Here is a 55159-nt window from a genome sequence, read left to right as displayed (position 1 = left end):
GCCGCAACTTCCATTCCGCCACTACTATTGGACAGGGTGAGCCCATTTATCTTTGAATTGGCGGGAGCCAATCGTACGGACTGGGATTCCCGCCATTCACTTTATCACGTTATCAGGAAGCAAACTATGGCCCCTTACAAATTATGCCATATATTTACATTCAGTACCTCATCTTTTTTACTATTTTTAACCACGAAAAATATGATTTATTCTCAGGGTTGACGAATGAAGGGGAACTATGTAATATACCCATAGAGGGTATAAATAGTCCTATTCAAACGGAGGGATAAATAATGATAAAAGTTTATTCAACACCCACTTGCCCCTGGTGCACCAAAGCCAAAGAATATCTTACTTCAAAAGGCGTGGAATTTGAAGTCGTTGATGTTTCCCAAGATAGAGAAGCAGCTATGGATATGGTTAAAAAGACGAAACAGATGGGCGTTCCTGTTGTTCAGTTCGATGATGTATATATAGTAGGATTTGACCGACCTGCCATAGATGCTGAACTTGAAAAAATAGGGAAGTAACCAGGAATAAGGGGAACGTAATATAATAGTGGCCTAACCTTAGCTTCCATGTAGGGAGGTCATTGTATGAAAGGTTGTCTTGAATTCCATTATGGTGCAGCGCTGGGAGAGCCTTCGGCCCCGGAAGCTGTGACATTTAAAAATGTAAGAAATTTACTGCCTCATTTACAGAAGGCGGATTCTTTGTTGAGGAGCCACCAGGAAAATGGCATGGAAGGTGCAGGGTGGCTCCTTCTTCCTTATGAATCCCCTTCTCGGATTTTGGAAATTGCCTCTCATTTAGCTTCTATGAGTGACGTTATTCAAATTGGCATTGGAGGATCCGCTTTAGGAAACCTCATGCTTCATAATGCGCTTTTGCCCCCCTATTGGAACGATTCTGCTCATAATCTATCCAGACCTCGTTTTTATATGGCAGATAACGTAGATCCTGAAGAGAACAAGTCTATATGGGATAACGTAGACCCTCAGAATACAGCTCTGATTGTTGTAAGCAAATCAGGAACTACGGCAGAGACCATGGCCAACTTTCTTTTCTTCTGGAACAAGTTAAAAGAAAGACTAGGGGCGGAAGAGGCTGCAAAACGAACAGTAGTCATTACAGATCCCGAAAAGGGTGTTTTACGGGCCTTTGCCCAGGAGACAGGATGCTTTGTTCTCCCCATTCCCAAGGGAGTAGGCGGTCGTTATTCTGTCTTGTCTTCTGTGGGCCTTCTTTCTGCTGCGTCTCTTGGTATTGATATCAAGAGTCTTCTTGCGGGGGCGCGCGAGATGTCTGACTTTTTGGCTGCTACCCAAAATATTGAAGAAAATCCTGCGTGGATTATATCTGCTCTGGCATGGCTTCACGCGAAACGTGGGCGAAATATGCTCGTCTTCATGCCCTATATCGACCGTCTCTCCATGTTGAGCGAATGGTTTGCCCAGCTGTGGGGTGAGAGTCTCGGCAAGGAAGGGCGCGGTTCCACTCCCATAAAAGCTTTGGGAACCATAGACCAGCATTCTCAACTGCAACTTTATACAGAGGGTCCTGATGATAAATTATTTATGTTTCTGAACGTTCAAGATGTGAAAGATGATTTTGAGATTCCTCAGGGGGATGAAAAAAGTCTTCTTCCCCTCTCATACCTTTTTGGTCAATCCATGCATAAGCTTCGCTCAGCAGAAGAGCTTTCTACGGCGTCGGCTCTGGTCAAGGCAGGTCGTCCAGTTCTCTGGTTGCAGATTCCTACTCTTGACCCATTCTATCTTGGAGCAGTTCTTTTCCTTTTGGAATATGTGACGGCCCTTACCGGTTTGATTATGGAGATCAATCCCTTCAATCAGCCGGGAGTGGAGCAGGGAAAGCGATATACCTATGGACTAATGGGAAGAGAGGGATTCGACGAAGAGAAACAGGAAGTGAACTCCTTTTCAAAAGTTCTTTCTTCCCGAATCATTACCGTGCCATTTTGCGAAAAGTGATACAATACACGTGAATTTGAAAAAGAAGGAGTTGGGGAAAGCGTGGGGACGACTCTTCTCAGTGTTGACTCTATAACAGTTCGTAGAGAAAACACGACTATATTGAAAGATATGAGCTTAAAAGTTGAAAGCGGGGAAGTAACCGGCGTTCTCGGACGGAACGGAGCGGGAAAGTCGAGTCTTGCCTATGCCCTTATGGGATTGCCCGATTATATTCCCGTAAAAGGTTCTATCACCTTTCTTGGAAAAGATATTACAAGATGGTCGATTACCGATCGTGCGAAGGCCGGATTAACACTTGCGTGGCAGCTTCCGGCACGGTATGAGGGTATTAGTATCAGAGACTATCTGCGGACAGGAACAAAAGGGTGCTCTGAACGAGATTTAGAAGAATCCATGGACTTTATTCAGATGAATACGACATTCCTTGACCGGGCAATCGACAAAAGCCTCTCTGGTGGTGAGCGTAAAAGAATAGAGTTGGCCTCTATCTATCTCATGAAGCCTCGCCTTGCCATTCTTGACGAGCCTGATTCCGGAGTTGACCTCCTGGCCCTTCGTGAGGTTCTGGGGCTGTTGCGTCTGCTTGCCGATCAGGGGAGCGGCGTCATGGTTATTACTCACCGCGAAGATGTGGCGGCTGGATGTGATCGTTCGTATCTTATGTGCGATGGCCGCATTGTTCTTGAGGGGAGTGCCGGAGCGGTAAAGAGATACTTTATGTCTCAATGCCGTCCCTGTGATGGTTGTGAAGTGGGAGAGGTGATGCGCCGTGGCTAAGATCAGTGAAGAGTTTCAGGAAATATTGAAAATTGCTGCCAGCACGCCAGGATACGACCATTTTGACCATAAAAAAGGTGCCTACGCTCTTATCAACGCCAATAAAGTTGTAGATTATCATGAAATTGAGGGAGTTCATATTGAAGCCTACGAGACAGACGATGGCGTAAAGGCTCTCATCGATATTGAGGAAGGTGTGCAGCTCGTAGAGCCTGTCCATCTTTGTTTCGGAGATGTTCGCAAGAACGGCCGTCAAGTTATCGAGAGCCACATTACTGTGGGACGGGGAGCGAAAGTTGATTTTCTCGCTCATTGTGTCTTTCCTCATGCGGAGAAATTTCTCCACGCCATGGAAGGAACGGTAGAAGTGGGCGAGGGTGCGAATGTCTCTTACAAAGAACTTCACTATCATGGTCCTGAAAGTCAGATGGAAGTTCGTCCTGTAACGAAGGTAAAGGTTAATAAGGGAGGCCGTTACGTTAATGATTTTACTCTTGTCGAAGGCAAGGTCGGCTCTCTCGACATAGATATAGATATAGATGCTGTCGGTGAAGGAAGCCGCGTCGAGCTGACATCGAAGGTCTACGGCAAGGCCGATGATTCTGTAAAAATTCAGGATGTCGTGAAGCTTTCAGGGAAGAATAGCTCCGCTCTCATAAAGACGAGAACCGTATTGAAAGATCATAGCGTAGGTAGTTTCATGGGCATGATCGACGGAGCTGCTCCTGGTGCGAAGGGGCACGTCGATTGTACTGAAGTTGTTCAGGGACATGCCATAGCCGATGCCTCGCCTGTGGTGAGGGCATCTCATCCGGAAGCGGAAGTGACTCACGAAGCGGCTATTGGCCGTATTGCTGATGATAAAATTGCCGGGCTCATGGCGAAGGGACTTACTTCCGACGAAGCTATAGACATGATTGTTTCGGGCCTTTTGAAATAGCTTTTTGCCGGCAGAGAACGGGAACATATTGAAACTAAAATTAAGAAGCCTTTCCTCGACGGGAAAGGCTTCTTTTTATACTGGCTTCGTTACAGAATTGACGATGACAATTCCCCTGTTGTGGTCTCCATCTGTATAGACGGAGAAAGATCCCGTATAGATGCGGATGGCAGGGTGAGGCCCCAATGCATATGGAGCTGTCTCAAAAAATTCCTCATCGTAAATATTATTTCTGTCTCCTTTATAGACTGGCATGTAGAGAATGCCATCAATTTCAAGGTCAGTAAAGAAGTGGGTTCCGAAAGAGAGTTCGGGCATATAGCCTTCTTTGGGAATACCGACTTCCACAATGCAGCAACACTTCGTTATTTCATCGTACTGTACAGGCACACCTAGAAGGGGGTTGCTCGATCCCACACGTCCTGGAGCTACGAGAATGAAGTTCTTATCCCCCATGCTCTGATTAACCTCTCCAATGCCTCTGGCAATATCTGAGAAACGACGTTCCCTGGAGTAGAGGTGATGGTCTATAAGCACAATATGAGGTATGTTTTCCCGAGCGCCATTTGTTACCATCCGGTCAGCTTGCAGAATAACCTTCTTGTCTGAAAGATCGGGAATCCTCTTCTCAAAGGTATCGCTTAGCCACAGTGGCCTGGCCTGGACTATCTCTACAATATCTTCTCTTGGGTGGTAGGCAAATTCCACATCTGCCGGAACGCCCATGGCATGGTCGAGAAGTTGAAGAATCTTCTTCATCCTTTCAAAAAAGTGCTTTGAGCGACATGCAAACTCTTCAAAAGTGAAACAGATCTTGTCTCCTTTTTCTATGATGGATCCTATTCGTGATGCCATAGGGGAGAAGTAGCCTCCCTCGTCGTCGGAACGGTATATCTGCGCATAGTCGGGGAAACACTCGTGATAGGGAGCTATGTCTTTCCATATCTGCTTTATATCAACGGTGACAAGCTCTCCTTTCTCTTTATCTACGACCTGAAAATGCTCCTGTGAGTGCCGCATAACGTTAAATGGATTTTGTCCCTCCGGGCGGAGACAGGGCATTGTCAGTGAAAAGGTTCTGGCGTACCCTCGCTTAGTGCTTGTTGTTCCCATACCGAAGACGAGGCGAATAATGCCATCTTCCGACTTAATACGGGTTGTCCACCGTCTGTAGTACCGAGAGAATCCGACGCCGGCCATGGTGGGATAGTAGTAGTTTCCGCGCCACTTTCCGGCAACGCGCATTATAATTATTCCCATTTCATCATTTCCGAGTTTATGCTTGTTTCTGTACGCTGTGGCGATGGGGAAAAAGGTTCGTGCGTAAATTTTCTTAATATCCTCTTCGACACGGGCAAGACGTTCTTCCAACGGGGCATCCCCATTTATTTCAAAGAGAGAGAGGTATTTTCCCGCAAAGGAATATTTGAGGGAATCCTCGAGTATACTGCTGCTTCTGACAATAATGGGGTCTGTCATTTTGCTCAGAAAAGCAGCTAGATGACCTCGTACCTCTTCAGGCAGCGTGGTGCGCAAAAAGGCTTCTTCCAATTGGGCAGGATCCCCATTTTGAAGTTCTTCAAGGTTGGGAATCTGGCGAATAACATCACGAAAAGAGCTTACAGCTATAAAGAGTGAGACAGGAATAGTTACATGTTCTTGTAGATCGGGATCAACGCTGTCTCGAATCTTGCGAAAGCCAAAGAGGAGGGAACGACCTTTTCCTCCGATACTTCCTTCCCCTACAATAAGAGAAGAAAAGTCGGGGTCGTTTTGTGGATCCCACGCAAAATACTCACTAATTGTCTTTTCGTTTGCTGTCTTATCGTTCACGGCTTTATCGTCTCTCCTTCTCGCAATCTTCTTGCTCTATGCCCCATACATCCGATGACCGCACTGACGAAAGAGCGTGAATAATATTCATTTTTATGCTCGGATTCTCTTGCTCTAACTGCTCTATAAGCAAACGTGTCTTACTTCGTTGCGTATGGAGCGAAAAGGGACAAATTTCAGGTGTGATAGGTAATTTCAAACGCAACGCTTCTTTTTTAAGTTCCTTTTCCCCAATATATATGAGTGGCCTGATAACCCACAACCCTGTGCGACTTTGCCAAAACTTGGGTCTGAAACTTTTAAAGCGACCTGTCTGAAAGAGGTTCATAAGAACTGTTTCCGATACATCGTCGAGATTGTGTCCCAAGGCAAGTACATTATATCCGTGTTCCACAGCTACGGAACTCAGAATGCCTCGTCTGAGATTGGAACAAAAACTGCAGGGCGATTTCTCATTTCGTCTCTTTATTATCTCCGAAATAGGGTAAATCGTCACGAAATGTTCGACATGAAGTTTATCGCAAAGATCGGAAAGAGGTTGCGTATCCATCTCTCCCCCTGAAATATCGATGGTACAGGCTCCAAGCTCGAAGTGGCGGGGAGATCTTTTGCGGAAAGCGGCCAGGGCTGTTAAAAGAACAAGGCTGTCTTTGCCCCCTGAGAGTCCGATGAGGATCTTGTCTCCATCTTTAATCATAGAAAAATTGCCGAGAGCTTTTCCAAAGCGTTTACGGAGCATTGGTTGAAGCTGAAGGTTGACTATTTCTTTTGAATTATCCGTCATGTTCTTTCTTTAAGTGCTCCTTTGATCATTATGGTATATAATTAGGTCTATAGACCTAATCAACCCGAAGATGTAAGTACGGTTCCTTTTTTGTAAAAGTACCTAAACTATATCATAGGTCTATATATCATAGAGACATTTGTCATGGATATGTAAAGACTCACAGAGTATTTTATGGGGGTGGAGCCATGGATTCCATACGCCTTGTTATAGCTGACGATCATAGGCTTTTTCGAGATGGCGTAAAGAAACTTCTGGAACTTGAGTCTGATATTGATGTAATTGGTGAAGCTGGAGATGGTGAAGAAGCTTTAAAAGTCGTGCGAGAGAAAGAGCCGGATGTTCTTCTTTTTGATATCAATATGCCTAAAATAGACGGAATTCAGCTTGTACGGGAATTGAACAGTTATACTCATGCCATTAAATATGTTGCCGTGAGTGCTTACGATGATGAGGATAGTCTTTCAGCTCTTTCTTCAGCGGGTGTTTTAGGATTTGTGCTTAAAGCTTCGGGCAGAGTAGAATTGTTGTCGGCAATTCGTTCTGCCAATCGTAATCAACCGTATGTGGACCCGCGAGTTGCGGGAAAACTATTGACTTCATTTTCAAGACGCAAAGAGGAAAATGATCAGCTTTATGAATTGACGCCCCGGGAAAAGGAAATATTATACTGGCTTGCACAGGGGCTGAGCAATTCCGAAGTGGCAGCTAAGATGGTTCTCTCTGAGAAAACAGTTAAGAATCATGTAAGTCACGTTTTAAAGAAGCTTGATTTGCGTGATAGAACTCAGGCAGCGATTTTGGCGTGGCGCATTGGTTTTGCACAACTGCAACCAGATTCTTTGCGACAGGTTATTAGCGGTTCTTTATCATCGAAGTAAGATTCTGACTGAATCAGTAAACTGAATGATTGGAATGCGTAAACGAAAGGTACAAACACAGAAAAGAGGGCTGAACAACAAGCCCTCTTTTCTGTGTTTGTTATATTGTCCGTTTTATGCGACGCATAACTCCTGTTGAATTACTGGCTTTGTGACGCGAGTTGCGTTGATACGCTGGAAAGCCAGCTTATCTGCTGTTGTAGTTTGGCTAATTGCTGCTCTGCTGCCGTATATTGCTTATAAATTCGTTTCCGTTTTTCAGAAAGCTGATCTTCGAATTTGCTGATTCGCTTATCTATCGATTTTACTTCTGTTTCCCATGAATGTATCTGACTGGAAATACGTCCCTTAGGTTGAGATGTTCCGCCAGTGGCGATAGTGGAAGAACTGGTAAGTCCGTCCATGGCTTCGTCGAGTTTTTTCATAACATTCGTCATGAACTGTTCCACAGCCTTAGGATCCTTTTTCATGCCAGTCATGAACTTATCTGTATCGAATTCCAGTTTTCCGCTCTTTCCGAAGTCGGCCTTTTCAGTAGTAATGCCGAGCTGAGAAAGCTGTGTGTAGGGATCGTTGAGACCTAAAAGTCCCAATACTCCGCTTGAGTCGGAAACTGTCGCCTGTTTATTACTTGCAGCAGTAATAACAAGGCGGCCTTCTGTAACTCTTGCTGTGGCAAGAGGCGGGGAGAGAAGCTCTCCATTCGAATCGTAGCGAAGCTCACTGGAGCTATTGATACGATCGGCTATATTTTGTACGGTGTCGCCAGGTTTCACGACTATGGAAGTGCTCTTGTTATCTATGGTAATAGAGAAGGCCGTATCGTTTGTAAGACCTTCGTCGGCCATTGTTCCGAGAATAGCTTCTGTGCCGGTTCTCTGGTTGAACGGGATAGGAGCGGAACTTCCCAATAGTTGACGCAGCTGGCTTTTGATTTGCCAAAGTGTCGAATCTCCATGAAGCTTGCCCCATTTTCGTTCGAAGTCAGAAGCTGGGTCTTTGACGAGTTCCTCGGAAAGACGGATATTGATCCAGTCCATAATGTCATTGTAGGCCGTTACAAACTCCTCTGTAGATGTAACAGCTTTCTCGGCGTCAAGGGTTACATCCATCATGACTGTGCCTGGTCCCGCCACATCAAGGGTTACACCGTCAATGAGGCCCTCTATGGTGTTGCTCGATCGGGTTATGCTCATTCCATCGATGACAAGCTCTGCATCTTGAGCGGGGATGTAATTTCTGGCATCAGCGCTATCCAGTCCGAGAATGTTGATAATGCTTCCGTCTGCCTCTCCTTCAGTATCAAAGGTGTAAACATTGGCGTTTACTTTATAGGAAACGTTATATTTTATGCCCTCTGCCGGTTTGTTTCCGCCAGCGAGCCATGTAATCTCATTGCCGCCCTGAGAAACTTCGAAGTTAACACCTTCAATATAGGTTATGCCAGCCTGGGTGACAGTCAACGCTCCATTGGCAGGAGCCTGCTTGTCTATGGAAAAGTCTAATAGATCTGGCTCGCCGTCGGCGCCCCGTGTAATAGTTGATTCGAAAGTTTTTTCTCCAAGTCCTGTTTCGGTGCTTTCGAGAACAAGCCTGTTGTCAAGAATTTTTGCGACGATGGGCAGTGGCTCTCCCTTTGCTTCACCGTCTGCATTAAGGGTTATATCTGTGGCTCCGTTGATTTTATCTACAACTTTCTGAAGCGTGTCGCTTGGGGTAATCTCTATCTTTGCCCGTTTTCCACCTGCTGAAATGTAGAAAATGCGGTTTTCCGTAAGACCAAGGTCTTCCATCTTGTCTTCGATACGAGCACCGAAGCGAGTTTCTTTCGTGGCCTTCTGAATAACCTCTATTTCATGACGACAAATGGCTGCTGTTGATTTCACTGTAGCTTTTACAATGGCATCGCTTGACGATCCCCCGCTGAGAACGACCATTTCTGCCTGTTTATTAAGATAAGTAGACTCGAGTTTTAGAGGAGTCAAAGCCGTTCGAGCTTGTTTAATAGAAGCGGAAAGTTCTTTATAGAGATCTATTTTCAACTCAAGGGTATCTTTCTGCTCAAGCCAGACTTCTTCAGGCTTCCGTGCCTTTTCCATCACTTTATCGAGCATACTTCCCCAATCCATACCACTAGCAACACCAGGCATAGTAAAGAGAGGCTCACTAGAATCTGCCATGGCTATTCCTCCTTGAATATATTGGTTTCATAATATGTATCGGGTAGCGCGCTATATTTCTTAATATATGTATATCTTTATAGGAGGAAAAGTTTTTTGTTTCTCTACGTGGTAGAATATCTTGTTGAGAAGATCGTGAAGGGATTGGTTTCATGATTGGTAAAATACAAGACGAACTCAGAGAATCTATAGACGTCAAGAGGGCAGCCTTGCCTTTAGCTGAAAAAGTGGCGTTAGCCTCCCAGTATATAATTCAAACCATATCTCAAGGTGGAACGGTGTTTTTTTGTGGGAACGGCGGGTCTGCTGCCGATGCGCAACATATGGCGGCAGAGCTTCTCGGTCGTTTTGAACGGAACAGAAAGGCGCTGCCTGCAATGGCTTTGACGACGAACTCGAGTACGATAACGGCCCTTGCCAACGATTTCGGGTATGAGAATATTTTTATCAGACAGTTGCAGGGATTGGCCGATTCAAAAGATACAGTTGTAGGAATATCTACGAGTGGAACAAGTGCCAACGTGGTGAAGGCGCTGGAATGGGCCAGAGAAAATGGACTTAAGACAATCGGCATGACGGGCCAGGGTGGCGGAAAATTAGCTGACATTGTCTCTGTTCTTCTTGCGGCTCCTTCCCTTCACACTCCGCGAATACAGGAATTGCATATTACATGGGGACATATAATATGTGGTCTCGTAGAGGAGGCTCTCTGTTCCCATGAAGAGTGAACTTGCCGTTATTCTTGCGGGAGGCCTTGGAACCCGCCTGCGGTCGGTTGTCTCCGACCGTCCAAAAGCGCTTGCGCTTATAGGTGGCAAGCCTTTCTTACATTGGCTTTTTCTCTTCCTTCGTCAAAGAGGCATAGGGAAATGTCTTCTGCTTCTTGGCTATAAGGCCGACCAGATCCGGGAATATTGCCAAAACGGAGAGCCATGGGGATTATCGATAGAATATAGTGTGGAACCTGAGCCTCTCGATAAGGCGGGAGCTCTGCGTTATGCCCTGCCTTCCATTCAGGAAGACGATTTTTTGTTTCTTAACGGCGACACCCTTCTCGATGTGGATATAGAGAGCATGTTTAAAGAGAGCCGGCATCTCGATGCCGACGTGGTCATTGCACTTCGCAAATGGCCTTCAATAGAAAGAACAGATCCTGTTGAGATAGACGAAGATAAAAGAGTCTTGCGATTTGGGGATTCCTCCATAGCGGCTGGGGACGATGGCCAGTGGCTTATCAATGGAGGACTCTATGTTGTTAAACGAAAAGTGGTTGAGGATTTGCCAGAAGGGCGGCTTTCCTGGGAAAAAGATGTATTGCCCGCATTGCTTGAAAGAAATGCCCCCGTGTACGCTCATGAAGCGGAAGGTTTTTTTGTTGACATTGGCGTTCCAGACGATTATCAAAAAAGCCAAAAAAATATTCCTGAATTTATAGTTTCCCTTGATCAATAAAGAAGGTGTTTGTAGAATGTCATTGAAAGTTTTTATTACGGGAATTGGCGGATTTATAGGAAGTCACCTCTCAGAGTTTCTGGCCCGCAAGGGATGCGAAGTGTGGGGGTCGTATTTCCGTCCGACAAACGATATGAGTGTTCCGACACGATATGCCAAAGGTCTTTTTAATATTGACGTTCGTCAGAGATCACATCTTGAAGAAGCTCTTCAACAAGTTCGTCCTCACGTTATTTACCACTTGGCGGCTCAGAGCTACCCTATGGTTTCGTATAAAGAACCTGAATTCACAGTAGAATCGAACGTTATGGGAACGCTCAATGTCTTTGAATCAATGCTTCATCTGGGATTGAAAGATACGAGAGTCTTGCTGGCATCATCTACAGCTGCCTACGGATTTATAGATCCTTCCGAGGCGCCTGTAACAGAAGATCAGCCATTTCGGCCAGCTCACGTCTATGGTATGTCGAAAGCGGCTCAGGATTTGCTTGCCGTGACGTATGGCAACGCTCACTCACTTGATATTATTCGCCTGCGAATAGGCAATTGCGTAGGACGTCGCCGCAGGGGGGAAGTTGTTTCCGACTTTACCCGACGTCGCGCTCAGATAGATTTAGGTATTATTCCGCCGGAATTTCATGTGGGAAATTTGCACACGAAGCGGGCCTTCCTTGATGTGCGAGACGCTGTAGAGGGCTTTTGGGCTCTTCAGGAGAAGGGACGTGGCGGAGAAGCTTATAATATTTCTGGATCAGATGTCGTTTCGATGCAGCAGCTTCTCGACATTGTTCTTGAAGGTTGCGAAAAAGATGTAAACGTAGTGCGGGATCCGGCTCTTGTGCGTGCTGTTGATGAATTGATCTACTGGAATGACTTATCAAAGATCGAGAAGGATACTGGCTGGAAACCTTGCCACGTTTTGAGTGACACTGTAAATGATATGGTAGAGTGGTGGAGAGAGGAATTGAAAAAATCAGAGAAAGAAGGAGGAAATCAAATTTGATCATATCTATTGATGGGAAAAAAGTTGAGTTGAATTCGGCAGAAACGGAAGATAAGAAAATTTTGCTTCAAGAGGTGAAACAGATACTTTCCCAAAAGGGGCGAGTGCTGAGGGCAGTAGAAGTAGATGGAGCTGCGTTAGATGAAGAAGCCTTTGAAAAGCTTCAAAGTGTCGGTGCCGTTGATTTTCAGAGCACGTCCATTAGAGAACTTGTTATGGAGTCTTTGGAAAGCTCGGAAACCTATTTGCCTACGCTGATCAACGGTATGAAGCGCGTTGCCACCTTTTTGGAGAATCACCAGATGGACGAAGCTATGGCGACTCTCAAAGATGGAGTGGAAGGTATTAGCTGGCTGTTGCAGGTCATGTTGCACTCTCAATTTCTCCTCTCAGTGCAGGATGGCGACGTGGGAGACGGAAAGATTGAATCTCATCGCAACGCTTTGACAAAAGCTCTTGAGAAGACATCGGAATATATGGAGAACAATCAGACCGAGGAGATGGCTGCCAGTATCCGAGATGACATCGTACCTCTTCTCGAAGGATTGTACCCTTATATTGAAGAACTTAGTTCAGTTGCGAGTGGTTATATTCAGTAAATGGTTCCTGCGGTTTTTCTCGATAGAGATGGAACATTAATAGAACACGTTCCTTATTTAGACGATATCTGCAAGATCAGACTTGTGCCTTTTGCCGCGCAAGCTCTCAAAAAGTTAAAAAGCCTGGGATATCTTCTCGTGGTGGTTTCCAACCAAAGCGGCGTTGCTCGTGGGTATTTTGATGAAGCCTTTGTTCAAAAGAGCCATCGCTTTATACAGAAAGAATTGGAAAGGGAAGGAATCGGTATTGATGCTTTCTATTACTGTCCTCATCATCCTGAGGCTGTGATAGAGCAATACAAACAAGAATGTACGTGTCGGAAACCTGCTCCTGGAATGGTATTGGGAGCGGTTAAAGATCTTTCAATAGATATACGGAGAAGCTGGGTCGTAGGAGACAATGAACCAGATCTGCTTCTGGCCGAGAATGTGAATTGTCCATTCATTCTTGTTCGAAGCGGATATGGGGCAGAGTTGGAAGAGAAGAAAAGCATGTTGTCGCTACATGTCGTCGATGGGTTGTACGAGGCAGCATGTCTTATAGAAGAAACCCATAGGAGAAAGTAAGGGGTGCATTACCCTTGTCATTACGAAAAGGACTCGTTGTATTCTTAACTTTGACATTCGGAGTAAGTGCTCTGGTTCTTATTTCAAGTGTGGACGAGAGTACTGTTGAAATGCTTTTTACCGCAAGGAAATCTGCATTAGTAGTTGCTTTACTGCTTGTTTTTGGGGCGTGGTGCTGTGACGCCATGCGTTTTTGTGCCATAGCCAGAGCAGCTTCAGAGCGCGTAACTTTCCGCCTTGGATTGGTTTTAACGTGGCTCCATTACTTTGGATGCGCTGTAACTCCTATGCAAAGTGGCGGTGGACCCTTTCAGGTCTTTGTCTTATATAAACACGATATGCCTATAGGGAAAGGTGTGGCAATTACCTTAACGCGCACCCTTCTCACCCTTTTGCTGCTGGGCGTTGTGGTTCCTATGGCTATTCTTTTTGAACCAGAGCTTTTGGGAACAAGCCTCTTTGTAAAAAGCGTATTTACATATGTTGCAATTTTTGTGGGTATTTCATGGGTTCTTGTCGTTTTGAGTCTCACGAAACCTCAGCTGATGAAAAGATGGGGCCAGATATTGACCCTTATGCTGAAACGTTTCGGGATTGTAAAGCATATAAAGGTGCTCTCTGTAATACGCAGGGTCAATAGGGAAATAGACAATTATAGCGAGAATTTCAGACTCTTCTTCACGTCTGGATTTCCTCACTTTGTAGGCGCCATAATTCTTTCTGGCCTTCATTTGCTCTGTCTTTTCTCGGTTCTTCCCTGCCTTATCTGGGCAGTTGGCCTTCCTGTTCACTACCTTCAGGCTTTTATGGCACAAGCTGTATTCATGTTTGTGCTCTATTTTGTTCCCACTCCTGGCGCAAGTGGCGTTGCAGAAGGGGGAGGAGCCGCCCTTTTCGGACTTCTCGTTCCCTGGCATGTTGCAGGAGTAATGGCCATTCTATGGCGTTTCTTTACGGAATACTTAGCTATAGGAATGGGTGCAGCTGTAGCCATCCGACTCTTGGGATGGGGAACCAGCGAAGAAATTTTTATGAATGAAAGAGAGAAATTAGACCATGACGCATGACACATTTCAAGCCAAGGTATTTAAATTGCGTGGAGGGCTGTGGACAGCTCTTTACCTCCTTATCCTCTTTTTGGCCAGACCTGAATTGAGTCGGGTTGTTCCCTCTTTGCTCATTGTGGCTTTGGGCCAGTTCATACGTTTCTGGGCCTCGGGCTGCATAGTGAAATACAGAGGCGAAAAGGTTGGAGCAGAGCAGCTGGTTACATGGGGACCCTATTCCTTTGTACGGAATCCTCTCTACGTTGGAAATGGACTTATCGGTTTGGGATGGTCTATATTGGCAGGCCCCTGGGTTGTCGCCCTCTTTCTTTTCTCCTTTTTCCTCATTTACGGCATATGGATCGTTCCCTATGAGGAATCTTTTCTGGAAGAAAAATTTGGTGCGGCATACACAGATTATAAGAAAACGACGGGACGTTTTATTCCTCTCTCATGGCCTGGAAAGCGCATTAACGGTCATTACGAATGGTCTATAGTCTGGAAGAGCGAGAGGCATTCGTTGTGGGTGACTCTTGCAGGAACAGCACTACTTCTCTCTCGCTTTAAATGGTAGTAGTGCGGTAATTAATGTACGCTGCATAAAAAGTTTTTACGTGATAACCATATATTTGAAGCCCCCTGAAATCAAATTCAGGGGGCTTCTTGCCTTACGGATAGTAATTTTTTAGGGATGTGTCTTTGTCGTGTTATCCTTCAATTGGTACTTCCATGGCGTCAGATGATTCAGGAAGAATCTGACCACCATCCACTACGATTGTCTGACCTGTAATAAATTTAGCAAGATCTGAAGCTAAGAATGCCATAGCGTTTCCTATATCTTCAGGTTCTCCCAACGTGCCGAGAGGAATAGACTTCTTCATTGTGTTGGCGTAGTCTTCCCCCATGCTGAGAAGCCCTTCAGTTGCAATATTGCCTGGCTGAACGGCGTTAATTCTGATACCGTAGCGAGCTAATTCAATGGCAGCAGATCTCATGAAACCCAGCTGTGCCGCCTTCGTGGCTCCATAGTGGCTCCAGCCGGTGAAACCTGTAATGGGACCAGTAATGGAGGAGGTAATGACAATATTGCCGCCTCCCTGTTTTTTCATGAGAGGAATACATTCTTTTACGGCTAAGAACATACCTTTTACGTTAACCGTATTGATATAGTCCCACTCTTCTTCTGACATATTTTCGATGAGAGACATGGGGAAAATGCCGGCGTTGCTGCAAAGCACGTCTAATCGTCCGTGTCTTTCAATGAAAGTGCTGATCATGGTCTTGATTTCGTCAGCCTTACTGACGTCAGCGACAATATAAGAGATAGGTCCGTGGGCAGAGAGTTCTTCCACAGCGGCCTTGAGGTCTTTTTCTGTTCGACCTGTTATAACGACAGTTGCTCCATGATCTAAGAAAGTTTTTGCGATCCCTTTTCCAATTCCTTTGCTAGCTCCGGTGACAATGGCGTGTTTTCCTTCGAGAAGGCGCTTCACAAAAATCTCTCCCTTTCTGTGATTTTGATAATTTATTCACAAAAGTATAACACAGTTTCGACTGTAAATAGCAGGAAAAAACAAAACAAAAAACTAAGATTATATTTTTCAGGAAAAGAGAGAAAAACAGCCGTTTTCCCAAAAAGCAGATAGTCTGGCCATATTGATTCGGAATATTGCGTATAGTAGAATATGTTTTTTTATCAAATTTTATACATTTTTATTATATAATAACTATAAGGCAATAAAGCTAAAAAAATCACAAAGCAAAAAGCGGATTAGTGTTTCTTTTACGACAGACCTTATCTGTAGAGGAGGAGTGTATCATGAAGGGATTTGCAATGTTAGGAATCGGGAAAACAGGTTGGATCGAGAAGGCAAAACCTGTGGCAGGACCTTGCGATGCAATAGTTTCTCCACTGGCTGTTTCACCTTGTACTTCAGATATCCATACAGTATTTGAGGGAGCCATCGGCGACAGAAAAGATATGATCCTTGGTCATGAAGCTGTCGGAGTAGTTGAAGAAGTAGGGTCAGAAGTTAAAGATTTTAAACCTGGAGACAGAGTTATTGTTCCCGCTATTACCCCCGACTGGGCGTCACTTGCTGTGCAGCGCGGTTTTCCTCAGCATTCCAATGGTCTTTTAGCTGGATGGAAGTTTTCAAACTTTAAAGATGGAGTTTTCGCGGAGTATTTTCACGTTAACGATGCTGATATGAATTTGGCTCTTATACCAGATGGAGTGTCGACGAAATCAGCAGTCATGCTCACCGATATGGTTACTACAGGGTTTCACGGCGTAGAGTTGGCTGAAGTTGGTTTCGGTATGAGTGTGGCCGTTATTGGTATTGGACCTGTGGGACTCATGGCTGTGGCTGGTTCTGCTTTGGCTGGCGCTGGGCGTCTCTTTGCTGTTGGAAGCCGCCCCAAGTGCGTTGAAGTTGCCAAAGCTTACGGTGCTACTGACATTATTAATTACAAAGATGGAGAAATTGTAGATCAGGTTATGGAACTTACCGGCGGTGAGGGTGTAGACAGAGTTATTATCGCTGCACCTGGCATTGATATGATCAAAAAGGGTGTGAAGATGGCCAAACCCGGGTCGGTTATCTCTAATGTCAACTATTATGGCGAAGGTGAAGATTTGCTAATTCCCCGTCTTGAATGGGGGTGCGGCATGGCTCACAAGACTATTCGCGGCGGACTTTGCCCTGGCGGTAGAGTACGTATGGAGCGTTTAGCGAGCCTTGTGAAGTATGGTCGCCTGGATCCGTCAAAATTGGTTACTCATGAATTTAAGACCTTTGACAAGATGGAAGAAGCCTTATTGCTTATGAAAGATAAGCCAAGAGATTTGATTAAACCTGTAGTGATTCTCGAATAGCACAATATCTATCTTATTGTTATGTAACATCTATATGCAACGCTTCATGAAGAAGGGCCTTTCTCGCGACTGCTTTCAGAAAATGCATCCGGGAAAGGCCCTTTTTGTGTTCACTATGCTCACTAGGTGCGGAGCAAATATCCTCCGAAGAGTCGCTGCCACGTATCGTCGTAAATCTTCTTCGGCGGTACTGAGCGTCTTGCCAGACCTTCAACGATGGCGGCCTGAGCTACGGCTTCTGCTACAGATGGTGCCGTTTCGTCAGAGAAAAGGTCGGGCATAATGTGGTGCTCATTCATTCTCCGCTTATCGACCACTCCCGCTACGGCATTGGCGGCTGCAATAATAACGTTTTTGTTCAGACCTGTGGCTCGTACATCGAGAAGTCCTCGTACAAGTCCCGGATATATGTGAAGGTTGGGGATGGGGTTTTTCCCGGTGCTAAGGCCCATGGCTACAATTCGTGCGCCTGCGGCCTGAGCTTCCTCGGCTGAAATTTCTGGTGTGGGCATTGAAAGTGCGAAAATGATGGGAGAGTCATTCATTCTCTTTATGTATTCCGAAGGCAGGGTTCCTCTCGACGAAAGGCCGATATAGACGTCTGCCCCGTCGATGGCTTCTTTCAGGTTCCCTTTGAGGTTTTCTGGATTCACCCGTTCAGACATGCTTTGCTGCACGTGGTTCATAGAAGGGTTGTCTGGGCCGAGAATGCCCTTGCTATTGAGCAGGACGATATTCTTTACACCTAAGTAGAGGAAAAGGTCGGCAACGGCGATTCCTGCGGCTCCTGCGCCATGAATAACAATCTTTGTCTCGGTCAGTTTCTTGTCTACGACGGTAAGGGCATTTTTGAGAGCGGCGAGAACAACGGCAGCGCTTCCTTGCTGGTCATCTGAAAAAACGGGAACCTCTATGGCTTGTAATGCTTTGACAATGTCGAAGGTGTTGGGACTCGATATGTCTTCAATATTGATAGCTCCGAATGAGGGGGCCAGGTGTTTCGCTGTCTCAATGATTTCCTGAGCGTTTTGAGCTTCCAGGCATACTGGAATGGCGCTTACATCGCCGAAATTTTTGAAGAGAAGGCATTTCCCCTCCATAACGGGAAGGGCTGCGCGGGGTCCTATATTTCCCATGCCGAGAACGGCTGTTCCGTCACTGATAACGGCCAGACGATTTGCTCGTCCGGTGTACTCATAACTTCTGTCTGGATCTTCTTGAATCTCTTCGGCGGCGAAGGCGCTTCCCTGAACGTAAGCCATGGCCAGATCTTCTTCGTTTCGTATATTGATTGTAGGATACATTTTTACTTTTCCGCGAGCTCTGCGGTGGAGCTCTAAAGCTTTTTGTCGATCAATAGTCACAAGAATCCCCCCTTGAAAAGAACCCTTTTCGATTTTTATTTAAAAAGAGGTAGCAACGTTTTGAATTCAGGCGTTCCCGCTCTCTTCATAAGCTGGTACAGAATTGTTTCTGTGGGAACCACGATGACGCCCATCTGTGACATGGCCTGTAGTGCGAGATCATGATTTCGAGTATTGCGGCTTCCACTGGCGTCGGCGGCAAGCCAGACAGTGAAGTCGTGGCTGAGTATATCCATAATTGTGGCAAGTACACAGATATGAGACTCAATTCCCCACACAACTATATTACTTCGTTTTTTATCTTTCAGAACGTTGATGAACCCTTCTTCGTCACAACATGAGAAAGTTGTTTTCTGAAAAGAGTCTATTCCTTCAAGTTTTTCTAATAAGAGAGAGTCAGTGGGGCCCAAGCCCTTGGGATATTGTTCAGTATATGTTACAGGAATATGGAGAGTGCGCGCTCCTTCCAGAAGTCTAAAGGCGTTTGCTTTCACATTTTCGGAGTGATCTATTGCCGGGAGAAGGCGTTCCTGAATATCGATCATGAGAAACTGCGTATTCTCACAGGATAATTTTAAAGAACTCATATTTTTCCTCCTTGAAAAAAAGATTCTTTTGATTGTCAAAGTTTATTGTAATATAACTCGTGTAATCTAACACACTTTATGTTATGCTGTTCCTCAATAACATGCAAAGAGCACTTTTGGAGGTACATGAATGACTATGCCTAACGGCGAAGATGAAAAAAATCTTAATCAATGGACTGTGCGAGATGTTCTTGTTGCAATGTCGGGCAAGGGGTATCCGAACTATATATTAAAATTTATTACCGATGTGCAGACCTGGATGGAAGATATTCTATCTGGGGAAGAAATGACAGAAAACGAAAAAGATATACTCATGCCATATCTGGAAGAACCCTTTGAAGTGGATATGGATAATTTGTTTTCGCGAATCGAGTGGGCGGAGCAGTGTGCGGATGTAATTCCTTCGCTTCACAAACCGACGGGTCATGATGATGCCATTGTTTTGGCTCTTGGCCCAGCGCAGTTTGAGGATGGCGTTCGTATGGCTATAGATTACGCCTCTCTCTTCGGAAGAGACGTATGTCAGCGGGTCTGGCTCATGAGCGACAGTTACATAATTTCGGATCTTTTGCGGTATTCGGCTCATATTCGAACACTCTTTAATCAGGGAATTGTTTTCCGGTTCATAATGATAACTCCTTGGGGCTGGACAGAGATTCCTGTAGGAGATGCGACGCGTCCCGGTGGACGACTGAATTGGCGGAATTTGCGTAAAGGGTCTCAGGAAACGTCGAACGGAAATAGTTCTTCGGGAGATGACGACAGAGCTCATTAGGGGTTTGACGACCTTTTACGGGCGTGATACAATCTCGCCGTTCGGGGCGTAGCGCAGTCTGGTAAGCGCGCCTGGTTCGGGACCAGGAGGTCGGAGGTTCGAATCCTCTCGCCCCGACCATATAGAAGGATAATCCTGGCTTTTATAGCCGGGATTTTTTTGTATGGAGAGGTAAAATTTCAAATTGACTATTATTGACTATTGCTGACTATTTTGCTAGAATCAGCAGTGGAGGGAAGTAGAGTGGCCATAGATCGAGTTGCGGTAAATAGAAAAGCAAAACACGATTACTTTATTCTTGAGACTTTTGAGTGCGGCATTGTTCTCAGTGGAACCGAAATAAAGTCTGTACGTGACGGCAGAGTTAACTTGAAAGATAGCTTTGCACTTATCCGTGATAGAGAACTTTGGTTGATAGGTATGCACATTTCCCCCTATGAAAAAGGTAGCTATTATAATCATGAACCCGAACGAGACAGAAAACTGTTAATTCATAAAATTGAGTTGTTGCGTTTAAATAGTAAGATTCGAGAAAAAGGCTTAACACTTGTGCCCCTTTCTATCTACATTAAAAACGGCAAACATGCAAAAATTGAGTTAGCGTTGGCTAAAGGTAAGGCCGAACATGATAAGCGAGATGCTATAGCTGAACGAGATGCGAAAAGATCTATGGCCAGAGCCTTACGACGTGACGATAGAGATTAAGGGGGCGACAGGTTTCGACGGCAAGATGGAGGGTCTGGAAGAGCGGGTCGAGGACTCCGCAACCTCGCTAAACGGCGGAACAACAATAAACGTCAATAATAATAATTACGCATTGGCTGCTTAGTTCAGCCACGTCTTCAGTAGATCAGTCACCGGTCTGCTGAATGACGTCATAATAAGGTGAATGCCTCGTAGAGAGTGCCTCTGGTTCTGCGAGAAAGATAAGGGGGCTTGGGAGCGCAGAATCCTGTTCCTGGGAGTCTGCATCCGAGATTAAATCAGGAACTACACTCGTAGAGCTTCCACGGCTGGCCCTTGTCGGACGGGGGTTCAATTCCCCCCGCCTCCACCAATTATAAAAGACAAACCCGTCTCTTTGGGGTATTCCCAGGGTGGCGGGTTTTCTCTTTCTTCTCTCTGCACCGCCTGGTAGTTAAATGGCTTCCTTGGGAAGCTTTCACTCAAAGCTGCGCCCTTGACCTTCCTCTTCATAGGTTACTCCGTCACGGATATGATAAATACGTTTAAAGGTGGGGATTATTTTTTCATCGTGGGTAACGACAATAACAGCAGTCTCGAACCTTTGGGCCATATCGTTCAAGATTCTGATGACCGCCAGCGCACGCTCACTATCAAGGGGGGCAGTCGGTTCATCGGCCAATATTACCGGAGGACGATTGACCAAACCGCGTGCAATGGCCACTCGTTGTTGTTCGCCACCAGAGAGTTGAGATGGCATAGCCTTGGCGCGGTGCTCCACATCAAGCGCTTTTAACAATTCTATTGCTTGTTGACGCGCTTCGGCGTTAGGTTTCCCCGCCAGCATAGGCAGCAGAGCGACGTTGTCGGTAACATCTAGGAAAGGGATCAGATACGGCGCTTGAAATACAAAGCCGATATGGTCACGACGTAGCGCGCGAAGATCTTTGACCTTCCAGCCATCGTGATAAATAATGTCATCTCCGAGCATCATTTGCCCAGCAGTCGGCTCTATCACAGCACCTAAGCATTTAAGCAACGTACTCTTGCCAGAACCTGAAGGTCCAATCAGCCCAACGACTTCCCCCGGCGCAACGTGCATGTTTACCATCTTCAAAGCGTCAACAGCAGTATCGCCGCTTCCATAGCGTTTTCTCAACCCTGAGATGCGAATGCCTTTACCAGTCATATTAACCTCCTATGGCTTCGGCCGGATCGACCTTAAGAGCGACACGAATGGCTATAATGCTCGACATGACGCAGATCATAATCACGGCGATAAAACCAAGAACTGAGTCGAGAGGCTCCAGCAGCACATATTTGGGAAAAATAGGTGCCATCAACAGAGTCGCCGAGATCTTCCCAACCACGAAACCGATCAAGCCCAAAGCAATAGACTGTTGTACAATCAAACCGACAATGGTGCGATTTTTTGTGCCGATCAGTTTTAACACGGCGATTTCCCTTATTTTGCCAAGTGTCAGCGTGTAGATGATGAAGGCGACAATAACCGAACTCACAATCGAAAGGATCACAAGAAACATCGCGATTTGCTTTGATGAGGTGGCGATCAGCTTGCCGACAAGAATTTCCTCCATCTGACTGCGAGTGTAGACCGTCAAGCGCTTCCAGCGGCGGATCGATTCAGCGACTTCTTCTGGGTCATGACCTGTTTCAACCCGCACCAAAATAGCGTTGACGTAAGGGTTGGTGCTTTGCGAGGCAATAACCGCATCAAGCAAAGCAGGCACTCCAGGCTGGTTGAAAGCCGGGTTTTCAGCTGTTCGTCGGCGCTGTTCTCGTATGGCATCATTATCCTTTAGAAACTGGGCTTCCTGAGCATCTTTAAGTGGAATAAACACCATGGGATCACCATTGGAAGAAACCATCCTTCTAGTCAGGCCAACCACGGTGTATTGGTTACGTCGAATCTGGATGTGTTCACCAAGTTTAAATCCCGAGGCGATATCGGCAACGGCCTCGTAATGGCTCCGGGTGATCTGACGTCCTGCTACGAGATAAGGCGGCCAGCCTGGTGTTCCTGGTTCTCCGGGTGCGATGCCGGTAACCATGACGCGTACATCTCTTGCTTCTTTGCGTACTTGCATGGTGAGGTAGGTGATGTTCGCTGTCTGATCCACGCCCTGCATGCCTCGTATCCCGCGCCAGGTGTCATCGTAGATGCTTGATGATTCAGCGTAAGGACCAAGCGTGTCCTTTTGTACCACCCAGAGATCAGCACCGCTGTTGTCGAGTAGTACCTTAGCGTCATCCACCATGCCGCGATAGATGCCAGCCATGGATAGAGTAACGCCGATCAGCAGGCCAAGCCCCATGGCGGTAAAGACGAACTTTCCCCAGGAGTGCATAATGTCGCGACCTGCCAAATTGATCATTGTGTCACCCCTGGAATATGGTCAACAATGTGAATTCGGCTGTGTTCATTCAATGGGTTTTCGCTGTAGATCACTACCTGGTCGCCAATTTTGAGTCCTTCTCGTACCTGTACGCGGCCCTCCAAATCAGCGATCCCTAGTGAAACTGGTGTAAAGCGAAGATCACCATCTATAACCTGCCACACGCCCAATCTGCCATCAATGTGATGGATAGCGGCATTAGAGATAACTGGCGCTGCCGCAAGCGTTGGCAGGGTAATCGTGACCTCGGCCAGTTCACCGATTGGTGGCATCGGATCAGGAATTTGATCGAATACAACTTTGGCCAATACTTCCTCAGTAACTACGTCTGCCAATGGTTCGACTCGCAGAACACGCCCTGTCTGCATTTCTCCCGCCTGGGAACGTAACCTGATCTGGGCTGATAAACCGGCGGCGAGGCCACGCGCTCGAATTTGATCGAAGCGGACATTGACCCACAGTGAGTACGGGTCGATCAGTTCTACGACAGCCTGGCCAGCAACTACGGTGGTTCCAGGATCGGCATCACGTGATACGATCAATCCGTCAACTGGTGCAATCAGAGACAAATTGCTGCGCTGCGCCTCTAATGCCTCTCGCTCGGAACGTACACGAGATAGCTCCTCACGTGCCCCAGTCAGCGCTGCTTCCGCAACCAACAGTTCTTGTCGTTTAGCGTCTGCCACCTCTTCACTGGTGTAACCCGCTTTAAGTAACTGCTCGTAACGTAAAGCCTGTGTCTTCGCATAATTCTTACGCACCTGCGCCTCACTTATTTGAGCATTCGCTCGCTTCAGAGTGGCATCTTGAGCCTTGATACGTCCATCAAGATCTACCGGATCCATTTCGCCAAGCACTTGCCCCGCCTTCACATGCTCACCTACGTGTATATCCAAACTTTTGACCCGGCCCGCAAACGTTGGGCCAATCTTGTAAGTGTAACGAGCTTCAATAGTTCCGATGCCGAATAGTGCTGGTGAAAGGCTCTTATTCTCGACTGTGGTCAACACAATAGATACAGGAGCAAGTGGCCCCGAGCGAAAGGCAACATAGACAAAAAGCGCAAACAGAGGCACAAGTATAGATATCAGTGCCAGTGTACGTATTTTGATAGGCAATCTTTTCATAGTGCACTCCTTATGCCCCGCTGGTAGATGGCAAAAACTTTCGGAGCATTGCGGCGCATATGGCTCACATCTCCAGCTATCAACGATTGCATGACCAATCCTTGAATAGAGCCTATGAAGAGAGTAGCCGCCGCTTCGCTATCAAGCTTTTCGTCAAGCTCGCCACAGTTTTTTCCTTGTTCAAACAAATGATTGAGGCGCTCTTTATAACGCAGAGTGAGTGTTTGTGCCATCTGCTTAGGGGCAGTTTCTTCAGAACGTTGCAATTCACTAAATAACATACGTGGAATACCGGGATGCTCTGTTATAAAATCTACATGCGCCATAAACATGCTTTCAAGTGCGCCAAGAGGAGAGGATTTTGCGTGTACCGCCTTTTCGATGCGAGACATTAACCGTTCGGCTACCCATTCCATAACTGCTTGCAAGATAGCATCCTTGTTTGGAAAATGGCGAAAAAGAGCACCCTGAGTCAATCCCATGCGGTTGGCTATGGCAGCTGTGGTAATTTCGCTCGGATTCTGTTCCCCAGCCAACTCGACTACTGCTTCTACCGTCATCGCTCTTCGTTTCTCTTTAGAAAGATATTTGTTTGATGAACTCATATAAACCTCCACAAAGAAAGTAATCAATTACTATCTTTTATCATAAGAAGTAATTTGTCAACCGTTTTTTAAACTATTAATGCTAAAGGGTGGTCTTCTTTACAACCCGCTCTGCACTTTTAGTCTTCAGCTCGTCTTCATTTCTTTCAGTCAGCGGGATAGCATTTTGAGCACGGAGTATAGTCTTTCGCTTTTGCTTCCCCAAGCGAAACTTTCGGTTTGGGTGGGATTGTACCGTTTATTGTAGGAGCGTGGCTTCAAGAGTTGGTGTCGATATGAGAACTCTCGATCAAGCTTTATGGCAATATTCAAAGGAGAAACAGATATGAATCTTTCTCAGCTACATAATCAATTTCGACGGCAGATTCCCTACCAGTAGCGCATGCTACGTACAAATAAGAAGGCTTTCATGAATATTCGGGAGATACACGCCAAAAGTATTCTTACAGCCTCAAAAATTTTCCCCTATGTCATCAACCCATATGTCGGTTGTCAGCATGCCTGCACGTACTGCTATGGGGTACGTTCGTTGATGTGAAGATCAATGCGGCAGAGTTGCTGCGGAAAGAAATATGTAAGAAAAAGAAGGCGACAGTTTGGATTAGCGGTGTCTGTGATCCGTATCAGCCCTTAGAGAGAAGACATGAACTCACTAGGCAATGTTTGCAGATATTAATTAGCGAAGATTGGCCTGTGGTGATTCAGACCCGCTCTCCCTTGGTTCTCAGAGATATAGACATCCTCAGAGGAGCAAAAAATATAGAAGTAGGGTTCTCCATAACGACCGCAGATGACAGCATAAGAAGATTGTTTGAACCAGCTGCGCCGTCTATACCTGAGCGAATAAACGCTCTTGCAGAATTACATCGGCAGGGAATTCGGACCTATGCGATGATTGCTCCGATTCTTCCAGGTGCGGAAAAATTGATTAATCTGCTGGAAGGGGCTGTTGACTACATCTTGGTAGATCGCATGAACTATCACTATGCAGACTTTGTCTATAAAAAATATGGTTTGGAAGAGTACATGACAGAAGAATATTTCACTCAAGTAAGCCAGCAGATCAGGTCTGATCCGCTGTTGTTTATTCGTCAGTCAGTGGGGTGGCATTTCGAGCACGGCGTATAGCCCTTCGCTTTTGCTTCCGAAAGTGAGATAGGAATTTTATCTTTGCCGAGGTATGAACATCCGACACCATGATATTTTTCCCCTGTCTTAGTAATATAAACAGTCGTAGGGTGAGTATCAGCCTTTGATACGATGGTTGCAGCCGTAATTGCTCCCTTTTGTGGCGCTATTAATCGTGGAGCGGGGATTCCTTCTAATCCAACAACAGTTTGTGACGGTTTTTCTCCATCTATAGAAAGCACAACCATGTCGTGGTCTGGGTGCTGAGTGCGTTTTGTTGATCGAGCTGCTATAGCACTTTCGACTTCGCATAATACCCACGAGGGTGCTCTTTTTACATTCGCAAATCCGATGTAATCAAGGTTGCTTTTGCTGTTGTCGTAGCTGTATCGTCCTTTGCCGAGGGCTAATAAGGGGAAGGAACACCCAGTAGGCGTGTCAGTGTTGTAGTCTCCGAGTATGAAAACGGGACCTTTCAGTGTCGATACAAGTTTGTTGATCCCATCGATTTGGGCATTGCGTTTAGCCTCGTTATATCGTTTGGCCTGATTTTGGTCTTTTTTCCCTCTGGTACTCTGGCTTTTGAGGTGCACGTTGACCAGGGTAAATTGGCGGTTTTTCTCTTTGTCTAGGAAGGTAGCCACGAGATTGGGGCGGTCATTTAGTTTGTAGCTTTTCCCCTCAAATCGGAAAGAGGCATTGGCTCCATAAGCGAAGGGGCCGTCTAGAAGTTTTAAGTTTTCGCTATTCCAGAGAAAGTAAAGATCTTGTCTTCCGCCTGTGTCGTTTCCTGCATATTTCCATTTCGGCAAGAATTTAGTAACGAAATATCTCATTGCGGCGTTTCCCTTGATTTCCTGGAGGGCTAAAATATCAGCGCCAGAAAAGGTGATGGTTTTGGCTAGGTTGGCGCAATCAGAGGGGGAGTAGGCCTTTTTCCCCGAGACGTCGAAATACTCGATATTCATGGTTCCAATGGAGAGTGCTAATGCCTGGCTGGCGATGGTTAAGAAAATGGCGGTCAGAAGGCTGGCAAAAATAGAACGTTTTCGATTTCGAATCATGGTCAAACTCCTCGCGGCTTTTTCGATTATGTCTATACGTTTTGTCTATATCAGTCTTGCACAAAACGATTAATCCGCAAGGGAATTTATGACTGGTTTCGTATAATCCCTTCTTCCAATATTTCGATCTGTCTCTTTTTAGGTACGACTTTTATTGTGATGTTTCTTTTCTCGCCGGGCGCTAGTGTTATATGTTCTTCGGGATTTTGAATGTAGTGGTAAGCAGGTACGTCGTAGTCGTAGACTTTGAAGTTCCATGCTCCGGGACGTATGTTCAAGAAAGAGAATTTTCCTTCGCTGTCTGTCATCATTCTGATGGTTTCATCGTTTTTTGAAAGCTCAACCAAAATTCCTTCCAATTTTGCTGGAACCCGCGCCGCGCCGTTGTCAGGGTTTCCTACCGTTACGGCTTCATCCCTGATTGTATGTGACGGTGGTGTCTCCTCTTTAAGAAGAACGATCTCTCCGCTGAGTGTAGCAGCGTTGACAATTGTGAGCTCAACGGAGGTTGTTTGGCCTGCTTGTACGTGTACTTTCATTGGGAGTTTTTCCAACGCGGTTTTTTCGAGTCCGATGGTGGAGCGGTCTATGTCGAGAAAGTACGTGCCAGGAGGTGCCGAAAACGTAAACTTTCCAGAAGCGTCTGTGGCAACTTTGCTGCCGTTTAGAGTAATAATGGCGTTGGGAAGAGCTTTTTTAGTTTCGTCGGGAGCGGAATAAGTGTCTAGTTGTGCCGATGCCGCAGATGTTTGAACTGGTGCTTTGTTAGGTGCGGCAGATGTTGGCGCCGCAGATGTTTGAGCTGCCGCCAATGCGGAAACATCTCCGACACGTTCCCATACTGATCCAGAGAGGATTCCTAGAGATTTTTTCTTGCTCACAGAGATGCCAATAGGAACGGTGTATGAAAGGGAGTAGTCAGTTTCAGTCTCGTTGCCATACTCCCAGTCGTAGCGGCGGATTTTGAAGGCCCAACGGCTTTCGTCTGGCATGGCAAGGGATACTTCGAACTGATAGTTGTTGCTTTCGGGATCTTTCGAGTTGAAATTATATTTCGTGTACCATCCGCTGAGTATAAGTTGCTCTGTTGCCTGCCACCGGAAAGAAAGTCCCCAGTTGTCTTGATCTGAAAGAAGTCTGCTTCCGCTGATCGCGCTATTATCGCCGAACCCTCCGTAAAGGGTGAATAAGAGTTTGCTTGACGGTATGTACGATATGTAGAAACTGTAATTCCATGGTGAACTGCTTTCATCGGTGAGTAGATCGTGTTGGTCAGCGTAGCGTGCCTCGACTCGGTAGTTGAATTTTTCGGTGCTTCTTCCGAGACTGAAGCGGTAGGCCTTTTCTTTTGTGTCATATTCCGAGGGGAAGAGTCGGTCTTTTCTGCTGAAGTTATCGTAAGCAAGTTGAGCATACCAGCCATTAGAGAGGCTGTGATTGATTCCTGCCTGAAAGAGCGTTTCTTTTGCCGAAATGTCTCCCTTATCGAGTCGTTTGTCGAGATTGGTTTCATAGGTGCTGTATGCAAGGAACCCCCGCGTACGGTTTGCTACGAGGCTTGATTTTTGGCCGAATAGAGGGAAGCTCACCGACGTGGCCATATAATCGCTATCATTGTAATATCCGTAGAAATCAGGCTCAGCGTGAGTTTTGACAAAGGAGTAGCGCGTTGTTCCCGCAAGGCCTGAAAGATTCACCCTATAAGCGTCATCCTCGATTTTTCCCGCACCATTTTCTTCACTTCTTTCTCCTCTCGCATATTCAAGGCTGAGCCTCGTATTCTTGGCAGGCACGAAGGTTCCTTCAATGCTATAAATATCATCTGTTGTTTTGGAACCCCTCTTTTCATGCCTATCCCACTCTTTCTGCAAGTAGTTGAGCTTCCATTGGGCCTGGGGGGAAAAGGCTCCCTTTATGTACACTCCGCTTTCTTCCCAGTCAGGAGTGGTGAAACGGTTTTTCACATAGTAGGTTCCAAGACCGTAAAAGCTGTTTTCGGGATGATAGAAGGCTTCTATTCCCCTTCCGTATCGCGAGTAAGACGTGAGGTGCGAGAGTCCGTAGCTTTGGTCGCCCAGTCTGAAATCGAGGTCGGGGTCAAAGTAGTTTATGTAATATTCGTCTCTCTCTCCGTAAAGTCCCTTCTCATGCGTGTCAGGGCCGCGTAGTGAAAAGTCAATCCAGCGTCTGCCTCCCTCTTCAAGGGTTCCCCTACCTTCCAGTTCGATGTCGAAACCATCGGAGTCTTTTGTATCTCTTCTCCCCATAGATTTCAGGGTTAAACTAGCCGGAATGCGGTGGTAGAGGTCGATTTTCGCGTGCTGAGATACGATTCCTGTCGTTACGGAAAGAACCGATCTGATAGAGGAATCCTCTTTGCTCACTGCTTCAATGAAGACGGTGTGGTTCAGACTTTTGGGTATTTGGGAGGGGGTTTTCACTGAAATGGCGATGACGGTATTTCCTCCAGGTTCAAGAACAATTTCGTGTGTAGAGAGAGTTAAGGGGTAGTCATTCGAACTTCTGGCAGAGATCAGCATTGTGAGAGCAGTGTTTCCCTTATTGGCGATTCTTGCTGTTATTTCGTAGGATTCGCCGCCCACAATCATGTCTGGCGCACTTTCAGAAAAAATGTGTATTCCATCTACTGAAAGAACAGATATGCTTATGGAAACGGCGTCTGAGATGGCGTAGTCTCGTTGGGACCGCACCGAGTACGTTACGGTATAATCCTTGGCGCTCGATGTGGTCGGAATTTGGAAAGCCAGCATTCTCACCGTTTGCTGTTTAGCGCCCAGAATAAAAACGTCCGGGGGAGTGATTTCAAGCCAGCCTTCCGGCAAGGAGAGGGCTTCTTCGAAGGTTTCTTCACTATCGGTTGTATTTTCAACTATAAAACTGGCGCTAACTATTTCTCCGGGGTTAGCATCAAGTTGTGGGGGAACCATGAGGCGGATATGTACACCATATCCCTTACCCTGAGCGTACGCGCTTTTTGCCCAGAGAAGAAGAATCAATAAAATGAAAAGAAAGAATATTGATCTGTACCGTCTCTTTTTTCTCATCATTTCTCTTCTTCAGCCTCCCCTTCACCATGGCTTTTCGCACCAAGACTCAGGTTAGCGCTCAGGATCACTTAACATCTAATATGTATCTGGCACCGAAAACTTTTTCATTTTCTCCGCTATCTGCTATAACGAGAGCGTTGTATTTTCCCGAATTCAATTTTCCAAGATCTATAACATAGCGGGCGGAGCAGCCCGGGTATATGCGGAACTTTTTCCCTTCGTATCGTTTCATTGCGTTCCCACCTGAATCGGCTACATCAACATAAAGCTGAGGAACTAGCCACCGTTCGCCTACATTTTCTACATCTATGGTTAGGAAGGTCTTGTGGGCTTGAACTTTGAGGGCTTTGTTTGAGAACTGGAGAGCACGGGTTCCTGTATTTTCTATATGTGTGATCATCTGAACGGCATGCCTAAACACAGCCTGAACTCCGATAGTCGCTTTGTCCTTTTTAGGATTCGGAGGTTTCAAAGCATCTTGAGGAATGGGTTCCACCATAATGACGCTCCAGTATGTTCCACGAAAGTCAGATGTCTCTGGAACCGCTATCTCGTAAAAAATTGAGGTTTCTTCGCCAGGAGCTACGGTTACTTGGTTAGGCGTAAATTTGATCCATTTTGCGTTAGATCGCGGCATGCTTCCCGGAGATCCGAAATTGTTCTTGCCGTCTGCAGAAAACATGTAATCTGTTTGATAGATACGAACTGTTTCTGCTTCTTTGCCATTATTTGCAATGACAATATTCCCAGATGTTTGTCCACCTAGCGGAAGGGTTTTATTGACAGTCATTCCATCTGGTAGTTGTATGGCGTATCCCTTATCAGAAAAATATAGGCACAATAATAAAAACAAACAGAAAGACACGAATAATATTTTTTTCATGATTGATCCACCACCGTAAAAGTTATAGGGGCGCTGTACGTTCCTTGGGGCGCCGATATAGACAGTCCAGATATTTTGTATTGTATAGAAATATTTGTTCTGTCGCCGTTTCCACTAAAGAAAAGAACATCAGATTCCCCGACAGCTATGTATAAAGTTCCCCCACGGATTGATCCGGCTCCGCTTCCATTTCCTGTTCGCTTAACGTAAAGAGTAGCACCACTTGCCCACGATGAAGCGCTCTTTCGTATTAAAACATCCCATGCGCCACAAGGGCATTCGGTGCCTGCAATGCTTATTATTGTTGCATCTACAGTGCTTTCAAAACTATCGGCTAGATTGCTTCCGGCACCACCTCTGAGATGGGAAGAATTAATAACTAAATTTGTCCAACCACCAGTTGCATAAATATCGATTTCAATGGCATAGAGGGGCGATTGTAAAGAAACTATGCATAATAAGACAATTAAAATGCATCTTTTTATCACAGCAAGACACCTCGTTTCACTCCAAAGAGACAGGGGGGGAGGGGGAGAGGAACCTCCCCCCTGCCTTAGAACAACTTAGAAAAAATGAGGATTTAGATTACGACATCCGTGAGAGTGAACGTAACTGTTTTCGTTGCTGTGCTTCCCATAACATCTGCAGTGGCATTGGCAGAAAAGGTATAGGTTATTGTTTTGCCACTTTCCGCTACATGTTCAATACCAGTTACTACGTCATTATCAGTTGTCGCTAACTCTACTTGACCTGACGAAGTTCCTCCGGTGGGAGCTTCCAGCTCTACGTAAAGATCAGTTCCCATGGGCATAGCGGTGTCAATTTTAGCTGTAATTTTTTTGCCTTCCTCGTTTGTTGTGATAGCGTATGTCGATGTGCCTTGAGCAGAATCTGGCTCACTTCCAGCGGTTGCTGTGCTGATAATGAGGGGGTCAGGATCTGCACCTAAGCTGATTTCATTTATTGCCTGCACCTGAAATGTTACTGTTTGGGTGGCAGTATTACTTGCCTGTGCCATAGCAACAAATCCGAAAACAGCAAGCGACATTACTAAAAATAGTACCAACGCCTTTCGTGCCTTCATCACATTTCCTCCTTTTTCTTTCTCCGTAGGATTAGTTACCATTTTGCTAGTTGCATGTATTGCCTACTTCTTGTTGCATGGCTTATTGCGCGGCTGTGAAAGGCTTTTTGATTAGCGTTTTATAGATGAAAAAGCGATGCTAAATTTTGTAGAAACCGTATCGAGTGCAGATCATGAGAATAAGCGCTTACGTTGCAATGGGAAAAAAGAGAGATTTCCTTAAGAAGGGATAATTTTCGTAGACAGGCCGTCGCCATTATTACGAAAATTGGTTCAAGCGTTACTAGAAGTGTCGCAATCGATATTCCTTTATACGATCGAACTATTCAAGTGCTTCAAATAATATGTGGGTTAAAATGGACTTAACAGAATAGGAAGAATGGACTACAATATATGAGTTAATAGTATTATTTAATATAATTAAACTGTATCAGTAATAAGTAGTTTTGTCTACCCATTTTAAATAGGTGTAAAGAAAAAAACATTGGGACTTTAATTATTTTTTGTGAGGAAAAATAAAAAGACATAGAGGGGATTATGAGTGAATTCTCACAGATGTTTTTCCTGTTTGGGCGGGGAATGTTTGGCGGGAGTTGAAAGGGTTGGCTTGTTTGGGTGATTGGAGCTTCGATTGTAATTTTGCTAAGTCGAAAGCTGTTACAATTGTTGTTGAAAATTAAGGGAGGACTGCGAGTGGCGATACCGATCGCTCTTAACATTCAGGTAGTTGTTTGTCTTTCCCTTCACGTTTCCTACACCTTGCAAACGAATCTCCTCTCCACCATATCAGCGCCCCCTATTTCAACATGCAGCAAGCCTCCGTTTGCCCAGAATCCCTGGCGTTCGTAGAACTTTATGGCGGATTCGTTGCCGTCTAACACCCACAGTGCAATGCGGAGAAAACTATTTTCGGAGGCGTATTTTTTTACTTCCTTCATGAGGGCGTGTCCGCAGCCCTTCCCCCAAAACTCGGGCAGACAGTATATTGATACCAATTCGAGGTTTCCTTCATACCCTTTGTAGCGGGACGGGCAAACGCTTGCGCAGGCTATTACTTTGTTTTCTTGCAAAACAACCCATGCGGTGGTTGTACTTCCGTCAGACAGAATAGTAGAGAAGAGTTCGACCCAATGGTCGTCTCTGAGGTTTTGAAGGTAATCTGCGGGAATCAATTCGCGATAGGCCTCTCTCCAAGCTTGGGCATGGATGTAGCTCTTTTCCTGGGCGTCGCTGGGTACAGCTTTTCTTACGGTAAATTCGTTCGACATCTTTTTCCCCTCGCTGCTGTTTGTGATTTGGTGTGCGGAAATTTTATTATAACGGTAATGCCATCAAATATTCCGAGCTGTATCTTCCATCGCGATATTTGAAGGAGTTTTTGCGGACTCCATAAATTTCGAATCCAAACTTTTTGTAGAGGGAAAATGCACGGATGTTGTCTGCGACGACCTCTAACTCCACCTGTTCATAGCCCATCTTTCTGGCTTCGTCGATAATCATTCCCATTATGGTAAAACCGATACCTTTCCCCCAGAAATCTTTTAGAACGCACATTCCCAACACTGCTCTGTGACTGCATTTATCGCATTCCACTACAGGGGATATTCCAGTGAGCGCCACGAGCTTTTCATCAAAGTATGCGGAAATCATTATGGCCTTTGGGTTCTCTGCCTGCTTCGACAAAAAATCTCGCTCTTCCTCAACAGTCATTCTGATCTCATCTTCGTATCTCAGCAAATATTCGGTTTCGGAGCTTGTCTGCTTCATGTGGTTCAAAACATCGTGCGCGTGTTCTTCAGTCGGCGAGAGGAATGTGAAATATTCCCCATTTTTTATCTGTAAACTGATTGTGTCGATTCTCATGATGTCCTCCTTCAAGTGAGTGGAGTACGAAAGAGTTGAGGCATGATTATTAAATATATGAGTATAGTATAGCGCTATTTTTGTTTTGCAAGAGAGAGAGGAACGCGTAATAAAATCGTAATAAAAGCCAGTCGATAATCAATTGATGTACAATATATATTAATTTGCGTATTTGTTACGTCTTTACGTCTTTGGTGGTCTGGCAACGATATGCGCAGAGAAGAAGCGGAGAATGTAAATCCTCAGCTATAATTCAAAGAGAAGCTGAAGTTAGTTCCGTCTGGGCGATGCTGGTTGTTTCTTTGGTATCATTTGTAGCGGCATATTTGATTGGCTCGGACACTGTGGCCACGATGGCTTTATCAGCCAAACTGAGAGCTTTGATCACTGTGGCCACGATGGCTTTATCGGCTAACCTGGTCGCTTCATTCGATGCGGCCTTGTCACCAGCTTCAACGGCATCAGCAGAAGAGACTATTTCAATTACTTCACAGGAGGAAGCCCAATGAAGATTCTTCATACATCAGACTGGCACCTGGGACGCTCCCTTTACGGGCGCAAACGCTACGACGAGTTTTCCCAATTTCTAGGCTGGCTCGGCACAACTATCGAAGCCGAAAATGTCGACGCACTGCTCGTCGCCGGAGATGTTTTTGACACGAGCACTCCCAGCAACCGCGCTCAGGAGCTTTACTACAACTTTCTCTGCACAGTCTCTCGTTCCTGTTGCCGGCACGTTGTCATTATTGCAGGAAACCACGATTCCCCCTCATTCCTGAACGCTCCGAAAGAGATTCTCAAAGCTCTGAACGTCCACGTTGTGGGTTCCATAACAGATAACCCGGAAGACGAAATTATCGTGCTGAGAGATAGAAGCCAAAAGCCGGAAGCCATAGTCTGCGCGGTTCCATATCTTCGGGATAAAGATATTCGCGTTGTCGAGGCCGGCGAAACGATTAAAGATAAGAATGAGAAGCTCATCGAAGGCCTTACAAATCACTATGGAACCGTCTGTGACATTGCCGAGAAGAAGCGCGCCGAGTTTAAGAAAGATAGCGGAGTAGATATTCCAATTATCGCAATGGGGCACCTTTTCACGGTGGGAGGCAAAACGGTGGACGGGGATGGCGTCAGAGAGTTGTACGTCGGCTCACTGGCTCACGTGGCGGCCGACCGCTTCCCTTCGTCTATCGACTACCTGGCGTTGGGACACCTCCACGTTCCTCAGCGTGTGGGAAATACTGATCACATCCGTTACTGTGGCGCTCCCATCCCTATGGGCTACGGCGAGGCCCGTCAGAATAAAAGGGTGAATATTGTTGAATTCAACAGCACGACGCCAGACGTTCGCGACATTCCGGTTCCGTGCTTTCAGCCTTTGGAACGCATCGTGGGTTCCCTTGATGAAATAGAGTCGAAAATTGAGGAACTCAAGGGGCAGGGCAGCTCCGCGTGGCTTGAGATCGAGTATACGGGCACGAGCGTTGTTGGAAACCTGCGAGAGGTTCTGGAAGAGGCAATCTCGGGCAGTTCCATGGAAATTAGGCGAATAAAAAACAGACAGATTATTGAAAATGCCACCCTTACTCTTGAGGAAAGCGAGACCCTCGACGATATGACAGTGAACGACATTTTTGAACGCTGCCTTGATGACTACGGCGTTCCTCAGGAAGAGCGGGAAGAGCTTATCACGGCATATAACGAGATAGTCAGGTCTCTTTATGAAGACGACGTTAACGCGGAATAGGGAGGCTGAACATGAAAATTCTTGAACTCCGATTTAAAAATCTGAACTCCCTCTACGGAGAGTGGCGTATAGATTTTACAGATCCAGCATATATGGCGAACGGCCTCTTTGCAATCACAGGGCCTACAGGCGCCGGCAAATCCACCATACTTGACGCAATCTGCTTGGCTTTGTACGGGGCGACTCCTCGACTCGGGCGGATCACGAAGAGTGGCAACGAAATCATGTCTCGTCAGACGGCGGAGTGCTTTGCAGAGGTTGTTTTCGAATCTCAGGCAGGGCGTTTTCGTTGTTTCTGGGAACAACATCGCGCCCACGGCAAAACTGATGGAAACCTCGTCGATGCACATCATGAGATCAGCGAAGTGAAAGACGATGGGCCAGGCAAAGTTATAGAGTCGAAAAAGAGCCTGGTTCCGGGCGTTATCGTAGATAAAATTGGAATGGATTTCGACCGATTTACAAGATCAATTCTCCTTGCGCAGGGCAGCTTCGATACCTTCCTGAAGGCCAATCCGGAGCAAAAATCTGAAATACTCGAACAGATAACCGGCACCGAGATTTATTCTGAAATTTCACGGCGTGTCCAGAAGCGTCATAGTAGAGAAAAAGATGCGTTAGGCCTGCTGGAAGCCGAGGCTTCTGGCATTGAACTTCTCACTCCCGAGCGGGAATGCGAGATTGGGCACGAGATAGCCGAAAAACGCGAAGAAGAGGCAGCACTCGCCGATCAGCGGGAGAAAATGGAGCGCGCCCTTTCATGGCTGAAAGATATAGAAGCACTTCATGAAGAGATTGCTTCCCTCTCTAAGGAATCCGCGAAGCTCACATCCGAAATTGAAGAGTTCAAACCGGAGCGTGAGCGCCTTGACCATGCCCAGAAAGCGGCCGAACTTGACGGCGAATATGCCAGGCTGGCAGAGGTTCGGAAGATTCAGAGCGATGATAGCGCTTCGTTGGAAAAGCTGGAAGGGGAGCTTCCCGGGCTTGAGGGTTCCTTTAAAGAGTGTGAAGAGAGCTTGAAAAAAGCAGAGCAGCAGACCCAAAAAGCCAAAGACGAGCTGAACCAAGAGGTTCCTCTCATTAAAAATGTGCGTTTGCTCGACCAAAATCTCGCCCTGAAAGGGGAAGACGTCGAATCGTGCGCCAAGAAGTGTACAGGGGATGCCGAGGCGATTGAGGCAAAGGAGAAGGAGAGGAACGTAACACAAGAGGAGCACAACAGAGCTGACGAAAAGTTGAAAGCTGTTCAAGAATACCTTGAGGCTCACTGCGAAGATAAGGGGCTGGTGAGCGGCTTTACGGGAATAGAACAGCAGCTGGCCCATCTTGGTAGCGAGCAGAAGGCCATTATTCAACAAGAGACGAAGGCGCAACAGGCTCAGGCACAGCTTGCCGATTGTTGTAAAAGGCTGAGAGAGTGCGGCAGAAAGAACGACGTTTTCAAGAAGCAGGTTGAAGAAGCTGTCAAGGCTCACGAAGAGGCACAAAAAGAGCTTGAAACTCACTTGGCAGGGCGATTGCTTCGTGAATATCGCGCCGAAAAAGAGGCATTATTGCGAGAGATGATTCTCCTTAAAAAGATAGCGCAACTTGAAGATTACAGAGCAGAACTCGAAGACGGCAAACCGTGCCCACTCTGTGGAGCTACGGTCCATCCCTATGCGGAGGGGAATGTTCCCCTCCCTGATGGAACGCAGAAGAAGATCGATGAGCTGACGGGGCTCATAGAAGCGGCAGAAGCTTTGGGCGAAAACGTAAAAGAGCGTGAAGCAGCTGAGCGGGAGGCTACGAGCAAACTAAAAGAGTTGGAAAGCGATGCTCGGCTCGTTACACAAGAGAAGGAAAGGGCGGAAAAAGATCTCTCAGACTTGAATGAGACGCTACAAAAGATGAGAGACGACTATGATCGCTTAAAGGTAACTGTATCAGAGAAACTTCACCCCCTCGGCGTCGACCTCACATCAGAGACAGACGTTTCTCCGTTGCGTGGGGTGTTGCATGAACGGCTCGAAGCATGGCAGGCCCATGTCGATGAAAAAGAAAAAATAGAAAGAGAGCGTTTTCAGTTTGAAAAAACGTTGGGGAAGCTCGATGGTGAAATTGAGACGCTGAAGAAGGATTTGGCAGAGAAAAAACAGGCCTTACAGTCGGCTCAAGATGGATATACGAGCGCAATGGCTGAGCGCCAGAAGCTCTACGGAGATAAAGACCCCGACAAAGAGGAAGAGCGCATGAACCAACAGATTGCCAAGGCTGATGAGGTAGAGAGAGAGGCACGAAATCAGCTTAACCTAGCGCAACAGAAGCTGACCGCAACGAAGGCAAGCATAGAGTCGCTCAGTAAGAAGATTGGGGAGAGAGCGTCGCTGCTTGACGAGCTCGAGTCGGCGTTTCATATCTCTTTGCATGCGGGCGGGTTCGGCGACGAGGCGCGGTTCCTTCAGGCTCGCCTTACATCTTCGGAACGGATGGCACTGGCAAACAGGGCAAAGAGCCTCGACAACCGGCAGACGGAACTCAAGGCCAAAGAGGAAGACCGCAAAGAGCGTTTGGTGGCTGAAATTGCCAAAAAGGTGACGGATGAGGGGCGTGAAAAGCTTGAACCCCAATTCAGGGAGTGCGAAGAAAATCTGAAGCTTCTTCGTGACGTTATTGCGGGGTTGAAACAGCAACTTGTCTCGAACAGCCAGAATAAAGAGCGCATGAAAGAGAAGCAAGGGGCCATTGAGGAGCAGAAAAAAGAGTGCAATCGATGGGCTAAACTGCATAGTCTCATAGGGTCGGCAGATGGTAAAAAGTACCGGAATTTTGCGCAGGGGCAGACCTTCAAATTGATGGTGTCTCATGCCAATCGACAGCTTGCGAAAATGACAGATCGCTACCTTCTGATACAAAATGAGGAACAGCCGCTGGAGCTTGATGTTATCGACAACTACCAGGCGGGGGAGGTCAGATCGACGAAAAACCTCTCTGGTGGAGAAACCTTTATTGTGAGCCTTAACTTGGCTCTCGGACTCTCGAAGATGGCGAGTCAGAATGTGAGGGTCGATTCGCTCTTTTTGGACGAAGGGTTTGGAACGCTAGATGAAGACGCCTTGGAAACCGCTCTCGAAACCTTAGCTGGCTTACAGCAGGAGGAGAAACTCATTGGTGTGATTTCGCACGTATCCGCGCTGCGAGAGAGGATCAGCACGCAGATTGAGGTGGAGCCGGTGTCGGGTGGGAAGAGCAGACTGACGGGCCCGGGGTGTTGTGAGGGCGCGTAGGGTTGCTATAAAGGCTATGGAAGAGGCCGAAGTGGCTAAAGCAAAGCGGCCGGAACCGGAGCGAGCGGCTTTTTAGTAGATAACGCAGGCGTTACTGATCTGCTTGAAGTTAAAAGACGAAAGAAAAGGAACAGAAAGGATAGGGTTTGTTTGAACACACGCATAAAGTAAGAGACGTTATTTGCTATTGTAGCTTATTAAGGCTTGTTACAGCCGCTCTGGTTTGACTTCTCTTGTTGGTTTGTACATAATTAGATACAAAGATACATTTGAAAATTATAAAGTGTATTTTGATACTTTATAAGTAGATTTGTGCCTTGAGTTTATTTGGCTCTTTTTATTGTGAAAGGAGGTTAAAGAAGTGATTCCTTATAGGGAAGAAAAGCTTAAAAATGCGATTGCCTATTTTTCTTCAGAATTTTATTCTCGAAAAAAATACTTTCCGCGACAGACTTGGATATATAAATTTCTTACCCTTCTTGATTTTAGAATGCTGAAGAAAACAGGAGTTCCGTGTATTGGCCTAGAATATAATGCAATGAAATATGGCCCAGTTCCTCCCTTATTATATGATGCACGAAATGAACTAAAAACTGATAAATATCGATTTGTTACAACGAGTGATGGCGGAAGCAAAGTTGAGCCCCTTGATGAGCCTGACCTGGATTACTTTTCTGACAATGAACTTGATGTAATGGATGGGATATTAGACGCATATACTCAAGATGATGTCGACCTTGAAACATTGATAAAGGATGCCCATAAAGAAATAAAAGCTTGGAAAAAAGCCTGGGCGATTGCAGAAAAGGTTGGACGAGGGAAAATACCTATGGAGTATGAAGATGAATTTGATGACCTATTTCAGAAAGCAGAGGAGGACCTAACTCCTGAGGAAGAGCGTTTCTTATGTTATAGAGATATAGCGGCTATGGAAGAGGCCGAAGCGGCTTTTTAGCCAGTATATAAAGTTATGGTTATAGGAGATGTTTTTGTTTGGGAACAATACCCATACAATTACGAAGGAAAGCAAAAACGACGTTGGTTTATTTATTTAGGGGCATATAGATATACTCCAGATCCTTTAAATTCTGATTACCCTGTTATGATAATAGCTCCAACAACAACTACACAAACACATTATTACGAAATAGGATCATCTTGATCAACGCACCCTCATGTACGTTTTAAACCAGAAGAAAATTTTGGCTTCTCTGCAGAATGTGTTCTTGATCTTGCTATAGAAAATATAGTAGCTGAACATATTCTTATGAAGGCAGAAAAAGATGGTCAAATAGAAATAAAAGGAAACCTTCCACATACAAAGCTTAGGGAAATCTATACGAAAATATGTGATTCACAGGGTTACTCTCCAATAGCGAAAAGGCAAATTCGTGATAACTTGAATAGAGCAGGCGTTACCGGTTTGCCTAAAGTTAAAAGACGAAAGAGGGGCAGATCTCGATAAGAGATTGTTCCTTTTTCTCTTTTCAAATTTTGCTGCTCGTATATGAGTAACAAATGAACTTCATTAGTTCGTTGACTTTTTTGTTAACTTCCCCTAATGTTTAATTGTAGAAAAACACTGATAATTTCTTAACTTAATACTTTTTCGGAGTCGAAGACTGTTGATGTAAGCAACAACTTTTAAAAAGATTAAGGGGGATGTTGTCATGTTTACTGGTGTGAATTTGTGGGAGGTTCTTTCCAATCTCAAAAAGTGTAAATGGGTTGATCTGACTCACGAATTTGGAGGAGATACTCCTAGGTGGCCAGGTTTTGAACCTGAAAAGATCGAGACACTTTTCAATATAGAAGAACACGGTATTTTTGTTAATAAATTTGCTTTTCCTGGGCAGTATGGTACCCATATGGATGCCCCTGGCCATTTTGCTAAGGGAGGAAGACTTGTAGATAGCATCGAGCTTAAAGAAATGGTTTTGCCAATGGTCGTAATAGATTGCTCCGAAAAGGTACGAAAAAACATTGACTATGAAATGACGATTGAAGATATTGGGGAGTGGAAATCGAAATACGGAAAAATTCCCGAAGGTTCATTTGTTGCGATGAGGACAGATTGGAGTAAAAATTGGCCCGATCAAAATAAGTACTTAGGTAAAGACAGCGAAGGAAATGCCCATTCTCCAGGGTGGTCTTTTGAAGCTTTGAAATTTTTGTACGAAGAAAGAAAAATAAGTGCCAATGGACATGAACCATTCGATACGGATGCGTCGGTGACCCAGGTAAAATATGGATTCCAGGGAGAAAATTATATTCTTCATCAAGATACCTTTCAAATAGAAGTAATGACTAACCTTGACCAGGTACCGCCAAAGGGAGCTATAATTTTTTGTATAGTGCCGAAAGCTAAAGAAGCTCCAGGGTTTCCAGTGCGTGCTTTCGCAATAGTAAACGAGTAAAGTTAAACAAAGGACAGAGAAAATACTATCCTCTGTCCTTTGTAGTATGACTATGTGTTTCATCTAGTTTTTGTCTTTTGCTATGTATCTATGCTTTTTGCCCTTTCCCCCATTTACACAGAATAATAAAGATATTAAGCAGGGGGAATAGAAGTATAAGTGAGAATGCAAACACAATACCTTGCAGGTCAGCTATCTTTCCAACAATGGCCATAGTAAGGCCGCTGAGGCCGTACGCAACTCCCATCAGAAGAGATGTGGCCGTACTTTTTGATTCCGGAGCCAATTCCTGAGCCTGGGCAACGAGAATTGGAGACGAAGATATTAGTAAGGCGTTCCCTACAAGAAAAAGAACGAAGGCCTGCCAGCCTTCAAAGAATAATTCAGGAAAAATAAGTAAAGGGCAGGCTCCTTGGGCAAAAAGTAAAACCTTCTTGTTCCCGTATTTTAAAGCTGCCTTTCCGGCCAGAAGGGGAGATACAACTTTAGCTAACTGGAGAAGGAAAAGAGAAAATCCTACCTTTTCAATGCCTCCCCCCCGAAGAGCGATAAGAAGGGGAAATAAAAACTTTATTCCGTGGTTGGTCATATCTCTAAAGAAAGTAACAGTCCAGATCGGCCAAATATCACTAAAAATATGTTTCGTAGTCTTAAGAAAATGACCTGACTGTTGTTTTTTAATCTTTTCTTTTATTTTATGTACCGATGGAACCAGTATCCAGAATAATATTCCTGTAATGGTTACTGGAACGACAGGAATCATGTTAAGTGGCCAATCATGGCAGTATTTAAAAAGAAATGTTGCATAAAGTGGACTAGCAGAACTTGCTAGAATTCCCACAGTACTAAAAAAAGCGAGCTGAAGAGGCAATTTTTCCAAACTTCCAATATATCCTATGGAGCCGTGCCCCTGAGGGTGGTAGACGGCACTGCCCAACCCCCATATCGACACAAGAATCAAAGTAACTCCGTAAGAAGGAGCCGAAGGAATGAGCGAGGCTCCAAGTGCTGTTAAAATTGGCCCCCAGACGATCATGACTGGACGGGATGTTATGTCTGAAACAAAACCCAAGAACGGCTGGAGAAACATGTTAAATAGTCCAGGCAAAGAAGTCAGTATCCCTGCTTGAGTTACAGAAAGTCCCAGCCTTTCTATCAAAAAGGGCAGAAAAGTCTGCAAAAAAGAGGTGTGCAGATCGTTAAAAAAATGTTGTAAATAAATGAGCGAAAGCTTTTTGTTAGCTGTCATCTTAAGATGTTTTATCAATATAATCTCCTCTATCTATTTTCAATGGCTGTTTTAATTCTGTTGAGTCCTTCGGTGATTGTGGATCTGGGAGCCGCTATGGTCATTCTGGCAAACCCCTCTGTTACTTTGCCGAATTCTGCTCCGTTGTTCATTCCAACGCCAGCTTTATGAACAAGAAATTTCTGAAGTTCCTCTGAAGACAATCCCAGTTCCCTGAAATCGATAAGGGGAACATATGTCCCTTCCGGTTTGATTAGTTTAATAGCGGGAATATTTTCTCTAAGAAACTCTCCGACGAAACGTAAATTTCCGCTGAGATACTCAATTAGTTCTTCTAGCCATTCTTCCCCAGTTGAATAGGCGGCGGCAATGGCTTCTGCTCCAAAGACTGTAACCCCGGCAAGGTGCATTCCAGAGATAAGGTCGTTGTATCTATCTCTAAGATCTTTATTGGGAATTACGACCACAGCAGAACGGAAGCCGGCAAGGTTAAACGTCTTACTGGGTGAAAAACTTGTTATGGTTCTTTCTTCTATATCTCGTGAGATGCTTGCTATTGGAATATGCTTATTGCCTTCGTATACAATGTCTGAATGAACATCGTCAGATACTATAGTGATGTTATTTTTAAGGCATATTTCAGCTATTTCCTCGAGCTCTCTCTTTTGCCATACTCGCCCTGAAGGATTGTGAGGGTTGCAGAGAAAAAGCATTTTTACCCTGGAATTCAGCTTAGCTTTCAGATCATCGAGATTCATGAAAAAGCGCCCGTTGTCGAGAACGAGAGGATTATCTGTTATCCTTCGGCCATTTTCTTCGATGATGTGATAGAAAGGGGCGTAGATTGGTGATTGGATAACAACCCGATCGCCTGGTCTTGTCATGGCAAGCATAGAAAAGACAAGAGAGGGAGTAACGCCTGGAGAGTGGCAAATCCATTCCTTTTTGATATTCCAACCATGGCGGCGAGACATCCAAGAAATAATGGCATCATAAAAATCATCAGGTCTGTTAGGGTATCCGAAAATTCCGTGATCGAGTCTTTTTTTCAGGCGTTCAATCACTTCAGGTGGGGCTTTAAAATCCATGTCGGCTTTCCAAAGAGCTAGAATATCAGGATCACCGAAAACCTTGCCGAGATTATCCCATTTTTGACAAGCTGTACCTCTACGTTCTATTACGTGATCAAAGTTGTATTTACCCATGTGTCTATTCTCCTATGTCAAATGTGTTTTTTCGCGAAGGGGTGCCCATTTTCATGCGTTGGCAGCGGTGAAACATGAGAATTCCCGAGAAGAGAGGTTCGCAAAACATTCTAATATCATGATACTACTTTCAAGAATGGAGTGCCAGTTAAGCGCTCATCCCGAAAACTCCAAATAGAGTCACCCCTTTCACGGTTAGATTTTTTTCACCCCAAAAACTTCAAAAATTTTTCACTTTTTGTTTTTTCAGCGTCACGAGCACACTTATATAGGTAGAGGGAGTCTATTTTTTATATCAGAAAGAGGGGAAGTTACATGACAGACCAAACACTTCTAAACGACACTCGTGATTTTTGGTGGACATGCGTAGACCTCTGCGTCATTCGTGACAAAGACCTTTCTCCTATCGACAAAACCGTCTACGCCGTTCTTTGCAGTTTCGCATCCGTAGGCGAGAGAAAATGTTTTCCCAAAGTGGCAAAAATTGCCGCATATGCGGGGTGCTCAGTGCGCTCCACTCAAGAGAGCCTGAAACGGTTGCAATCTAAAAAATATCTGAGGCGGAATCCTCGGTACAAAAATAAGCGCCAGCTTTCTTCGGAATATATCCTTATCGGCCACCGAGCTGGGGGCGCATCGTCTGCAAGGATGCACGACGTGCACCAGGGGGATGCAGCAAACGAAGTAGCGGAACTAGAATCACTTGAACTAGATACTTCTCTTTCAGAGAAGCGGGAGGAACCCGCGAAAGCACGCTTGAAACAAACAGACGTGGGAGCAGACTTGGAAGCGGACTTAGAAACGGCCTTAAAAGCGGTTCCTCAAGCAATGCGCGCGACGGTAGAGTATTTCTTACTTAAGACTGGAAGAAAGGAAATCACTCTACGGGAACTTTCCGCAATCAAAGCCCTCGAAAAAATTCATGTCCCTGCACGGGTGAACCATGAGATCGCAAAGGCTGTGTCACGATACGAAAAAAGGAAACGTCCGCTGCACACGCTCACCCTCGAATACATTTACGAAAGCTTGAAATACCAGACTTCAGGGCGGAGGGGCAGATCTGAAACGCAAAGGACTTTGACATCTGATGACCCATACGAAAAACAGCGAACGTCTGATTTAAAAGAGTGGGAGGCCAGTCAGCAGAAGGCTCTGCTTGAAAAATACGGAGGTGAGTTGTCATGACAAACGGGGTTCTCTCGTACGTGCAGCGACTTTTCAAAAATCCATCAATAACGGAATCGGATTTATACGGTTCCATGGGAGATTTCATACAGGCTGAAGAGCAGCAACGATTCTGCGCCACGTGTTCGGGAATCGCTCTGTGCAAATACAAAGGGCTCCGATGGTCAGTTTCAGCGAAAAAAATCTTCGGACGGAAAATAATTGTTGCCGAGTTGGGAAAGTGTGTGAACCGCGAGAGAAAGAGTCGGCAGCGGAAAATGGAACGGCTTATTCGGGCGAGCAAGATTCCAAAAGCCATGAAACGCTGTACTTTCGACACCTTCATAACGACCGGAGACCCCATGATCAGAACGGCGAAGGGGCTGGCAATGGCGAGTGTGGAAGACGGCGCCTCCATAATTCTGGGTGGAGGAACAGGTGTGGGGAAGACCCATCTTGCCATCGCCATGGTGCAAGAAACTGTGAGTCGGGGCAGAGAGGCCCTATTCGTGCCGGTGGTGGATTTGCTCGACGAAATTCGGTCAGGCTACGATGAAGGAACCGCAGACGCGATTCAAGAGGCAGTGAAGGAGGCGGATTGCGTGGCTTTCGACGATTTGGGGGCGCAGAGATCGACGAGTTGGGTGAGTGAGCGGCTTTTTTCTGTTATTGACGCGCGATACAGGTTGGGGAAGCAGACAGTCATAACAACAAATGCGTGCTCTATGTCGCAGCTTGAAAAAATGTTGGGAGAAAGGGGCGCGCGGATCGTTTCGCGACTAACGGAAATGGCGCAGCCCCTGTTTATTAAGGCCCGGGATTTCAGAACACGCAAAAATGTGCAGCAGCGCCTTCCTGTTGGGAAGTAGCGGTGGCGTGCATTTGTTTTAATCATGCAGCAGTGGGATCAGGATGTGAAGATGGGGTTTCAGCTTTAATATCTATACCGAGTTCTTGTGCGATTGCAACTTGAAGCATCAAACTATAATTTTTTATTCCCGCTTCTTTGGCGGCACGATCCATCCATGCAGGTATTGTAAGCGTCTTTTTTACGCTGTATTCTTTTACAGATGCGCGAATGAGTGGCATCCAAACATCAACAAGTACGCAGATTGTTCCTTTTTTCTGTGGCAAACTTTTAATAGATGACGGAGCGGGAATTGATTCGCCATCAACTTCCATGCCGTAGAGATGTAGTCCCAACGCTTCTTTTGCGCATTTGATAGCATTTGTTTCATCTTTGCCTACCGTAACACAGCCAGGCAAATCGGGAAATGTTACTCCCACTTGGTTTTCTTCATAGTGAAAAAGTGCTGGGTAAATATAGCGGTCTGCCATTGTCATATTCCTCCTCTGGGGCAGGAATCGTTACTTGAGTCGTATCCCTGCTTGTTTCTCAATGCTTTTTAGTAAGGCTCCTGAAATATCTTTTTCTGGATGTTTTACCGTAACTTTTCCTTTTTTATGAGGGTGTTTAAATTGGACGTGATCTCCAATGGAAGCAACTTTCTCCCATCCTTTTGCTTTCAGCATGGCAATGATTTCTCTTGACGATATCGTACGACCCAATCCACAGCCCCCTTTTTGATGTTTCTATTGTAGCTTTTTAATACGTATTGTCAATACGTATTAAAAAGCTAGTAGGGGCTTCCCTTGAAAGTGTGTTGTTGATTTTTGATGGATCTGCGGTTCCGATAGTGTCGGCAAGTGTAACGCCGTCCACTCCTATTTCAAAAACGGTATCTAAAATCTTTATTACGGCTTCAGGGTCAATGGCTCCTTCGAAGGGGCAATCAAAGTTGACATGTATATCAGTACGTGTCGATAGGTTACAATCTATTTTAGTACGTTCTAATACGCACTAAAATGAGACATGACTTACCGTATTCTAGAGGCTGTGGTTCTGACATGAGAGGAAGCTAATTTAAGTTAAAGCCAAAATTTTACTATATTTATAACTCGAAATTTTAAAAATGGAAGTAACTATAATGATTCCTTCCCTTATTTTTAACTAAATTTCGTCTCCTTCACAGCTTATAGCAATTTTTTGTATAAAATTTGGTTTCATAACGTCAAGCATGCTTTTATGTCTATCAAATGTTTCTTTCAATGTGGAATAAGGAATAAATTTGCATATTTTCGGGAGCGGTTTCTTCAATTTTGCAAAAGTAGGCCTCATGATTTCCTCAAAAACCTTATCTTGCCTTTCATCTGGCGCGACCAAAAAAAGCTTTATATTGATATTAGGTTGCATGCATATAAGATCTGACATTCTCAGCAAGCCTGAATAAATGGACGTTGTATGTTCCACTTCAAAAGCAGCCTCAATAGAATCTCCTTGAAGCCATAGAACATCAATTAGCTGAATTGTTCTATTGGTGGCATCATCAAACTGATTAGGCAACTCGGTTCGCATACCTTTTATATCCTTAAAGAGTTTTCCGTTGAACTCTTTGTTTTTATCATTTCGTGCTACCCACACATCTAAACCAAGCCTAGAACCAATCTCAAGAAGCAACCATTGAATTTGTTCGTGGGTAACGGTGTTTCCCTCAGGTTTTTGAATATTCTTCAACTCGGGCGAATGAGTCTCTTCATTGTTTTCTGTTTCTGGAATAGTTACAATACCGTTCTTTGTTTCATATGTTTTAGGTGTTCTAAAATATTTCTTTTTATCAAAATCCCTAGATACAGGATTATCCTTTGCTTTAATGATTTCTTTGATTATTAATTCGCCATCGTGCGGATGAAATTTTTGTGGTGAACCTCTAAGGAATCCACCCCAGGCACTTGATGACGTCAGCTTTTCGTAATTGAGATGCTCTATTAAGTTACGTGGAACAGCCGCTTCGGGAGTAAGTTTATGAACTACTTTGACATTGAATCGAACGGGGAATAGTTGATTTTCCCATATAGGTTTATTGTCAATAAAAACCTCTGACATTACTTCCAAAACTCCAATAAATCTTTGGACGCCAGTTATATAGCAGATAAAGTAATCTCCAGCTTTGACCCTTTTGCATGTTGTTTTACGTGTTTCTCTGAAACCAGAGACGTTAGCCCCGGCCTTAAGAAACTCTTCCCAAGTTTTTCCAGTAAATGAATCTAACCAATACGATCTCCCCATATGAATCGCCTTCCTTAAAATAAACTGCATTAGGAAAATGTATCTTTCACTTAAAATATTAAGTTAATTTAAACAAATAAGCAAGGAAACTCTAGATAATTTGAAAATCTAACGTTTTTTGCTGTTTTTTAATCGGTTGGTGAGATTAGTGTAAAGATCTATTTTGCATAGCAAAACGCCATTCATATTGTGTGGTTTTGTGCTACAATAATATTGTATAAATAATCACGAAAAATACAATTGTATTTGATAAGGCAATATTCCATTTTTATATTCTAATAAAAATCTTATTAATGGAGGCTGCAGAAAATGGGATCTAATTCAATTTCCGAAGATTTAATGTTTAATACGATAAGATTGAAGACAAAAAATGGTTCATTAGGAACGGGGTTTTTTTTCAACTTTCTTATTGATGATTCTATCATTCCAGCAATCATCACAAATAAACATGTAATAAATAATAACCCCAAAGAAGATGTGACCTTTTTTTTACATTTGAAAGAAAAAAATAAATCTACAGAAGAAAATTTTCAGGTAAATTATTGTACGGATTGGATATTCCATCCTACTCAAGATTTATGCATGGCGTTTGCAAACCCCATGTTTGAAAAAGTTAAAGATCTTACGAAAAAGGATGTATTTTTTAAAGCTATCAATGAAGGTTTTGTTTACAATGAGTCTCAATTGAAAGAATTAAGAGCATTAGAAGAAGTAGTGATGGTAGGTTATCCTATTGGGTTGTGGGATAAAAATAATAATCTTCCTATTTTCAGAACAGGATCTACTGCTTCTCATCCGGCTTATGATTTTAATGAGAAGGGAATTGGGTTAGTTGATATGGCATGTTTCCCAGGATCTTCTGGCTCTCCTATCTACATCATGAATGAAATAAGTTATATTGATAAAAAAGGGACCATCCACATGGGATCAAGTAGACTGATATTTTTAGGGATTTTATATTCAGGAGCATCTCTAGATGCAAAAGGGGAAATTTTAGTTGAAAGTATTCCTACTCAACAAACAATATTTTCTAAAACAAAATTAATGACAAATTTGGGTTACTATATAAAAGCACATGAATTAAGTGAATTTCGTGAAACTATTAAGCAAAAGTTGAATAGCGTTATTCGTAAAGAGTGAGATTCCCATTCATGAATAATTCATGAAAGTTGCAAAGAGATTGTTAAAAATTGATAGAACTAATTAGAAATAACAATGAGGCTGTATGAGTATGTGATTGATATGAAAAAAAGGAAGATGTTTAGTCATAAGGTTTTTTAATCTAATTCTAATACTTGGTTTAGTAGAAGATGTTGAACAATAAATTAATGTAAGGATAGATGACAATGGATATATTTTCTAATCGTGAAATTGCATCTTGTATTTGGCTGGTTGTTCTAATTGTCTTTGCCTTTACATGGCATCAATCAAGAGAATCAGCTTTATATGTAATAAAAGCGGCACTAGCACCTAAGATACGTATTATATTTATTATTATGATAGCTTCAGGAGTTGTTATTATTCTTTTAGGTTCTCGTATGCCTATTTGGAAATGTGGTTATATAAAAGATATTTCTATTTGGGTGATATTTGTTGGGATCACTGAATGTTTTGGAGCTATAACAAATGAAGATAACGATGAGTACTTTATTGATATGCTTAAAAAGAACTTTAAAGTGGTGACTCTTTTCGAATTTTTTTTAAATACGCATTCATATAGTCTTATAAATGAATTAATATTATTACCGATTTTAACATGTATTTGTATAATTATTGTTACTAACCAAGATGAAAAATGGAAAGTGAGATATGGTGCTTTAGCTGTTTTGTGCTTTATTTTATTTTGGGTGTTAATGGATACGTTTAAAAATTTCATTAATGAATATACGAATATAAACATGATAGATTTATGTATAAGCTTTCTTATACCTATTATACTTTCTTTTCAATATGTTCCAATTGCTTATGGTCTTGCTGTTATGACAAAGTATGAGACACTGTTCATTCGTATGAGTTCGAAAGAGCCTGAAGATTCTGTGATTACGAGGCGGCATAGATGGAAGATTTTTAAAATGTGTAGGTTTTCGTGCAGAAAAATAAGTATTTTTGAGAAAAAGTATGTATGTAAGATGTACCGTGGCATGAGTGACAGCGATTTTGATAGTTTAGTTAACAAATTTAATATGTTGCTATAGTAATAAATTTGTCTATTTCAATAATATATATACATAAAGTTTAACAGTGCTCTTTTAGGTGATATTGTTTATGTTTATAGTGTTATGTAGCTGGAAGAGGACAACTCTTTGTTTTCTTTGAATCATGTTCGTATGATGTTGAATTTTTTTAATGCTGATAGAGTGAGTTAGCACCATCGTCAGGTAGTGTTGTGCTCATTTAAAACTGATCTATTGTTGTCCAATTCAAGTTTGGCGCTGTGTCTATTCGTAATTTTAGAGCGTTATATCTTTAGCTAAATTAGGGAAAAATTCTCAATCCATATGGATATGCTTATTCTTAACAAATCATGTTCACCGTTTAATACGTTCATGGAGTACCTTTGGCGATACAAGTTGCTGTTTGGACTCATTTATCTAACAAACACTATTTTGTTTATTGTCTATTGCTTATCTAGTTTTAAAAGGTGTTATGAGGTTAACCTTTAGTATTTAAATTTTTATACTTAGCTCATACAAATGCTAGGAATTGGATTTTTTGTTTTAGAGAATCAAGTAAATTTTGAGCTTTATTCCAGATGTTTTCTCTCCAAGCATATTTGCACTCTTTTATATTGTTCAACCACTAATGTAATTTAAAAAATAATCCAAGTTTTTAACGAAGAAAACATTGTGTTAAATAGCCATAAATTGGTTGATTAAAAGGGAGGAAAAGACTTGGAAATAAAAGAAAGCAATCTAAGAGGAAATCGTTTTTCTGGATTTATAGAAAATGGTAATTATCTTTCTGCTAAAGTAGTGTCGGAGAGTTGGGTTGGCGGATTTATTGACAAAGTTGCAAGTGATAGTGCAACTACAGGATTAAGATCTCCTCAATTTGGAGCTTTATGTGCTATACGAGCCAATTGGACTATAAATAAAAATGCTTTGACAGTTGTTATGCCAACAGGAACAGGAAAAACAGAAACTATGCTAGCGACAATTGTTGCAGAAAAAATTCTTAGAACTTTGATTGTTGTTCCTTCTGATTTCTTAAGAACTCAGATTTATGAAAAAGCTTGTCACTGGGGAGTTTTGCTTGATATAGGAAATCTTAGAGAAACAGTTCTAAAGCCAAATGTGTTATTGCTTAAAAAGGGAATAAAAGATAGTCAAACGTTTAGATCGGCAGTGGAATCTGCAAATATTATTATCACAACTATGAGTTTGGTAAATAATATGAATGAAGATTACAAAAAATATCTAGCTGAAATTTGTTCTTTATTAATAGTGGACGAAGCTCATCATATTAGTTCGAAAACGTGGAGGACTTTCAAAAGTTACTTTAAAAGAAATCGGGTATTGCAATTCACTGCAACTCCGTTTAGATCTGATGGGAATAAAATTGACGGAGACATTGTATATAACTTTCCTTTAGCTTTAGCCCAAAAGCACGGATATTTTGAAGAAATTGAATTTGCCCCTGTTGAAGAATTTGACGAAAATAAAAAAGACAATGTGATTGCACAAAAAGCCGTTCAAGTTTTAGAAAGAGATTTGGATAATGGATTACAACACATATTGTTGGTTAGGGCGAAATCGATAAAGCGAGCTCGTGAATTATACGAGAATATCTATTCTAGAAGGTATTTACAATATAATCCGGTCCTTGTAGAAAGTAAAATGAGCTTAAGGGAAAAACGAGAGAATCTGGAGGCTATATGCTCCTTAAATTCTCACATCGTTGTTTGTGTTGATATGTTTGGAGAAGGGGTAGATATTCCAAACTTGAAGATTGTAGCAATACATGACAAATATAAATCTATTCCAATAACATTACAATTTATAGGAAGATTTGCAAGAACAAGAAAAGATTTAGGTCATGCCACTATAGTGACGAATATTGCAGATGATGAGATAGTAGAAGCAATTGAAGACATGTATGAAAAAGATACTGATTGGAATAAGTTGTTACCATTAAAATATAGCGAATTTATAGAGCGTGAAATAGTTTTGCAAAATTTAGTGAATCATTTTGATGGGGCAGCAAAAGATATCATAAATTTGAAGCAAATGCGCCCGAAAGTAAGTATGATTGCATATCACACAAAAGATGAGACATGGAATTGGGGTAAATGGGTAAAAGTATTTGATGAAAGTACTTGTTGTTGTATGGATAATCAGGACGATAAAATATTAGTAGTTATTGAACCTAGGGAATCTAGTGTACGTTGGTCTACTCAGCAGAATATTTCGGATTTAATGTGGAATTTTTATGTGGTTTATTGGAATCAAGATAAGAACGTTGTATTTTTAAATGCTAGTGATAAGTATAAAGGTTATGCGTTAGTATCTAAAATTTTTCGGTCTGGGGTGACAGTAATTAAATCCGAACAAGTTTTTAGATGTTTGTATGGAATAAATAGATTAGCTCTTGTTACTGTGGGCTTAAATTCTGGGATAGATGGCCCAATCAGATATAAGATGTTTGCGGGTATTGATGTTGCTAAAGGAATATCTGAGTCTACAAAAAATAATTGCTATAAGTCTAATATATTTGGCATTGGTTACAATGGAAATGGGAAAGTTAGTATAGGTTGTTCATATAAAGGTGTTATATGGTCCAAATGGGTTGAAAGTTTAGCTTTTTGGAAAAATTGGTGCGATGAAATTATAGATAAAATCCTTGATGAATCTATTAATGTTAAAGAAATTATGGACGGAGTGCTTATACCTGAAATAATTAAAAATTTACCTTCGCAAGAACCTTATAGAATTGACTGGCCTGATGTTTTAAATTTTAAAATTAATAAAAAAATAGTGTTATCTAATTTAGAAGGGGACTATCCAATTGAAGAACTAGACATAGCGTTAATAGTGCAATCTCAAGACAATCTATTATTTGAAGTAAAGAATGATTTTTTTAAAGAAACATTTAGTTTAGAAATAGGTGCTGATGGGTATCGTATTACATCAAAAGGGCCATGCCATTCAAAGATAAGAATTGGAAATCAAACTAGTCTTGACCTCGACTCTTATTTTAATGAAAACCCTCCAACTATTTGGTATGTAGATTGTTCTTCAATACAAGGAAATGTACGAATTAACTTATCGAAGGAGCCTGGAGGAGAGTTCCCAGCATCTAGTGTTGTGAAGTGGGATTGGGGAGCTAAAGGTGTTAATATTCGTACTGAATCCCAACTAGAAAAACATAATTACACTAAAAAGACAGAATCCATTCAGTATGCTCTTATTAGCGAGATGAGAGAAAACGGGGTATATTCTATTGTTTTCGACGATGATGGACCTGGTGAAATAGCTGATGTAATAGGGATTCGTGAACAAGAAAGAACGGTTCGTATAGACTTATTTCATTGTAAATTTTCTAGTGAAGATACTCCAGGAGCTCGCCTTTTGGATCTTTATGAGGTTTGTGGTCAAGCTGAAAAAAGTGTTAAGTGGAGAGGAAAGGCAGTTGAAATGATCGGTCGGATGGAAAATCGAGAAAGAAAAAGGCTTAAAGAAAGCAAACCTTCACGTTTCGAGGTCGGTGATATTTCCAAACTTCATAAGATCAAAAATAAATTGTTTATACAAGAAACAGAGATGTTCATTACGATAGTACAACCGGGGGTAGATAGTAGTCTTCTTACTTCTGAGATGCACAGCCTATTAGTTGCGTCTCAAGCTTTTTGTATGGACACATATTCCGTACCTTTACGTTTGATTTGTAGTTGATTCTCGGCTTTGCTAAACACAAATTTTTTACGTAATCACAGCGATTACGTAAGCTCTCTTTGTCTCGATACCTCCTAAGCCCCGCATCCCTCCAACTTGACAATCCCTTTTTGTATAAATATATTAAAATGAACTATACCAACTCTAATCTAGTATAGACTTCTTCCGTTGCCATAAAAGCATACGACACAGCAATTTCTTACCCAATCTATCATCTAACCTATACACTCAGCCTTCAAGCCAGATCAATGTATCCATGCGAAAAGAACGTTTTTGCTAGATTCCACCAGAAAGGATGATGCTTTATGAACAGAAAAGCTCGGATCTGGCCCAAAACGCAGCAGCCCCAATCCCGCCACTATAACCACCACTATAACCGCCACTGCCACCACTCTTTACATCTATCAATCTTCCTCGCCGTTGCACTCATCTTTTTAATCGGATTTCAAGCCCACGCCTGCACTCGAATTCTCTATGAAACTGGCACAAATAACTACATCGTCGGGCGAACTATGGACTGGTACGACGATACAAAAACCGACCTATGGGCTTTTCCGCGCAGCTTGAAACGAGATGGAGGCTGTGGTTCCAACTCCATTACATGGACGTCAAAATTTGGTTCGCTTGTAGCAGATATTTACAATACGGGAACAGTAGACGGAATCAACGATGCCGGACTCATCGTCAACGTTTTGTACCTTTCCGAATCCGACTATGGAGACGCCAAGGCGTCAGGACGCCCGTTACTCTCGATTGGCGCCTGGGGGCAATATATTCTCGACAACTACGCTACTGTTGCGGAAGCCGTAAATTCCCTCAAAAAAGAGCCCTTTTCTATCGTTGCGCCACCTCTCCCCGGAGGAAAAGCAGCCAGCGGCCATGTTGCAATCGCAGACACATCGGGCGACAGCGCCATCTTCGAATACATCGAAGGCAAACTTGTAACTCACCACAATCGCGCATACGTGGTCATGACCAACTCGCCTCCCTTTAATGAGCAACTGGCTATCGATAGCTATTGGAAGAGCGTCGGCGGCATGAAGTTTTTACCTGGAACCCACCGAGCTTCAGACCGTTTCGCTCGCATCAGCTGGAACCTCGACGCCACCCCCAAAGTAGACTCTCCAGAACGCGCCATCGCGACAGTTTTCTCTTTAATACGCCACATATCAGTTCCCTTGGGAATCGTCGACCCGGAAAAACCGAATCTCTCTTCCACACTCTGGCGCACAGTGGCGGACACTAAAGCCCGTCGCTACTATTTTGAGTCGGTGCTGACTCCTGCTGTATTTTGGGTGGATTTGGAAAAGTTGAATCTGAAGGAAGGGGCGAAACCCACGAAACTCGACTTGAGCAGCAATCCCATTCTCTCTGGCGAAGTCTCAAGTAAATTCACCCCAACGGAACCCTTCCCGTTCCTTTCGGAATGATATAAAAAGGCTTCTGCGAACTGGCGAAAAACCTGTTCACAGAAGCCTCTCTTATTTTACAGTTTCTACAGTTG

Annotated in this window: 51 protein-coding genes, 1 tRNA gene and 1 other RNA gene (1 of these 53 running past the window's edge); 28 read left to right on the top strand and 25 right to left on the bottom strand. The window is 44.0% G+C overall.

The window, feature by feature from the left end; translation table 11 throughout:
• Positions 1–293 precede the first annotated feature (293 nt).
• The 4 genes from VB083_RS02500 (at position 294) to VB083_RS02485 (ending at position 3714) form a co-directional block, all read left to right on the top strand.
• On the top strand, positions 294–530 hold the full coding sequence (locus tag VB083_RS02500; protein ID WP_307879864.1) for a glutaredoxin family protein: 237 nt from the start codon (positions 294–296) through the stop codon (positions 528–530).
• 66 nt (positions 531–596) lie between these two features.
• Positions 597–1994, top strand: a complete 1398-nt coding sequence (locus VB083_RS02495) for a glucose-6-phosphate isomerase (protein WP_213691862.1) — start codon at positions 597–599, stop codon at positions 1992–1994.
• 42 nt (positions 1995–2036) lie between these two features.
• Positions 2037–2774, top strand: a complete 738-nt coding sequence (locus tag VB083_RS02490) for an ABC transporter ATP-binding protein (protein ID WP_213699729.1) — start codon at positions 2037–2039, stop codon at positions 2772–2774.
• A complete protein-coding gene (locus VB083_RS02485; protein ID WP_213691864.1) occupies positions 2767–3714 on the top strand; it encodes a SufB/SufD family protein in 948 nt (315 codons plus the stop codon). Before VB083_RS02490 ends, VB083_RS02485 begins: the two co-directional genes overlap by 8 nt.
• 75 nt (positions 3715–3789) lie before the next feature.
• On the opposite strand, the gene VB083_RS02480 is transcribed toward VB083_RS02485, so the two are convergent.
• Together VB083_RS02480 and VB083_RS02475 are read right to left on the bottom strand one after the other, a co-directional pair.
• Entirely contained in the window at positions 3790–5547 is a 1758-nt protein-coding gene (locus VB083_RS02480) for a PEP/pyruvate-binding domain-containing protein (RefSeq protein ID WP_213699728.1), read from the bottom strand.
• Between the two features lie 4 nt (positions 5548–5551).
• Entirely contained in the window at positions 5552–6331 is a 780-nt protein-coding gene (locus VB083_RS02475; RefSeq protein WP_323401680.1) for an ATP-binding protein, read from the bottom strand.
• 188 nt (positions 6332–6519) lie between these two features.
• Between VB083_RS02475 and VB083_RS02470 the strand changes: the two genes are divergently transcribed.
• Positions 6520–7212, top strand: a complete 693-nt coding sequence (locus VB083_RS02470) for a response regulator (protein ID WP_213691867.1) — start codon at positions 6520–6522, stop codon at positions 7210–7212.
• 140 nt (positions 7213–7352) lie between these two features.
• Here VB083_RS02470 and fliD read toward each other — a convergent pair whose 3' ends face one another.
• Positions 7353–9392, bottom strand: coding sequence for a flagellar filament capping protein FliD (gene fliD / locus VB083_RS02465; protein WP_323401679.1), 2040 nt, complete (start codon positions 9390–9392; stop codon positions 7353–7355).
• Between the two features lie 152 nt (positions 9393–9544).
• Between fliD and VB083_RS02460 the strand changes: the two genes are divergently transcribed.
• The 7 genes from VB083_RS02460 to VB083_RS02430 are packed head-to-tail and all read left to right on the top strand — an operon-like array spanning position 9545 to position 14633.
• Positions 9545–10120, top strand: a complete 576-nt coding sequence (locus tag VB083_RS02460) for a D-sedoheptulose-7-phosphate isomerase (RefSeq protein WP_213691869.1) — start codon at positions 9545–9547, stop codon at positions 10118–10120.
• Positions 10110–10844: a nucleotidyltransferase family protein gene (locus tag VB083_RS02455; protein WP_213699725.1), complete on the top strand. Its 735-nt coding sequence runs from the start codon at positions 10110–10112 to the stop codon at positions 10842–10844. Before VB083_RS02460 ends, VB083_RS02455 begins: the two co-directional genes overlap by 11 nt.
• Positions 10845–10860: 16 nt before the next feature.
• Positions 10861–11847: a GDP-mannose 4,6-dehydratase gene (locus tag VB083_RS02450; protein WP_213701248.1), complete on the top strand. Its 987-nt coding sequence runs from the start codon at positions 10861–10863 to the stop codon at positions 11845–11847.
• Positions 11844–12446 carry a hypothetical protein gene (locus VB083_RS02445; protein ID WP_213691872.1) on the top strand — a complete coding sequence of 201 codons (603 nt, stop codon included), beginning with the start codon at positions 11844–11846 and terminating at the stop codon, positions 12444–12446. The genes VB083_RS02450 and VB083_RS02445 overlap by 4 nt, the downstream gene beginning before the upstream one ends.
• On the top strand, positions 12447–13013 hold the full coding sequence (locus VB083_RS02440; RefSeq protein ID WP_213691873.1) for a D-glycero-alpha-D-manno-heptose-1,7-bisphosphate 7-phosphatase: 567 nt from the start codon (positions 12447–12449) through the stop codon (positions 13011–13013). It abuts the gene before it with no gap.
• Positions 13014–13027: 14 nt separating this feature from the next.
• Positions 13028–14080, top strand: a complete 1053-nt coding sequence (locus VB083_RS02435; protein ID WP_213691874.1) for a lysylphosphatidylglycerol synthase transmembrane domain-containing protein — start codon at positions 13028–13030, stop codon at positions 14078–14080.
• Positions 14070–14633, top strand: coding sequence for a methyltransferase family protein (locus VB083_RS02430; protein WP_213691875.1), 564 nt, complete (start codon positions 14070–14072; stop codon positions 14631–14633). Before VB083_RS02435 ends, VB083_RS02430 begins: the two co-directional genes overlap by 11 nt.
• Before the next feature lie 133 nt (positions 14634–14766).
• Here the strand turns inward: VB083_RS02430 and fabG are convergent, their stop codons facing one another.
• On the bottom strand, positions 14767–15552 hold the full coding sequence (gene fabG, locus VB083_RS02425) for a 3-oxoacyl-ACP reductase FabG (RefSeq protein ID WP_213691876.1): 786 nt from the start codon (positions 15550–15552) through the stop codon (positions 14767–14769).
• A 326-nt stretch (positions 15553–15878) separates the two neighbouring features.
• Between fabG and VB083_RS02420 the strand changes: the two genes are divergently transcribed.
• Positions 15879–16937 (top strand): NAD(P)-dependent alcohol dehydrogenase, encoded by a 1059-nt coding sequence (locus tag VB083_RS02420; RefSeq protein WP_213691877.1) that lies wholly within the window; start codon positions 15879–15881, stop codon positions 16935–16937.
• 122 nt (positions 16938–17059) lie between these two features.
• Here VB083_RS02420 and VB083_RS02415 read toward each other — a convergent pair whose 3' ends face one another.
• A complete protein-coding gene (locus VB083_RS02415) occupies positions 17060–18301 on the bottom strand; it encodes an NAD(P)-dependent malic enzyme (RefSeq protein ID WP_323401678.1) in 1242 nt (413 codons plus the stop codon).
• A 35-nt stretch (positions 18302–18336) separates the two neighbouring features.
• Complete coding sequence (locus VB083_RS02410; protein WP_213691879.1) at positions 18337–18888, bottom strand: isochorismatase family protein; 552 nt, start codon at positions 18886–18888, stop codon at positions 18337–18339.
• 130 nt (positions 18889–19018) lie between these two features.
• Between VB083_RS02410 and VB083_RS02405 the strand changes: the two genes are divergently transcribed.
• The 4 genes from VB083_RS02405 (at position 19019) to ssrA (ending at position 20720) form a co-directional block, all read left to right on the top strand.
• A complete protein-coding gene (locus VB083_RS02405; RefSeq protein WP_213695435.1) occupies positions 19019–19663 on the top strand; it encodes a hypothetical protein in 645 nt (214 codons plus the stop codon).
• A 42-nt stretch (positions 19664–19705) separates the two neighbouring features.
• A tRNA-Pro gene (locus VB083_RS02400) sits at positions 19706–19783 on the top strand.
• Positions 19784–19906: 123 nt separating this feature from the next.
• Positions 19907–20368, top strand: a complete 462-nt coding sequence (gene smpB / locus VB083_RS02395; protein WP_213695436.1) for an SsrA-binding protein SmpB — start codon at positions 19907–19909, stop codon at positions 20366–20368.
• Positions 20369–20720: a transfer-messenger RNA gene (ssrA, locus tag VB083_RS02390) on the top strand.
• A 105-nt stretch (positions 20721–20825) separates the two neighbouring features.
• Here the strand turns inward: ssrA and VB083_RS02385 are convergent.
• From VB083_RS02385 to VB083_RS02370, 4 genes are read right to left on the bottom strand one after another with little or no spacing between them, the layout of a single operon-like run.
• Entirely contained in the window at positions 20826–21536 is a 711-nt protein-coding gene (locus tag VB083_RS02385; protein WP_213691882.1) for an ABC transporter ATP-binding protein, read from the bottom strand.
• Between the two features lies 1 nt (position 21537).
• Positions 21538–22743 carry an ABC transporter permease gene (locus VB083_RS02380; RefSeq protein ID WP_213691883.1) on the bottom strand — a complete coding sequence of 402 codons (1206 nt, stop codon included), beginning with the start codon at positions 22741–22743 and terminating at the stop codon, positions 21538–21540.
• A complete protein-coding gene (locus VB083_RS02375) occupies positions 22740–23891 on the bottom strand; it encodes an efflux RND transporter periplasmic adaptor subunit (protein ID WP_013048727.1) in 1152 nt (383 codons plus the stop codon). The genes VB083_RS02380 and VB083_RS02375 overlap by 4 nt, the downstream gene beginning before the upstream one ends.
• The gene (locus VB083_RS02370; RefSeq protein ID WP_213691884.1) at positions 23888–24496 is read right to left on the bottom strand and encodes a TetR/AcrR family transcriptional regulator; all 609 of its coding nucleotides are present in this window, start codon (positions 24494–24496) and stop codon (positions 23888–23890) included. The genes VB083_RS02375 and VB083_RS02370 overlap by 4 nt, the downstream gene beginning before the upstream one ends.
• A 534-nt stretch (positions 24497–25030) precedes the next feature.
• Between VB083_RS02370 and VB083_RS02365 the strand changes: the two genes are divergently transcribed.
• A complete protein-coding gene (locus VB083_RS02365; protein ID WP_323401677.1) occupies positions 25031–25624 on the top strand; it encodes a radical SAM protein in 594 nt (197 codons plus the stop codon).
• Here the strand turns inward: VB083_RS02365 and VB083_RS02360 are convergent.
• From VB083_RS02360 to VB083_RS02325, 8 genes are all read right to left on the bottom strand, one after another.
• Positions 25588–26688, bottom strand: a complete 1101-nt coding sequence (locus VB083_RS02360) for an endonuclease (protein ID WP_323401676.1) — start codon at positions 26686–26688, stop codon at positions 25588–25590. The genes VB083_RS02365 and VB083_RS02360 overlap by 37 nt on opposite strands.
• Positions 26689–26774: 86 nt before the next feature.
• Entirely contained in the window at positions 26775–29756 is a 2982-nt protein-coding gene (locus VB083_RS02355) for a hypothetical protein (protein ID WP_323401675.1), read from the bottom strand.
• A gap of 64 nt (positions 29757–29820) precedes the next feature.
• On the bottom strand, positions 29821–30639 hold the full coding sequence (locus VB083_RS02350) for a hypothetical protein (RefSeq protein ID WP_323401674.1): 819 nt from the start codon (positions 30637–30639) through the stop codon (positions 29821–29823).
• On the bottom strand, positions 30636–31127 hold the full coding sequence (locus VB083_RS02345) for a hypothetical protein (protein WP_213692148.1): 492 nt from the start codon (positions 31125–31127) through the stop codon (positions 30636–30638). Before VB083_RS02345 ends, VB083_RS02350 begins: the two co-directional genes overlap by 4 nt.
• Positions 31128–31219: 92 nt before the next feature.
• Complete coding sequence (locus VB083_RS02340; RefSeq protein ID WP_323401673.1) at positions 31220–31723, bottom strand: hypothetical protein; 504 nt, start codon at positions 31721–31723, stop codon at positions 31220–31222.
• Between the two features lie 752 nt (positions 31724–32475).
• Positions 32476–32991: a GNAT family N-acetyltransferase gene (locus VB083_RS02335; RefSeq protein ID WP_323401672.1), complete on the bottom strand. Its 516-nt coding sequence runs from the start codon at positions 32989–32991 to the stop codon at positions 32476–32478.
• Between the two features lie 46 nt (positions 32992–33037).
• The gene (locus tag VB083_RS02330; RefSeq protein WP_323401671.1) at positions 33038–33586 is read right to left on the bottom strand and encodes a GNAT family N-acetyltransferase; all 549 of its coding nucleotides are present in this window, start codon (positions 33584–33586) and stop codon (positions 33038–33040) included.
• A gap of 253 nt (positions 33587–33839) precedes the next feature.
• Positions 33840–34106: a hypothetical protein gene (locus VB083_RS02325; RefSeq protein ID WP_323401670.1), complete on the bottom strand. Its 267-nt coding sequence runs from the start codon at positions 34104–34106 to the stop codon at positions 33840–33842.
• Here VB083_RS02325 and VB083_RS02320 point away from each other — a divergent pair.
• From VB083_RS02320 to VB083_RS02305, 4 genes are all read left to right on the top strand, one after another.
• The gene (locus tag VB083_RS02320) at positions 34092–35333 is read left to right on the top strand and encodes an exonuclease SbcCD subunit D C-terminal domain-containing protein (protein WP_323401669.1); all 1242 of its coding nucleotides are present in this window, start codon (positions 34092–34094) and stop codon (positions 35331–35333) included. The two genes, VB083_RS02325 and VB083_RS02320, sit on opposite strands and share 15 nt — an antisense overlap.
• 11 nt (positions 35334–35344) lie before the next feature.
• Complete coding sequence (locus tag VB083_RS02315) at positions 35345–38602, top strand: AAA family ATPase (protein WP_323401668.1); 3258 nt, start codon at positions 35345–35347, stop codon at positions 38600–38602.
• A 361-nt stretch (positions 38603–38963) separates the two neighbouring features.
• The gene (locus tag VB083_RS02310; protein WP_323401667.1) at positions 38964–39557 is read left to right on the top strand and encodes a Panacea domain-containing protein; all 594 of its coding nucleotides are present in this window, start codon (positions 38964–38966) and stop codon (positions 39555–39557) included.
• A 715-nt stretch (positions 39558–40272) separates the two neighbouring features.
• Positions 40273–41019: a cyclase family protein gene (locus VB083_RS02305; RefSeq protein WP_323401666.1), complete on the top strand. Its 747-nt coding sequence runs from the start codon at positions 40273–40275 to the stop codon at positions 41017–41019.
• A gap of 88 nt (positions 41020–41107) precedes the next feature.
• Here the strand turns inward: VB083_RS02305 and VB083_RS02300 are convergent, their stop codons facing one another.
• Both VB083_RS02300 and VB083_RS02295 read right to left on the bottom strand, forming a co-directional pair.
• Positions 41108–42286 carry an MFS transporter gene (locus VB083_RS02300; protein ID WP_213701221.1) on the bottom strand — a complete coding sequence of 393 codons (1179 nt, stop codon included), beginning with the start codon at positions 42284–42286 and terminating at the stop codon, positions 41108–41110.
• A gap of 11 nt (positions 42287–42297) precedes the next feature.
• Entirely contained in the window at positions 42298–43473 is a 1176-nt protein-coding gene (locus tag VB083_RS02295; RefSeq protein ID WP_323401665.1) for a PatB family C-S lyase, read from the bottom strand.
• A gap of 315 nt (positions 43474–43788) precedes the next feature.
• Here VB083_RS02295 and VB083_RS02290 point away from each other — a divergent pair, with 315 nt between their 5' ends.
• Both VB083_RS02290 and VB083_RS02285 read left to right on the top strand, forming a co-directional pair.
• The gene (locus VB083_RS02290; RefSeq protein ID WP_323401664.1) at positions 43789–44658 is read left to right on the top strand and encodes a helix-turn-helix domain-containing protein; all 870 of its coding nucleotides are present in this window, start codon (positions 43789–43791) and stop codon (positions 44656–44658) included.
• Positions 44655–45506: an ATP-binding protein gene (locus VB083_RS02285; protein ID WP_323401663.1), complete on the top strand. Its 852-nt coding sequence runs from the start codon at positions 44655–44657 to the stop codon at positions 45504–45506. The genes VB083_RS02290 and VB083_RS02285 overlap by 4 nt, the downstream gene beginning before the upstream one ends.
• A 22-nt stretch (positions 45507–45528) precedes the next feature.
• On the opposite strand, the gene VB083_RS02280 is transcribed toward VB083_RS02285, so the two are convergent.
• The 4 genes from VB083_RS02280 to VB083_RS02265 form a co-directional block, all read right to left on the bottom strand.
• Positions 45529–45975: a type II toxin-antitoxin system HicB family antitoxin gene (locus VB083_RS02280; protein ID WP_213699520.1), complete on the bottom strand. Its 447-nt coding sequence runs from the start codon at positions 45973–45975 to the stop codon at positions 45529–45531.
• A 30-nt stretch (positions 45976–46005) separates the two neighbouring features.
• Positions 46006–46206, bottom strand: a complete 201-nt coding sequence (locus VB083_RS02275) for a type II toxin-antitoxin system HicA family toxin (RefSeq protein ID WP_323401662.1) — start codon at positions 46204–46206, stop codon at positions 46006–46008.
• Between the two features lie 37 nt (positions 46207–46243).
• The gene (locus VB083_RS02270) at positions 46244–46447 is read right to left on the bottom strand and encodes a hypothetical protein (protein WP_323401683.1); all 204 of its coding nucleotides are present in this window, start codon (positions 46445–46447) and stop codon (positions 46244–46246) included.
• Positions 46448–46648: 201 nt separating this feature from the next.
• The gene (locus VB083_RS02265) at positions 46649–47764 is read right to left on the bottom strand and encodes an EVE domain-containing protein (protein ID WP_213699519.1); all 1116 of its coding nucleotides are present in this window, start codon (positions 47762–47764) and stop codon (positions 46649–46651) included.
• Between the two features lie 309 nt (positions 47765–48073).
• Between VB083_RS02265 and VB083_RS02260 the strand changes: the two genes are divergently transcribed.
• The 4 genes from VB083_RS02260 (at position 48074) to VB083_RS02245 (ending at position 55085) form a co-directional block, all read left to right on the top strand.
• Positions 48074–48904, top strand: coding sequence for a hypothetical protein (locus tag VB083_RS02260; protein ID WP_213699518.1), 831 nt, complete (start codon positions 48074–48076; stop codon positions 48902–48904).
• Between the two features lie 206 nt (positions 48905–49110).
• Positions 49111–49959, top strand: coding sequence for a hypothetical protein (locus tag VB083_RS02255; protein ID WP_213699517.1), 849 nt, complete (start codon positions 49111–49113; stop codon positions 49957–49959).
• 696 nt (positions 49960–50655) lie between these two features.
• Positions 50656–53655 carry a DEAD/DEAH box helicase gene (locus VB083_RS02250; protein WP_213699516.1) on the top strand — a complete coding sequence of 1000 codons (3000 nt, stop codon included), beginning with the start codon at positions 50656–50658 and terminating at the stop codon, positions 53653–53655.
• A 305-nt stretch (positions 53656–53960) separates the two neighbouring features.
• Entirely contained in the window at positions 53961–55085 is a 1125-nt protein-coding gene (locus VB083_RS02245) for a linear amide C-N hydrolase (RefSeq protein WP_323401661.1), read from the top strand.
• Between the two features lie 65 nt (positions 55086–55150).
• Here VB083_RS02245 and VB083_RS02240 read toward each other — a convergent pair whose 3' ends face one another.
• Positions 55151–55159: the 3' portion of a hydroxymethylglutaryl-CoA lyase gene (locus VB083_RS02240; protein ID WP_213701213.1), read on the bottom strand. 924 nt of this gene lie beyond the right edge of the window; only the last 9 of its 933 coding nucleotides appear in the window; the start codon falls outside the window, past its right edge; its stop codon occupies positions 55151–55153.

Origin of the sequence: Aminobacterium sp. (assembly GCF_034926885.1) — a bacterium.
In the GTDB taxonomy this organism is placed as follows: domain Bacteria; phylum Synergistota; class Synergistia; order Synergistales; family Aminobacteriaceae; genus Aminobacterium.
Note: the sequence above shows the minus strand (reverse complement) of the source record. Positions and strands in the feature narration are given on the sequence as shown.

Coding starts and splice junctions, on each gene's coding strand:
- VB083_RS02500 (WP_307879864.1), top strand. CDS start 294: ATGATAAAAGTTTATTCAACACCCACTTGCCCCTGGTGCACCAAAGCC.
- VB083_RS02495 (WP_213691862.1), top strand. CDS start 597: ATGAAAGGTTGTCTTGAATTCCATTATGGTGCAGCGCTGGGAGAGCCT.
- VB083_RS02475 (WP_323401680.1), bottom strand. CDS start 6,331: ATGACGGATAATTCAAAAGAAATAGTCAACCTTCAGCTTCAACCAATG.
- VB083_RS02470 (WP_213691867.1), top strand. CDS start 6,520: ATGGATTCCATACGCCTTGTTATAGCTGACGATCATAGGCTTTTTCGA.
- fliD (WP_323401679.1), bottom strand. CDS start 9,392: ATGGCAGATTCTAGTGAGCCTCTCTTTACTATGCCTGGTGTTGCTAGT.
- VB083_RS02460 (WP_213691869.1), top strand. CDS start 9,545: ATGATTGGTAAAATACAAGACGAACTCAGAGAATCTATAGACGTCAAG.
- VB083_RS02455 (WP_213699725.1), top strand. CDS start 10,110: ATGAAGAGTGAACTTGCCGTTATTCTTGCGGGAGGCCTTGGAACCCGC.
- VB083_RS02450 (WP_213701248.1), top strand. CDS start 10,861: ATGTCATTGAAAGTTTTTATTACGGGAATTGGCGGATTTATAGGAAGT.
- VB083_RS02440 (WP_213691873.1), top strand. CDS start 12,447: ATGGTTCCTGCGGTTTTTCTCGATAGAGATGGAACATTAATAGAACAC.
- VB083_RS02430 (WP_213691875.1), top strand. CDS start 14,070: ATGACGCATGACACATTTCAAGCCAAGGTATTTAAATTGCGTGGAGGG.
- VB083_RS02420 (WP_213691877.1), top strand. CDS start 15,879: ATGAAGGGATTTGCAATGTTAGGAATCGGGAAAACAGGTTGGATCGAG.
- VB083_RS02410 (WP_213691879.1), bottom strand. CDS start 18,888: ATGAGTTCTTTAAAATTATCCTGTGAGAATACGCAGTTTCTCATGATC.
- VB083_RS02405 (WP_213695435.1), top strand. CDS start 19,019: ATGACTATGCCTAACGGCGAAGATGAAAAAAATCTTAATCAATGGACT.
- VB083_RS02385 (WP_213691882.1), bottom strand. CDS start 21,536: ATGACTGGTAAAGGCATTCGCATCTCAGGGTTGAGAAAACGCTATGGA.
- VB083_RS02380 (WP_213691883.1), bottom strand. CDS start 22,743: ATGATCAATTTGGCAGGTCGCGACATTATGCACTCCTGGGGAAAGTTC.
- VB083_RS02375 (WP_013048727.1), bottom strand. CDS start 23,891: ATGAAAAGATTGCCTATCAAAATACGTACACTGGCACTGATATCTATA.
- VB083_RS02370 (WP_213691884.1), bottom strand. CDS start 24,496: ATGAGTTCATCAAACAAATATCTTTCTAAAGAGAAACGAAGAGCGATG.
- VB083_RS02360 (WP_323401676.1), bottom strand. CDS start 26,688: ATGATTCGAAATCGAAAACGTTCTATTTTTGCCAGCCTTCTGACCGCC.
- VB083_RS02355 (WP_323401675.1), bottom strand. CDS start 29,756: ATGATGAGAAAAAAGAGACGGTACAGATCAATATTCTTTCTTTTCATT.
- VB083_RS02350 (WP_323401674.1), bottom strand. CDS start 30,639: ATGAAAAAAATATTATTCGTGTCTTTCTGTTTGTTTTTATTATTGTGC.
- VB083_RS02340 (WP_323401673.1), bottom strand. CDS start 31,723: ATGAAGGCACGAAAGGCGTTGGTACTATTTTTAGTAATGTCGCTTGCT.
- VB083_RS02335 (WP_323401672.1), bottom strand. CDS start 32,991: ATGTCGAACGAATTTACCGTAAGAAAAGCTGTACCCAGCGACGCCCAG.
- VB083_RS02330 (WP_323401671.1), bottom strand. CDS start 33,586: ATGAGAATCGACACAATCAGTTTACAGATAAAAAATGGGGAATATTTC.
- VB083_RS02320 (WP_323401669.1), top strand. CDS start 34,092: ATGAAGATTCTTCATACATCAGACTGGCACCTGGGACGCTCCCTTTAC.
- VB083_RS02325 (WP_323401670.1), bottom strand. CDS start 34,106: ATGAAGAATCTTCATTGGGCTTCCTCCTGTGAAGTAATTGAAATAGTC.
- VB083_RS02315 (WP_323401668.1), top strand. CDS start 35,345: ATGAAAATTCTTGAACTCCGATTTAAAAATCTGAACTCCCTCTACGGA.
- VB083_RS02305 (WP_323401666.1), top strand. CDS start 40,273: ATGTTTACTGGTGTGAATTTGTGGGAGGTTCTTTCCAATCTCAAAAAG.
- VB083_RS02295 (WP_323401665.1), bottom strand. CDS start 43,473: ATGGGTAAATACAACTTTGATCACGTAATAGAACGTAGAGGTACAGCT.
- VB083_RS02290 (WP_323401664.1), top strand. CDS start 43,789: ATGACAGACCAAACACTTCTAAACGACACTCGTGATTTTTGGTGGACA.
- VB083_RS02285 (WP_323401663.1), top strand. CDS start 44,655: ATGACAAACGGGGTTCTCTCGTACGTGCAGCGACTTTTCAAAAATCCA.
- VB083_RS02280 (WP_213699520.1), bottom strand. CDS start 45,975: ATGGCAGACCGCTATATTTACCCAGCACTTTTTCACTATGAAGAAAAC.
- VB083_RS02265 (WP_213699519.1), bottom strand. CDS start 47,764: ATGGGGAGATCGTATTGGTTAGATTCATTTACTGGAAAAACTTGGGAA.
- VB083_RS02260 (WP_213699518.1), top strand. CDS start 48,074: ATGGGATCTAATTCAATTTCCGAAGATTTAATGTTTAATACGATAAGA.
- VB083_RS02255 (WP_213699517.1), top strand. CDS start 49,111: ATGGATATATTTTCTAATCGTGAAATTGCATCTTGTATTTGGCTGGTT.
- VB083_RS02245 (WP_323401661.1), top strand. CDS start 53,961: ATGAACAGAAAAGCTCGGATCTGGCCCAAAACGCAGCAGCCCCAATCC.